The following is a 57,196-nucleotide window of genomic DNA, read 5'->3' on the forward strand; positions in this document are numbered from 1 at the left end:
GGTCGGCGAAGCTCGTCGGGCAGGTCTTGATCTTCTTGGCGTCGCAGCCGATGGAGACGTAGCCGCCGTAGTCGTTGACCCACAGCCCCGTCGGCTCCTTCTGGCCCTCGGGGATCTTGTCGAACGCCTGCACCTTGTACGGCGCGAACAATCCCTCCTTGGCCCCGCTGATCGCGAACGACTGGCCGAGGTCGAGCACGTCGGGGGCGCGGTCCTGGCCCTTGCGCGTCTTGACGGCGTTGATCTCGTCGGCGCTGGCCGCGTCGGGGGTCTCGCTCTCGATCTTGATGCCGTACTTGGCCTGGAACTTCTCGATGATCTCGCCGTAGTTGGCCCAGTCGGGCGGCAGGGCGATGACGTGCAGCGTGCCCTCCTTCTTGGCCGCCTCGACCAGCTTGTCCAGCCCGCCGAAGTCGGCGGCGGACGTGGCGGTGGCGGCGTTCACCCCGCCTTGTGAGGCCTGGGTGGTCTGCTGGGTGCCGGGAGCGGCGCCGCACGCCGCGGTGACTAGGGTCAGGGTCGCGGCGGCTGCGGCCGCACGGGCGCGAGGTGTGAACACGACGCCTCCACTTTCCAGGGGGTGTGGCAAGAACGTAGGGGAACTTGTACAAACAAGCGAGCACCAGTTAGTCGCATCAATGTTGCTCTTTCGTGAATGGGAAGGATCGGGGATGGTTGCGCGCTATGAACGGATCGCCGATGAGCTGCGGGACGAGATCCTGTCCGGCGCTCATCCGATCGGTTCCCAGCTCCCCAGCGAGGCGGAGCTGGCGGAGCGCCACGGCGCGGCGCGCGGCACCGTACGCCAGGCGATCGCCGTGCTGGCCGCCGAGGGGCTGGTCGGCTCCCGGCAGGGCGCCAGGCGGATCGTGCTCGGCAGGACGCGCAGCCAGAGCTTCGCCGAGTTGCACAGCTTCGCCCAGTGGGCACGCGCGAACGGTTACCGCTACGGTGGCCAGGTGATCGCCCAGCGCCGCAGGGCCGCACGGGGCCCCGAGTCCGCCAGGCTGGGTTCCTCGGAGGTGCTGGAGGTGCTGCGTGTGCGCACGCTGGAGAGCGAACCCGTGCTGCTGGAGCGGACGGTGTACGCGGAGTGGGTGGCGGGCGCGGTCGAGAAGCTGCCCGCCGACTGCGAGTCGGTTACCGAGGCGCTGTACGACTCCATCGGCCTCGTGTTCGCTTACGGCGAGCACCTCATCGACGCGGTCCCGGCGGGGGCGCAGGACGCCCGCCTGCTGGGAGTGCGCCGCGGCAGCCCGCTGCTGCGCCAGCGCAGGACCACGACCACCCACGAGGGCCGTCCCGTGGAGTCCTCCGACGACCGTTACCGCGCAGGCAGCGTGGCCTTCAGCATCCGCAACTCGATCGGCGCCAACCCGCTCGTACGGCAGGCCGGCGACTTGCGTTTCGGCGCCGGAGAACATATGTTCGAGTCATAGCACCCGCCTTCCCCCGGGTGGCTCAACATACGGACCAGAGCCGCGGGGAGAAGCGATCTTGAGCAGACTCTATGGCGATCCGATAGAGGTGTGGACCCGAGACGGGGAGCCGACCCAGTTCGTCTGGCGCGACCGGCTCTACCTCGTCCGCCGCGTCCTCGATCAGTGGGTGGTCGCGCGCGAATGGTGGAAGACCGGCGAGGGCGACCCCGGCGAGCGCCAGTTCTGGCGGGTGGAGGCCAGCCCCGGCCGCGAGGTCGGCTCCTACGAGCTGCGTTACGACACCGCAGGCAACGGCTGGCTGCTGATGAGGGCGTGGGACTGATGGCGCCCCCGTTCCCGCACCTCCACGTGAGCTCCGCCTACTCCATGCGCTACGGCACCGCCTTCCCGCGGGCACTGGTGAACCGCGCGGCGGAGCACGGGATGGACATCCTCGCCCTGACCGACCGCGACGGCCTCTACGGCGCGGTCAAGCACGTCCAGGCGTGCGCGGACGCCGGCATCGCGCCGGTCGTCGGCGTGGACCTGGCGCTCGACGCCCCCGCCCCGGCCTTCAACCCGGTGCCGGGAGGCCGCAGGCCGCGCCCGCGAACCGGCGCCGACGCGGAGGACCGCGTCACCGTGCTGGCCCGCGGCAAGGGCTGGTCCCGCCTGTGCCGCCTGGTCACGGCCGCGCACCACGCGGGGGAGCGCGGCGCGCCCAAGGTGACCCGCGAGCTGGTCGGCGAGTGGGCCGGCGGCCCCGGCGAGCACGGGTTCGGCGCGGAGGACGGGCTCGTGGTGCTGCTCGGCCCCAGGTCCGACGTGGGCCGCGCGGTGGCCGACCGGCGCGACGAGCACGCCATGGCGCTGCTCGGCAGGTGGCGCGCCGCCGTGCCCGGTGTGGTGATCGAGCTGGTCGACCAGTACGGCTTCCGCGACGCCACCACCGCCGTGCGCATGCTCGGCCTGGCCGAGACCATGGGCGTGCCCGCCGTCCTGACCAACGCCGTCCGCTACCTCGACCCCGCCGACCACCAGGTCGGCGACGTGCTCGACGCGGCCCGCCAGCTCGTCCCGCTGCACCCGCGCCACCTGGAGCGCACCACCTCCCACGCCTACCTCAAGAGCACCAAGGAGATGTGGCAGGTGGCGGCCAAGGTGTGCGGCGCCGACCAGGAGCGGGTGGGCAGGCTGCTGTTCACCACCAGGCGGCTGGCCGAGGCGTGCGCGATGGAGCCGCTCGACCTGCTCGCGCTGCGCAACGACCCGCCGGGCCTGCACCTGCCGGAGATCGGCCGCGACCCCGTGCCGCTGCTGCGCCACCGGGTCGAGGACGGCCTGTTCAGACGCGGCCTCGACCGCTCGGGCGACGCCAGGCGGCGCCTGGACGACGAGATGGCCATCATCGAACGCAAGCGCCTGTCCGGCTACTTCATCGCCGTGGCCGGCATCACGGACATGATCCGCGACAGGGGCATCCGCTGCGCCATCCGCGGCTCAGGCGCCGGCAGCCTGGTCAACTACCTCATCGGCATCGGCGAGGTGAACCCGCTCGAACACGGCCTGCTCATGGAGCGCTTCCTGTCGGAGGGCCGCGTCGGGCTGCCCGACATCGACGTGGACGTCGAGTCGGCCCGCCGCCTCGACTGCTACCAGGCCATCTTCGACCGCTACGGCGAGTCCAGGGTGGCGTGCGTGTCCATGATGGAGACCTACCGGGCCCGCAGCGCCATCCGCGACGTCGCCGGGGCGATGGGCCTGCCGCCGCACGAGATCGACGCCATCGCCAAGGCGTTCCCGCACATCAGGGCCAAGCAGATCACCGCGTCCCTGGAAGACCTGCCCGAGCTGCGCGAGAGCAGGCTCGGCGAGGCCGGGCTCGACCGCGTGTTCCGGCTGGCCGAGAAGCTCGACGGGCTGCCCAGGCACATCGCGCTGCACCCGTGCGGCGTGCTGATCGGCAACGCCGGGCTGCGCGACCGCACGCCGGTGGAACGCAGCCTGCTGGAGTTCCCGATGTCGCAGTTCGACAAGGACGACGTCGAGGAGGCCGGGCTGCTCAAGCTCGACGTGCTGGGCGTGCGGATGCAGTCGGCCCTGGCGTACGCGCTGAGCGAGGTCAAGCGCGTGGACGACGTCGTGATCGAGCTGGACACCCAGCAGGGCGACGACCCCGAGGTCCAGTACGTGCCGCACGACGACCAGGACACCTACGACATGATCTGCGCCGCCCGCACCCTCGGCTGCTTCCAGATCGAGTCGCCGGGCCAGCGCGAGCTGGTCGCCAAGCTGGAGCCGCGCAAGATGCACGACCTGATCGTGGACATCTCGCTGTTCCGCCCTGGGCCGGTCAACTCCGACATGGTCACCCCCTACCTGGAGGCCAGGGGCGGGTGGCGGCAGCCGTACTACCCGCACGAGCGGCTGCGGGAGGCGCTGAGCGAGACGCACGGCGTCGTGGTCTTCCACGAGCAGGTGCTGAAGATCATCTCGGTGATGACCGGGCGCGACCTGTCCTACGCCGAGAAGCTGCGGCGCACGCTCGACACGCCGGAGGGCCGGGCCAGGGTGCGCCGGGCGTTCGTCCCCCTGGCCCAGGCCAACGGGTTCGACGCCGCGGCCGTGGAGCGGGCCTGGCAGGTGCTGGACGCGTTCGGCTCGTTCGGGTTCTGCAAGGCGCACGCGGCGGCGTTCGCGCTGCCCACGTACCAGTCGGCCTGGCTCAAGCGGCACCACGCGGCGGCGTTCTTCGCCGGGGTGCTCACGCACGAGCCCGGCATGTACCCGCCGCGCGTCATCATCGACGAGGCCAGGCAGTGCGGGGTGCAGATCCTGCCGCTCGACATCAACAACTCGGGCAAGGACTGGCAGGTGGAGCGGCTCGGGCCGCGCGTCGAGGTTCGCGTGCGGCCCGCCGACCTGCCCGCCGACCCGGGCGACGCCCGGCAGCGGGTCAGAAACTTCAAGATCTCGGAGATCGGCAAGGGGTACGCGCTGCGGGTGCCGTTCTCGGCGATCAAGGGCGTGAGCGAGGCCGAGGTCGAACGCATGGTGGCGGGGCAGCCGTACACGTCGCTGGCCGACTTCTGGGACCGGGCCAGGCCCTCACGGCCCACGATCGAACGGATCGTCCAGGTCGGCGGCCTCGACGCGCTGCACGACCTGCACCCGGGCGACGGGCGCCGCTGGCGTCCCGGCGAGCTGACCAGACGCGACCTGATCGCCCACGTCGGCGCGCTCGACCGCGCGTCGGCGATCGGCGTGCAGGCGGGCCCGCGCAGGTCCAAACGCTACAACTCGCACATGGACCTCTCCAGGAACGCGGCTCCCCCGGCGGTGCAACTCCCGCTCGGGTTCGGCGAGAGGATGTCGCCGGGGGAGCTGCCCGAGATGACGGAGACGGAGATGGTCGAGGCCGAGCTGGAGATTCTCGGCATCGACGTCAGCAAACACGTCATCAGCTTCCACGACGAGCTCCTCGACGCGCTGGGCGTGGTGCGTTCCAGAGACCTGCTCACCCGGCGCAACGGGACGGAGATCCTCGTCGCCGGGGTCAAGGTGGCCACCCAGACGCCGGCCATCCGCTCGGGCCAGCGCGTCATCTTCACCACCCTCGACGACTCGACGGGGCCGATCGACCTGACCTTCTTCGAATCGGTGCAGGGGCGGTGCGCGTCCATCGTCTTCGGGTCGTGGCTCATGCTGGCCATGGGGGTGGTGCGGCGCACGGGGGCGCGGGCGGTGTCGCTGCGGGCGGTCGACTGCTGGAACCTGGCCGACCTCGACGCGCTGTGGCGGTCCCGGGGGATCGAGGCGGTGCGGGCCGCCGTCGAGCGCGCGCCGGAGGAGCTGGCGGGGGTCGGCGGGCGCAAGATCGAGTACGCCAACGGGTACCGCCTGTCGCCCTACTCCGACCTCGCCCCAGCCGTCACCAACGCGCCCCGGCAGCTCTGGCACTCCAGCCCGGGCAGCTCCGGCCCCACGGCGGCCTGACGGGCGCTCAGCTCGTGCGCCCCACCGCCGTGGAGCCCGGCGCGGGCTGCGGCGCCTGCGGCGAGAACGTGTGCACCGTGCCGGCCTCGACCGGACGGGCCGAGCGGGCGGCCCGCTGCAGCCGCGTCAGCTCCCGCACCGTGCACCCGCACAGCAGCGCCGCCACCGAGGCGCAGGCCAGCTCCGGCACCCCCACCCCGGTGAGGTCACCGGCGGAGGCGTCGAGCGGCAGCCGGATGGTGAACAGCGCGATCGTGCCCAGCCACGCCGCCCACCAGCCCGCCAGCAACGCCAGCCACCGCCCGCGCCGCCCGGCCGGCGGGCGGGTGCCGCGCCAGACCTCGTCGACCAGCACCGCGGGCGCGATCAGGTTGACGCCGGGAAGCAGCCAGGCCGCGGCGACGGGAGCGGTCGCGGCGGAGCGGTCGTTGGCCTGCCTGGCGCGCACGAGCCAGGTCACGTAGGCGGCGGCGGCGGCGATCGTGGTGCCCGCCACCAGCATCATCAGCACCGCGAACAGGGTCACCGCCCCCACCACGGCCTCGGCGTCAGCCCCCTGGGGGCGTCCGCCGAAGGCGGCCAGCTCGGCGGCGAGCCGGCGCCCGCGGGACAGCTCGAAGCTCACGAGAGCGCCGAGGGAGAGGATCTGGGCGGTGAGCGTCAGGTGGACGGCGGAGGCGGCTCTGGTGGGCGATGCCTGGGTGTAGCGCACGTTGATCTCCCCCCGGGCCATGCGCTGAGGTTCTGATTCACTTGTATCCCGGCAGCCCCGCTGTTAATCAGCTCACCACGCCGGATTCCCACGCCCAAGCTGCGATTTCAACTCGATTGCGGACACCGAGCTTGGCCTGGATGCTGCCCAGATGCGTCTTGACGGTCGACAGCGACACGAACAGCTCGCCGGCCACCTCCTGGTTGGTCCGCCCCCTGGCCACCAGGCGCACGACGTCCAGCTCGCGCTCGGTGAGCGGGTCGTTCGCGGGCAGCGCGGCGGGCCTGCGGGGCTGCGCCAGGTGCTGCAGCAGCCGCACGGTGATCGACGGTGACACCAGCGCGTCGCCCGCCGCCGCGGCTCTGACCGCCTCGATCAGCAGCGTGGGGCCGCTGTCCTTGAGCAGGAAGCCGGTGGCGCCGGAGCGCAGCGCCCCGTACACGTACTCGTCCAGGTCGAACGTGGTGACGATGACGACCCGCAGCGGGTTCTCCACGCCGGGGCCGGCCAGCACGCGGGTCACCTCCAGCCCGTCGAGCTTGGGCATCCTGATGTCGAGCAGGCACACGTCAGGACGCAGCCGCCTGGCCTCCGACACGGCCTCGGCCCCGTCGGCGACCGCGGCCACGACCTCCATGTCCGGTTGGGCGTCCAGGATCATCTGAAATCCGGTGCGCACCAGTTGCTGGTCGTCTGCGATGAGAACCCGAATAGTCACGGCCCCAACTCTAAGGATCAGCCGTTCGGCCGAGGCGGTTATGGTCGCACGGCCGATCCGCCGTCCCCTGCTCCGGCGGGAGCCTGGACGGCATGAACGACGTGCTTGTTGGACGAGCCCTGGCCAAGAGGTTCGGGCAGACGGTCGCCCTGGGCGGCGTGGACATCGCGGTACGGGCGGGCGAAGCCGTGGCGATCATGGGGCCGAGCGGTTCCGGCAAGTCGACCCTGCTGCACTGCCTGGCCGGCATCATGAAGCCGGACGCGGGCGAGGTACACCTGCTCGGGCAGCGCATCGACGCGCTGGGGGAGCGCAAGCGCAGCGCGCTGCGGCGCACCCGCTTCGGCTTCGTCTTCCAGTTCGGCCAGCTCCTGCCGGAGCTGCCCGCCGAGGAGAACGTGGCGCTCCCGCTCATGCTGGGCGGCGTACCCAGGGTCCAGGCCGTGCGGCAGGCCCGCGACTGGTTCGGCCCGCTCGGCCTGGGCTCCATGGAGTCGAGGCGGCCCGGCGAGCTGTCCGGCGGTCAGGCGCAGCGGGTGGCCATCGCCAGGGCGCTGGTCACCAGGCCGGCCGTGGTCTTCGCCGACGAGCCCACGGGGGCGCTCGATCAGCAGACCGGGCAGGAGACGATGCGGCTGCTGGTGGAGGCGACCAAGCACAACGACGCGAGCCTGATCGTCGTCACCCACGACCCGAACGTGGCCGCCTGGTGCGACCGCACGGTCGAGGTCCGCGACGGCCGCCTCCTGACCAGCACGAGCGGAGCCTTCGCGTGAACCTGGAACTGACTTGGCGGCTGCTCAGGGGCGGCGGGCGCAAGGGCATGCTCGGCACCTGGCTCACGCTGGCCGCCGTCGCGGTGGCCACGGCGCTGCTGCTGTTCGCCGTGGCCGCGAACTCCGCCTTCCAGGCAAGGGCCGAACGCGGCGCCTGGCGCAACCCCGTCCCGGCCGCGGCGGGAGCCGCGGTGGCCGTCGAGGCGTCGCGCTTCGACTTCGTCCGCGACCGGACCATCACCGTCGTCGACCTGGCCGCCCTCGCGGGCAGGAACCCGGCGCCGCCGCCCGGCATGCCGCGCTTCCCCGCGCCCGGCGAGGTGTGGTTGTCGCCGGCCCTGGCTGAGCTGGCCGAGGAGCTGCCCGCCGAGGAGCTGTCCGGCCGCTATCCGAACCTGAAGGGCGTGCTCGGGGACGAGGCGCTCGTCCACCCGGACGAGCTTGTCGCGGTCGTCGGCCAGCGACCGGACGCCCCGGCCATGACCGCCGAGCGATCCGACGACTGGATCATCGCCAAGCCGCCCGTCAAGGTCGCGGACCTGGCCGGCCTGCCGAGCGAGGACGCCGAGGCCTACCAGGCGCTCTCACTGGTGGCCAGCGTGCTGATGGTCGTGCCGCTGCTGGTGTTCGGGGGCGCGGCGGCCCGGCTCACGGTGGCCAGGCGCGACCAGCGGCTGGCGGCGTTGCGCCTGATCGGGGCGACGCCCGGGCAGGTGGTCGCGATGACCGTGGCGGAGGCGGTGATCGTCGCGCTGGCCGGCGCGCTGGCGGGGGCCGTCGTCTTCGCCCTGGCCGTGCCCCTGCTGGCCATGATCGAGATGCAGGGCGGGCCGTGGTACGCCGCCGACCTGTTCCCCGGCCCGCTCGTGCTCGCCGGGGTGCTGGTCGCGGTGCCGCTGCTGGTGGGGCTGTCGGCGGTGGCGGGCCTGCGGCGGGTGGTGGTGAGCCCGCTCGGCGTGGCCAAGCGGGAGACGCCGCCCGCCATGCGCTTCGTACGGGTGCTCGCCCTGCTGGCGGTGCTGATCGCGTTCCCGGTCCTGACCAGGGGCACCAGCGTGGCGATCGTGGCGGTGGCGCTGACCCTGGCGTTCCTGTGCGTCAACCTGGTGGGGCCGTGGGTGGTCGGCCTGATCGGCCGGATCACGGCGGCGACCGCGCGGGGCCCGGCCCGGCTGCTCGCCGGGCGGCGGCTGGTGGACGATCCGCGCTCCGCCTGGCGCACGGTGAGCGGGGTGGCGCTGACCGGCTTCGTGGCGGGCTTCCTCGGGCTGCTCAGCCCGTCCGGCTTCGCCACCGAGGTGACGGGGCCGCCGCAGCTCCGCGTCACCGCCCCGGCGGGGCAAGCCGCGGAGGTGGCCACGCAGGCCCGCGAACGGCTGCGCGCGGCCGGGGTGACGGCCACGGTGCGGCCCGTCAAGAACGTCGTGGTCGCGGCCCTGGGCAGCTCCGCCGACGCGGTCACCCTGGACCGGGCCCGTACGGCGCTGGCCGGGCTGGTGCCGGGCCGCACGCCCACCACCGAGCGTGACGACCGGCGTTTCGGCAGCGAGATCCTGACCGACGTCCGGGTGGGCACGATCGTGGTGCTGTCGGTGTCGTTCCTGGTGGCCATCGCCAGCTCGGGGATCACGGCCACGTCGTCGATCCTGGACCGGCGGCAGACGTACGGGCTGCTGCGGCTGGCGGGCACGCCGCTGGAGGTGCTCGACCGGGCACGGCGGACCGAGACGCTCGTCCCGCTGACGGTGATGGGCGGCGGCGCGATCCTGGTGGGAGCGTTCTGCGCGGCGCCGTTCATGATCGGCGGCATGAACGTGGCCGGCACGCTCACGCTGGCGGGCTGCGTCGTGGCGGGCTTCGCGGGGGTGATCGCGGCGGGCGCCCTGAGCCGCCCGCTGCTCCGCTCGATCACCGAGGACCCGGCACCCCGCCCCGACTGACCTTCCTCCGCTAACCGAGTACGAGGTCGCGGACGAGCTTCAGGGAGGGCTCGTCCCGCACCCCCATCACCAGCAGGCTCGTGACCGGGCTGCGGTGCCACAGCTCAAGCCGCTCCTTGATCCGGCCGGGCGGGCCGACGAGCGAGATGCCGTCGGCCAGCTCGTCCGGGATCGCCCGGAACGCCTCGTCCTTGCGCCCCGCCAGGTACAGCGCCTGGATGTGCTCGGCCGCCTCGGCGTAGCCCATCCGGCCGATGATGTCGGCGTGGAAGTTGCGCTGCCTGGCGCCCATGCCGCCGATGTAGAGCGTCAGCATCGTCTTCACCACGTCGAGCGCGGCCCGCAGGTCGTCGGAGATGAGCACCATCACCATGGCGGCCACGTCGAAGCCGGGCTCGGCGCCGGAAAGCGCCTCGCCGTACATCTCCTCGATCTTCTCGGGGAAGGCGAACAGCGGCAGCCAGCCCTGCGCCACCTCGGCGGCCAGCGCCACGTTCTTGGGCCCTTCCGCCCCGAGATAGAGGGGGATGTCGGCGCGGAGCGGATGCGTGATGGACTTGAGCGGTTTGCCCAGCCCGCCGGGCAGCGGCAGCGGGTAGTGGCCGCCGTCGCTGGTGACCGGCTCCTCGCGGGCCCACACCTTGCGCATGATCTCGACGTACTCGCGGGTCCTGGCCAGCGGCCTGGCGAACGGCTGGCCGTACCAGCCCTCCACCACCTGCGGCCCAGAGGCGCCCACGCCGAGCAGCAGCCGGCCGCCGGTGAGGTGGTCGAGGGTCATGGCGGTCATGGCCGTCGTGACGGGGGGTCTGGCGGAGATCTGGGCGATCGAGGTGCCCAGTTTGATGCGGGACGTGCGTGCGCCGTACCAGGCGAGCGGGGTGAAGACGTCGCTGCCGTACGCCTCCGCCGTCCACACCGAGTCGTAGCCGAGCCGCTCGGCCGCCAGGACCGATTCGGTTGCGTCGTCGGCGTTGCGCTGCCAGTAGCCGAGGTTCAGGCCGAGCTTCATGGGACACCTCCGGAATTAAGTTCTATTACGGCCGGGGATGTCCCAAGTGTCAATGGAGGATCTTCCGGGGAAGTCACACTCTGTGCTCAAGGTCCTCTGCCGACTCGCCTGCCTGCTGCTTCTCCTGCCGGCGGCCGAACCCACGGTCGCGCAGGGCGACTCCCGGCCCAACATCGTCGTCGTGCTGGCCGACGACCTGGAGACCGGCACCCTGCCCCTCTTCCCGAACATCTCGCAGCACCTGGTGGATCAGGGCGCCTCGTTCGACCGCTTCTTCGTGACGAACTCCTGGTGCTGTCCCTCCAGGGCGTCGATCCTGCGCTCCCAGCACGTCCACAGCCACGGCGTGCTGACCAACACCGCCCCCGAGGGCGGTTTCGACCGCTTCCACGCGCTCAATCTGGAACGTTCCACGATCGGCACCTGGATGCAGCAGGCCGGCTACCGCACGGGCTTGATGGGCAAGTTCCTCAACCACTATCCGGGCGAGGCGGCCGGCGAGGCGTACGTGCCGCCAGGCTGGGACGAATGGGACGTGCCGGTACGCAAGCTCTACGAGGAGTACGGCTACCGCCTCAACGAGAACGGCGTGCCCCGCGACTACGGCTGGGAGGAGCAGGACTACCTGTCCGACGTGCTGGCCCGCAAGGCCCACGACTTCATCACCGGCTCGCGGCAGCCGTTCTTCCTCTACCTGGCCCCGATCGGCCCGCACAACCCCGCCAACCCCGCCCATCGGCACGCGCACGCCTTCCCGCTGGCCATGGCGCCGCGCACGCCGTCGTTCAACCAGACGGACGTGAGCAGCGAGCCGTACTGGCTGCGCAACAGGCCCGCCCTCGCGCTCGACACGCAGGCCGACGTGGACGAGCACTACCGCAGGCGGCTGCGCGCCATGCTCGGCGTGGACGACCTCGTCGGCTCGGTGATCAGCGCCCTGCGTGAGACGGGGGAGCTGGACGACACCTACATCTTCTTCACCTCGGACAACGGCTTCCATCTCGGCACGCACCGCCTCAAGCAGGGCAAGACCACCCCGTTCGAGGAGGCGATCAGGGTCCCCCTCGTCGTACGCGGCCCCGCCGTCGCGGCCGGCTCGACGATCACGCACCTGGGCGCCACGATCGACCTCGCCCCGACCGTCGCCGAGCTGGGCGGGGCCACGGTCCCGGCGTTCGCGGAGGGCCGCTCGCTGGTGCCGCTGCTGCGGGCCAGGCCGCCCTCGGAGTGGCGCGAGCACGTGCTGGTGGAGTTCACCCGGCCGGCGAACCGGTCGTCGGCGGCCCAGACGCCCGTGCCCGCCTACCAGGCGTTGCGCACCGGGCAGTACACCTATGTCAGGTACGAGACGGGGGAGCGGCAGCTCTACGACCTGAACGCCGACCCCTACCAGCTCAGCAACCTGGCGGCGACCGCCGATCCGGCGCTGGTCGCGCGCCTGGACCAGCGGCTGTCGGCGATGGTCGCCTGCTCGGGCGCGAACTGCCGCCAGGCCGACAGGCTCCGTTAGCGGAACAGTGACGGGTAGGCGTGCGCCAGGTGCTCCGACACGGCTTCGGTCGCCTCGCCCGCCTCGCCCCGCTCGATGGCCTCCAGGATGCGTACGTGGTCGGCGCGCAGGACCGAGGTGTCCCCGAGCCGTTGCACCGCCTCGACCGAGTACCTGCGCATCGAGTCGCGCAGCGAGCGCATGATGGCGGCGATGAGCCGGTTGCCCGAGGCGTCCGCGATCGCGCAGTGAAAGGCCGTGTCGTACTCGACGAACTCCTCGGCCGTGCGCGCCCCGTCCATCCCGGCCAGCGCGGCGGCCAGGGCGGAGGTGTCGGCGCCCGCCGTGGCGGCCTGCGCGGCGGCCCACTGCTCGATCATGTGCCGGGTGTCGATGACCTCGCGCATCTCCAGGCTGGCCAGGCCGAGGTGGAGGCGGAGCAGGTCGGTCAGCGCCGAGTCGGGGCGCGAGGTGAGCACGGCGCCCGCGTCGGGGCCCCGGCCGACCTGGGAGGAGACCACGCCGAGGGTCTCCAGTACGCGCATCGCCTCGCGTACCGAGGAGCGGCTGACACCGAGCTGCTCGGCGAGCTGGCGCTCGGCGGGCAGGCGGTCGCCCACGGTGAGCCCGTCCTCGGCGATGCGCCGCTCGATCTGAGCGAGTACGTCCTCGAACGTCCGCGTCCGCTTGACGGGACGCCAGCCGGTGTCCTCCACCCCGGAGCCTCCTCATGCTGGCCGGAAACGTTGTGGTTCGATATGGTCTGACCATACTGTGGTCGGACCATACTTCGGAAGGAGAGCCGTGCGAGTCGCCCTGTTCATCACGTGCGTGAACGACACGCTCTTCCCGGGCACCGGCAAGGCCGTGGTGTCGCTCCTGCGCAGGCTCGGCTGCGACGTGGACTTCCCCGCCGCCCAGACGTGCTGCGGGCAGATGCACGTCAACACCGGCTACCGGGAGGAGGGCGTGCGGCTGGCGAGGCACTTCACGGAGGTGTTCGCCGGGTACGACGCGGTCGTCGCGCCGTCGGGGTCGTGCGCGGCCATGGTGCGCGAGCAGTACCCGAAGCTGGCCAAGCCGGGCAGCAGGGGAGCGGCGGCGATCGCGGAGGTCACGCCGAAGGTGTACGAGCTGTCGGAGTTCCTGATCGACGTGCTCAAGGTCGAGGACGTCGGCGCGTACTTCCCGCACCGGGTGACCTACCACCCGACGTGCCACTCGCTGCGCGGCCTGCACCTGGGCGACCGGCCCACCCGGCTGTTGCGGCACGTCAGGGGCCTGGAGCTGGTGCCGCTGCCGGGCGCGGAGGAGTGCTGCGGCTTCGGCGGCACGTTCGCGGTGAAGAACCCGGCGGTCTCCGCCGCGATGGGCGCCGACAAGAGCCGCAACATCATGGACACGGGCGCCGAGGTGCTCTGCGCGGCCGACAACTCCTGCCTCATGCACATCGGCGGCACCCTGAGCCGCCAGCAGACCGGCGTCAGGACCATGCACCTGGCCGAAATCCTCGCCTCGACGGAGGAGGCCCAATGAGCGCGACATTCCTCGGCATGCCCGGAAATTTCCCGCAGAACTCCCGGAAGGCCGTCCAGGACTCGCAGCTCCGCTTCAACCTCCGCAAGGCCACCCACACCATCCGCGGCAAGCGGGCGAGCGTCGTCGGCGAGCTGCCCGACTGGCAGGAGCTGCGCGCGGCCGGCAAGGCCATCAAGGACCACACGCTGCACAACCTCGACCGCTACCTTCTCCAGCTGGAGGAGGCGGTCACGCGGGCGGGCGGCACCGTGCACTGGGCCAGGGACGCCGCCGAGGCCAACCGCATCGTGGCCGGCCTGGTCAAGGCGACCGGCGAGACCGAGGTGGTCAAGGTCAAGTCGATGGCCACCCAGGAGATCGAGCTCAACGACGCGCTGGCCGCGCAGGGCATCACCGCGTACGAGACGGACCTGGCGGAGCTGATCGTCCAGCTCGGCGACGACTTCCCGAGCCACATCCTGGTCCCCGCGATCCACCGCAACCGGTCGGAGATCCGCGAGATCTTCCTCGACAAGATGCCGCACGTCACCCCCGACCTGACCGACGACCCGCCCGCCCTCGCCGAGGCGGCCCGGCTTCACCTGCGCGAACGCTTCCTCAGAAGCAAGGTGGCGATCTCCGGCGCCAACTTCATGGTGGCCGAGACCGGCACGCTGGTCGTGCTGGAGTCCGAGGGCAACGGCCGCATGTGCCTGACCCTGCCCGAGACCCTCATCAGCGTCGTCGGGATCGAGAAGCTGCTGCCCTCCTGGCGGGATCTGGAGGTGTTCCTCCAGCTCCTGCCGAGAAGCTCCACGGGTGAGCGGATGAACCCCTACACGAGCATGTGGACCGGCGCCGTCGAGGGCCAGGACTTCCACCTGGTGCTGCTCGACAACGGCCGCACCGACGTGCTCGCCGACGAGGTGGGCCGCCAGGCGCTGCGCTGCATCCGCTGCTCGGCCTGCCTGAACGTGTGCCCGGTGTACGAGCGGGCGGGCGGCCACGCCTACGGCTCGGTCTATCCGGGCCCCATCGGCGCGATCCTCACCCCGCAGCTCAGAGGCATGTCCTCGGAGCTGGACGCCTCGCTGCCGTTCGCCTCCAGCCTCTGCGGAGCCTGCTACGAGGCCTGCCCGGTGGCCATCGACATCCCCGAGGTCCTGGTCGATCTGCGCGCCAAGGCGCCGCACGCGGCGGCGGAGAAGGCCGGCATGAAGGTGGCCGGCTGGATACTCAACGACCACGAGCGGCTGGCCAAGGCGCAGCGCGCGGCCGGCAAGGTGCGCAAGCTGGTGCCGAAGCGGCTGCCAGGCCCGCTGATCTCTGCGTGGACCGACACCAGAGACCTGCCGGACATTCCCGAAGAATCCTTCAGAGACTGGTGGGAGCGCAATGAGCGCGCGTGAGGAGATCCTCGCCAAGGTCCGCAAGGCCGTCGCCGGGGCGGCGGACGCCGAGATCCCCCGGCACTACCGGGCGCAGCGGCAGCCCGAGGGCCTCGTCGAGCTGTTCGCGGAGCGGGTGGACGACTACCGGGCGATCGTGCACGTGGTCGCCTCCGCCGACCTCCCCGCCAAGATCGACGAGTGCGTGGGCGGGCGGCGCATGATCGTCCCCGACGGCTTCGGCCGCGAGGGCGGCTGGGACGACCTGAACACCGCCGACGGCGTGATCACGAACTGCGCCGTCGGCATCGCCGAGACCGGCACCATCGTCCTCGACCACGGCCCCGGCCAGGGCACCAGGGCCCAGACGCTGGTCCCCGACTACCACCTGTGCGTGGTGCGGGCCGGTCAGATCGTGGCGGGCGTGCCGGAGGCCGTGGCCCGGCTCGACCCGTCCCGCCCTCTGACCTGGATCAGCGGCCCCTCGGCCACCAGCGACATCGAGCTGAACCGGGTCGAGGGCGTCCACGGCCCCCGCACCCTGGAAGTGATCATCAGTACCTGAGCACCGCCGCCACGTCCTCGACCGAGCCGGTGAACCACAGCTCGGCGTCCGTCATCGCGGCCGCCCTGGCCAGCGCGGAGTCCGAGCGCTCCTGCACGGGCTCGCTCACGCCCCAGCGCTGCAGCTCGCCCCGGTCGGTGGCGAGCTGCGTGCCGCCCTCGCCGATCCACACGGAGCCGGGCAGCTCGCCGGGCAGCAGCACCGCCTGCACCCGTCCCTCGCGCAACGCCTGCGAGACCCGGGCCATGCCGGTCGGGCCGGCGGACTCCTGATGACGTTCGAGCAGCTCAGCCCGCCTGCGGTCGAGCCACTCGTCCAGCGCGCGCTCCACGTCCCGCTCGAACTGGCCGTGGTCGTCGCGGCTGCCGTGCTCGACCATCATCACCCGGTCGGCCGCCTTGGTGCCGAGGTGGCGCAGCAGGTACGAGCGCGACTTCGGCTCACCCGCGACCAGGATCAGCTCGGCGCCGATCCTGCGCACCTGCTCGTCGATCTCGTGGGCCACGGCCGCCGCGTTCTTCTCCCACGCCTCGTCCACGGCCCGCTCGTACCGCTTCTGCGACCATCCGCCCTGGGCGGTCTTCTGCAGCGGCCACTTGGCGGCCTCCACCGTGGTCTTGCGCGGCGACCCGCCGCCGAACACGGTCACCTCCGCCCCCGCGTGGTCCACGATGACGCGGATGTGCGGCACGTTCTCGCCGCGCCGCATGAGCAGCGGCGTGATGTGCGGCAGCGGCGTCCAGGTCGCCATCTCCGACGGCGCCTCGCGCAGCGACTCGGCCAGCACCACGTCACCGTGCGTGGCGAACAGCGCCCGCCCGGCGGCGGCGCTCAGCGCCTCGCCCTCCAGGGCGTCCAGGGTCGCCTTGTCGCCCCGGCCGTCGTGCCCGTCGAGCCGGTCGCGCATGCCGCGCCAGTGGCTCTCTCGCTCAGGGCCGGTGAGCGCGCCCAGGTACACCGAGGCGTACGGGCCGCGCCGCTCGTACAGCGGCCGGATGAAGTCGAGCCGCACCGGTCACCACCTCCGCTTCTCCACGCCGAGACCGAGCGCCTTGGCGACGTCGGCCATGTTCGTGTAGCTCCGCTCGGGCAGCGACTCCACCATGTCGATCACCGGATCGGGCGCGCCCTCGCGGTGGGCGCGCGCCAGCAGGTCCCGCTTGGACGAGGGCCAATGGGTGTCGCTCAACCACTTGGCGAGATCACTGCGGACGTCCACGTCCCGCTGCGTCATGCCCTCGGGGACGCCAGGCCCGTGGCCCGGCGCGTACGAGTGAGGCGACTCCTCGCCGGCTGCCGGCATGGCCTCGGGCTGCTTCCACTCCTCGGCATGCGTCGAGCCGCCACCGCGAACCAGACCCTCGGTCTCGTGCTTCTGCTCGTCGTCGAGCCGGGGGCCGTGCTTGTCGCTCCCACGTTCCATCATTGACCTCACTCCTCTCAATCCGCCCCTACCCCCGCTTTCGTGGGCAAACATCGCCACTGTGTACCCTCCACAGCGTGTTCGATCCCGACGTGAGCATCGCCACGGAACGGCTTGCACTCCGGCCGTTCAGCCCCAAGGACACCCTGCGCATCCGCTCCATCGTGCAGTCCGGCGCCCAGTTCCTCCCGCCGGGCGCCCCCGCCAAGGTCTCGCAGATCGCCGCCTGGCTCATGCACGGCGTGCACGAGCTGCGCCGCTCGGGGCAGGGCGTCCACCTCGCCATGACCGACGCCGAAGGGCTCATCGTGGGCGCCATCAGCCTGTTCAAGACCTCGTGGAGCGCGGGCACGACCGAGGTCGGGTACGGCGTGCACCCGCTCTACCGGGGCCGCGGCTTCGCCACCGAGGCGGTGCGCGGCCTGACGGCCTGGGCGTTCGACACCCTGGGGCTGCGCAGGGTCGACCTGACCGCCAGGCTCGACAACCTCGCCTCGCTCCGCGTCGCCTGCAAAGCGGGCTTCACCTGGGAAGGCGTGCTCCGCGACGCGGTGCTGGACGAGGACGGCGCGCACGACCTGGTCATCCTCGGCCTGCTGCGCCAGGACAGGCGCAGGCCCGTCCCCGCCCTGCCGAAGACCGAGTTGCGCACCCAGCGGCTGCTCCTGCGCCCGCAGACGCCCGCCGACGTCCCCGACCTGGCCGTCACCGGGGCGGACCCGATGACCCAGGCGTACACCGGGGTGCCGCGCGGCTACGACGAGGAGCACGCCCGCGGCTACCTCGCCCACGCCGAGCGCCTGCAGATGAGGGGCGCGGGCGCCGCCTGGACGGCCGAGGAGCTGGACACCGGCCGCTTCGCGCTCAACGTGGACCTGCGGGACGTCAACTGGAACAGCAGGAGCGCCGAGGTCGGCTACATGACCGCGCCCTGGGCCAGGGGCAACGGCTACGCGGGCGAGGCCGTGCGGGAGATCGCCCGCTGGCTGTTCGAGCAGCACGGCTTCGCCCGGCTCCAGCTCCGCGCCGCCCCCGCCAACACCGCCTCCCAGCGGGTCGCGGAGAAGGCCGGGTTCGTCCGCGAGGGCGTCGCCCGCGCCTCGCTCGGCGGCGAGGACCTGGTCGTCTACAGCCTCATCCCCTCGGACCTGGCCTAGGCGACACCGGACTGTCCCCCTTGGTGAAACCACTCCGCACCCTTGGTGAAACCACCCCGCAGCCGTCACCCTTGAGGTGAGGACGGTGAGGCGCATGATCACGGTTGTCGGCTGGGACGGATCCGAGCTCTCGGCCAGGGCGGTCGGCAAACTGCGGGAGGCCAGGCTCGTCGTGGGCCCCGACGCCGTTCTCGGGCAGCTCCAGCTCACCGCGGCCACCGCGGCCGACGGAGCGCTGCTGGAAGCCCTGGACGACCACCTGGAGCACGGCGAAGGCCCCGCGGTCGTGCTCACGCACGGCGACCCCGGCTTCTTCGGCGTCGTCCGCAGACTCAGGGCGCACGGCCTCAAACCGGACGTGGTGCCCGCCACCTCGCTCGTCACCCGCGCCTTCGCCTGCGCCGGGCTCAACTGGGAGGACGCGCTGGTCGTCGCCCCGTCAGGCCCGCGCCAGCTCAACAAGGCCGTCAACGCCTGCCGCGCCCACCCCAAGGTCGCGCTGCTGGTCGCGCCCGGCGTCGGCCCCGGCGAGATCGCCAGGGAGCTGGCGCCCACCACGCCCCGCGCCCTCATCGTGTGCGAGGACCTCGGCGGGCCCGACGAGCGCGTCACGCACAGCCGCATGGGCGAGGCCACCACCCGGCCGTGGAAGGACCCCGACGTGGTCCTCGTCATCGACCCGCTGCACCAGCCCAAGGAGCCGGGCTGGGTGGCGGGCGCGCAGCCGGGGCCGTCGGAGTGGGCGCTGCCGTTCGAGGGCGGGATGCCGCCCGAGGCGCGGGCGTACGTGCTGGCCAAGCTCGGCCCCCGGCTCGGCGACCTGGTGTGGGACGTCGGCGCCGGCGCCGGCCAGATCGCCGTCGAGTGCGCCCGGCTGGGCGCCGCCGTGATGGCCGTCGAACGCGACGAGGAACGCTGCGCCGCGCTGCGCGCCAACGTGCTCGAACACGGCGTGAAAGTGGCGCTGACCAGGGGGCAGGCGCCGCCCGCGCTGGAGCCGCTGCCCGACCCCGACGCCGTCTTCGTGGGCGGCGGCGGCCTCGACGTGATCGTGGCCTGCGCCGCCAGGGGCCCGCGCGTCCTCGTGTGCGCGCTGCGCAAGGTCGAGCAGGTCGCCGGCGTGCTCGGACGGCTGCGCGAGCAGGGCTACCACGGCGAGGGCACTCAGATCCTGGCCTCCAAGCTGGTGCTCGACCCCGACGGCTCCCACAGCCTGGCCGCCGCCGACCCGGTCTTCGTGGTGCACGCGACACCTGCGCACACAGCGTGACCACCCCTGCCTTCGTGGCGGGCGCGCGATGCCTGCGCACACAGCGTGACCTGTTCCGCACACCGGCGCATCGGTTATCCTCGCGTGTCTTTGTCCACCGCACCGGAGAACCCTCACGATGAAGCCGCCGCTCCTGCTGATCGGGCAGGGCTCCCAGGATGACGCCTACGCCGCCGAGTTCGGCAGGTTCGTACACCGCCTGCGCTGCCGTCTCGACCAGTCGGGCGCCGACGTGTCGGGGGGTTACCTGGAGCGGGCCACGCCGCGGCTGAGCGACTCCGTCGCCTCCCTCGTCGCGCGGGGACACCACCGGCTCGTGGCGCTGCCGCTCAGCCTCAGCAGGGTGGGCGAGGAGTTCCCCGCCGCGATGGCGCTGGAGCAGCAGCGCCACCCCACGCTGATGTACGACTACGGCCGCCCGCTCGGCCCCGACCCGCGCGTGCTCGCGCTGCTGGCCGAGCGGCTCAACGAGGCCGCCGCCGAGCTGTCCAAGCCGCGCGCCCTGGAGCTGGCCGGAGCCAGGCCCCGGCTGCGCGCCGTCGACTCCCCGCCCGCCGAGGACCTCTACCAGCACATCGAGCCGGGGGAGACCGCCGTCGTGCTGGTCGGCGAGGGCTCCACCGACGCCACGGCCAACGCCGAGATCCACCGCGTCTCCCGGCTGTTCTGGGAGACGCACGCCTACGACTTCATGACCGTCGAGACGGCCTTCGTCTCCGTCACCCCTCCCGGGGTGCCCGGCGGGCTGGAGCGCTGCCGCCGGCTCGGGGCCAAGCGGGTCATCGTGGTGCCGTACCTGCTGTTCGCGGGCGGGCTGCTGGAGCGGGTCTGGGCGCAGGCGCTGGCGTACGGCGCCGGGCACCCCGACCTCGACATCCGCTGCGCCGAGGTGATCGGCGACTGCGAGATCCTTGCGGACGTCGTGATCGACCGCTACGAGGAAGCGCTCCAACTCGTTCCGTAATGTGGAGGTTCCGTGTTCGCTGAGACGCTGGCGGCGATCCGTCCCGCCGACCCGCGGGTGCTCGCCGAGGCCCGCGCCCACCAGGACCGCCTCACCAAGCCGCGCGGCTCGCTCGGCGTGCTGGAGGACGTCGCCGTACGCCTGGCGGGCGCGGCCGGCGCCTGCCCGCCGCCCATGCCGGAGCCCGCGGCCCTGGCCATCTTCGCCGCCGACCACGGCGTGCACGCGCGCGGCGTCAGCCCGTGGCCGCAGGAGGTCACGGTGCAGATGGTGAGCAACTTCCTGGCCGGCGGCGCCGTCGCCAACGCCTTCGCCGCCCAGGCCGGGGCGTCGGTGACCGTCGTGGACGTGGGCGTCGCCGCCGACCTGCCCGACGCGCCCGACCTGGTCAACCACAAGATCGCGTACGGCACCGCCGACCTGTCGCAGGGCCCCGCCATGACCGTCGACCAGGCCGTCCAGGCGCTGGAGGCGGGCATTCTGGTGGCCAGGGACCTGGTCGCCAAGGGCGCGCGCTGCCTGATCACCGGCGACATGGGCATCGCCAACACCACCGCCTCGGCCGCGCTCGTCTCGGCCTTCACCGGCAAGGACCCGGCCGAGGTGACAGGGCGGGGCACGGGCATCGACGACGAGACGTACCAGCTCAAGGTCGGCATCGTCCGTGCGGCCCTGCGCGTGAACGCGGTGACCGAGCCCGCCTCCTCGCCCAGCGAGACGCTGCGGGCGCTGGCGGCGGTCGGCGGGTTCGAGCACGCGGCCATCGCGGGCTTCATCCTGGGCGGCGCGGCCCTGCGCGTGCCGGTGATTCTCGACGGCGTGATCGCCGGAGCCGCCGCCCTGGTGGCCGCCGCGATGGACCCGGCCGCCGCGGACCACTGCGTGGCCGGCCACCGCTCGGCCGAGCCCGGCCACACCGCCGCGCTGGCCCACCTTGGCCTGCGCCCGCTGGTGGATCTGGAGCTCCGGCTCGGCGAGGGCACGGGCGGGCTGCTGGCGCACCCGATGGTGTGCGCGGCGGTGCGCGTGATGCACGACGTGGCGACGTTCGACTCGGCGGGAGTGACCGAAAAGCCCGTGTGATGATGGGGAAGTGTCTCGTTACGGATCCATGTTCGGCCCCGACATCACGTTCCTCGGGGTGGACCGCTGCGACGTGAACGACCCCGGAAGCTACGCGGACGCCGACGTGGTGATCATCGGCGCCCCGTTCGACGGCGGCACGTCGAACCGGCCGGGCGCCAGGTTCGGCCCCATGGCGCTGCGCCAGGCCTGTTACCTGCCGCACGACGGCTCCAGGCCCAGCCTCGCGCTGCGCGTGGACGCGCTGCGCGACCTGCGCGTGCTCGACGCCGGTGACGTGGAGTGCTACTCGGGTGACGTCGAGGGCTCGCTGGCGGCCATCGAGGAGGCCGTGCACAGGATCGCGTCCTCGGGGGCGATCCCGCTGGTGCTCGGCGGCGACCACACGGTGGCGCTGCCGGACGCGCGGGGGACCGCCAGGGCGCACGCGGCTGGGCGCACCTCGATGATCCACTTCGACGCGCACGCCGACACGGGCGACATCGCCTTCGGCCATCTCTACGGGCACGGCCAGCCGATGCGGCGGCTCATCGAGTCGGGGGCCATCAGGGGCGACAGGTTCCTGCAGATCGGCCTGCGCGGATACTGGCCGGAGCCGGAGACGCTCGGCTGGATGGCTCGGCAAAATATGCGTTCCTATGAAATGACCGAAATTGTGGCTCGCGGCCTTGACGAATGCCTGACCGAGTCCTTCGGCATCGCGCTCGACGAGTGCGACCAGATCTTCCTGTCCGTGGACATCGACGTCTGCGACCCCGGCCACGCCCCCGGCACAGGAACCCCCGAGCCGGGCGGCCTGACGGCCCGGCAGCTGCTCGACGCCGTGCGCCGGATCTGCTACGAGCTGCCGGTGGCAGGCATGGAGGTGGTCGAGGTGGCGCCGCCCTACGACCACGCCGACATCACGGCCTTCCTCGGCAACAGGGTTATCCTGGAGGCCCTGTCAGCGATGGCCAGACGCCGCAAGGACGACGAAGGCGGGCCTCGCTGGGATCCCCGGCAGCCTCTTCTTGACGGTCGTTAACCCGTGCGCAGCAAATGACGCATGCGGAGCCGGTAGGTTTACCTCCTAACACAACCTTCGCGAACGGGAGATTCCCCCCATGGGTCCCTACCTCCTCGGCCTGCGGCTTTCCGGCCGCCGGGTCCTCGTCGTGGGCGGCGGCCGCGTCGCGCAGCGACGGGTGCCCGCGCTGCTAGAGGCCGGTGCGGAGGTCACCGTCGTGTCACCCGGCGTCACCCCGGCCCTCGACGACCTGATCGCGGCAGGCCGGGTCACCTGGCACGACCGGCCCTACGAGGTCGGCGACTGCGACGGGGCCTGGCTCGTACAGGCCTGTACCGATGACAGGTCCGTCAACACCGCGGTCGCCGCCGAGGCGGAGGCCAAGCGCGTGTGGTGCGTGCGCGCCGACGACAAGGACGCCTCCGCCGCCTGGACGCCCGCCACCGGGCGGGTCGACGAGATCGGCGTCGCCGTCACCGCGGGCGGCGACCCGCGCCGCGCCGCCGGCATCAGGGACGCCGTCGTCGAGGCGCTGCGCGACGGCACCGTCGACGCCCGGCGCAACCGCACCAAACCGGTCGGCGTCGCCCTCGTCGGCGGCGGCCCCGGCGACCCCGGCCTCATCACCGTCCGCGGGCGCCAGCTCCTCGCCCAGGCCGACGTGGTGGTCGCCGACCGGCTCGCACCCCGCGCCCTGCTCGACGAGCTCGCCCCCGACGTCGAGCTCATCGACGCCGCCAAGGTGCCCTACGGCCGCTCGCTGTCCCAGGAGACGATCAACGAGCTGCTCGTCGACCGCGCCAGGCAGGGCAAGTTCGTCGTCCGGCTCAAGGGCGGAGACTCCTTCGTGTTCGGCCGCGGCGGCGAGGAGATGATCGCCTGCGCGGAGGCCGGCATCCCCGTCCTGGTCGTCCCCGGCCTCACCAGCGCCGTCGCCGTCCCCGCCGCCGCCGGCGTGCCCGTCACCCACCGCGGCGTCAGCCAGGAGTTCCACGTCATCTCCGTGCACGTCGCGCCCGACGACCCCAAGTCCACCGTCGACTGGCCCGGCCTGGCCCGTTCCCAGGGCACGCTGGTGCTCCTCATGGCCGTCGAACGCCTCGCGAAGGTCGCCGAAGCCCTCGTCCGCGACGGACGTTCGCCGGAGACTCCCGTAATGGTGGTACAGGACGGTACCCTTCCGACCCAGCGGGCGGTCACCGCTTCGCTTTCCACCGTGGCCGACCGCGTGTCCGCGGCTGGGATACGGCCGCCGGCGATCGTCATCGTCGGCGACGTCGTGCGGGTCGGCCAGGAGGTCGAGATGGTACGAGCGGAGCGCTTGCCGTGAACACGGCCATGGATGACGGGCGGCACGAGTCACCCGGTGAGCAGACGTTGAGCTTCCCGCCGGTGACGGACGAGGATCTCGACGCCGAGGTCCGGGGCGACCGCGCTCCCTCGCGGGGCGCCCGCGACGAGCGGCCCTCCGGCGGTGAGGCGCCTGCGGACACGCCGGGTGAGCAGGACGTGGGCGAGGAGCCGCCTGCGCGGCGGCCCTCCCTCTTCGAGAAGCCGGCCATTCTGCGGCAGCCGCGGGCGGGCGACGAGCCGCCTGCGGCCTGGGGAGGGGAGGGGGCCTCCGGGCGGCCGTCCCTGTTCGTGAGACCGGCGGCCCATACGGAGCCCGATGCCGATGCCGGGGCTGATGCCGATGCCGCCTCCGACGCCTCCGACACCGATGCCACCTCCGGCCCATCCGACGCCGCCGACGACGCTGCCTCCGATGCCGAAGCTCCGTCCGAGGCCGCCTCTGACGCTGCCTCCGATGCCGAAGCTCCGTCCGAGGCCGCCTCTGACGCTGCCTCCGATGCCGAAGCTCCGTCCGAGGCCGCCTCTGACGCCGCCTCTGACGCCGCCTCTGACGCCGAAGCTCCGTCCGAGGCCGAGGCCGAGGCCGAGGCCGCGTCCGAAGACGAGCCCGACACGACCCCCGAGGCGAGCACCGAGACCGACGGCGCTCCAGAGCCCGACCCGGACCCCACCCCCGAGCCCGAGGACTCAACCGCACCCCAGCCAGGTGAAACCCTGGAGGAGCTCCCGGCAGAGGCCGCCGAAGCCCTCATGACCGCCCTGGCCACCCTCCGCGAGAGCGTCTGCGACCTCCGCTTCGGCCTCGACCTCCCCGGCTCGGAGGAGGCGAAGCAGGCCAGGTCCGACCTCCTGGCCCAGCTCGAGAACTACGTCCTGCCCCGGGTCAGAACCCGCACCGCCCCCGCCCTCATCGTGATCGCCGGCTCCACGGGCGCAGGCAAGAGCACCCTGGTCAACAGCCTCGCCGAGAAGAACGTCTCACGCACCGGCGTACGCCGCCCGACCACCGGCACCCCGGTCCTGGTCTGCCACCCGGAGGACCACGAGTGGTTCGCCCAGGGCGAGCTGCTCGGCGGCCTCGAACGTCTCGACAAGCCGTCCCCGGAGGCGGGCCTGGGCAGCCTGGTCATCGTCGCGACCGAGAAGCTCCCGCAGGGCGTCGCGCTGCTCGACACGCCGGACATCGACTCGGTGGTCGAGGAGCACCACGAGATCGCGCACCGCATGCTCGACGCCGCCGACCTGTGGATCTTCGTCACCACGGCCGCCCGCTACGCCGACGCCCCCGCCTGGAACCTGCTGCGCCTGGCCAAGGAGCGCGGCGCCCGCCTGGCGATCGTCCTGTCGCGGGTGCAGGAGCGTTCCGCCGACGTGGTGCTGAAGCACTTCGTCCGCATGCTCACCGAGTACGGTCTGGGCGACATCGACCGGTTCGTCATCCAGGAGGCGAAGGTGACCGACGGCCGGCTGCCCGACGCCGAGATGACCGACCTGCGGCTCTGGCTGGCCGAGCTGTCGGTGGACGAGGAGCGGCGGGCGCAGGCCGTCCGCGAGACGCTCAACGGCGTGCTCAACAGCTTCCGCACCCGCGTGCCCGCGCTGGCCAAGCACCTGGAGGCGCAGGTCGCGTTCAGGGCCGAGCTGCGCAGCGACGTGGAGGCGGCGTTCCTGCGCGCGCTCAGCGAGATCGACAAGGCCTCCAGGAACGGCTCCCTGCTGCACGGCGAGGTGCTCGCCCGCTGGCAGGACTTCGCGGGGTCCGGCGACCTCGTACGGTCGCTGCAGCTGCGCAAGCGCGGACGGGCGGCCAAGCAGGCGCCTGAGCGGGTGCTGGCGTTCAAGGCGGCGATTCGCACCGGGCTGGAGTCCGTCATCGTCGCCGCCGCCACCCGCGCGTGCGAGGAGGTGGTGGCGCGCTGGCGGCACCGCGCCGAGCTGGGGGCCAAGCTGGGGGAGGACCTCGACCGGCCGTCCGACGATCTCGTCCGGCACACGGGGCGGGCGATCGCGTCCTGGCAGGAGCACCTGGGCGAGCTGGTACGCACGGAAGGCGTCGCCAAGCGGTCGGTGTCGAAGCTGGTGTCGTTCGATCCCGAGTCGCTCGCCCTGATCTTCATGGTCGCCATGTTCAGCGGCGGCAACGGTGAAGGGGTGCCGCACCGGCTGGTCAACGCCCTGCTCGGCGCCGAGTCGCTGCGCGGCATCGGGGCCAAGGCGCTCAGCGACCTGCGGGCCAGGATCGGCATGCTGTTCGACGAGGAGGCCATGCGTTACGTGCAGGCGCTCGACTCCGCGGGCGTTCCAGACGAGTCCGTCGCGACCCGCCTCTACCAGGCAACGTACAACCTTGAGGTCGCTCGATGACCACCACGACCACCAGACCGGGGCTTGCTCCGCGGCTGACCGCGCTCACCAGGGTGGTGGAGCTGGGCCCGGGGCGGCTGGACAAGCCGCTGCTCGCCGAGGCCGGCACGCTGCTGCAGCGGGCGGGCAACCGGCTCAAGCTGTCCTCCGAGCACACCGTCGTCGCCCTCGCGGGCGGCACGGGCAGCGGCAAGTCGTCGCTGTTCAACGCGCTGTCGGGGCTGGAGCTGTCGCCGACCGGCGTACGCAGGCCGACCACCGCCCGTACGCACGCCTGCGTGTGGGGGCTGGAGGGCGCGGGGCCGCTGCTCGACTGGCTGCAGATCCAGTGGCGGCACCGCTTCTCGCGGGCCAGCGCGCTCGACAAGGCCGACAGCCAGCTCAACGGGCTGATCCTGCTCGACCTGCCCGACCACGACTCGATCAGGGCACTCACCGACACCGAGGCCGACCGGCTCATCGGCCTGGCCGACCTGGTGGTGTGGGTGCTGGACCCGCAGAAGTACGCCGACGCCTCCACGCACCGCCGCTACGTGACGGAGCTGGCGGGGCACGAGGCCGTCACCGTGTTCGCGCTCAACCAGGCCGACCGGCTGACCGCCGAGGAGCTGGCCGAGCTGGTCATCGACCTCAACGACCTGCTGCGCAGGGAAGGCGTCGAGCACCCGAGCGTCGTACCGACCTCCGCCGTCACAGGCCGCGGCATCGAGAGCCTCAAGAGCGTCATCGCCACCGCGGTCGCCCGGCGGCGGGCCGCCATCCAGAAGCTCGAAGCCGACCTGCAGCGGCTGGAGCAGAAGCTCGGCAAGGCCATGCCGCTGGGGGAGGCGCTGTCCGCGCCGTCGTCGGTCGACGAGGCCCGAAGGATGGGCCTGACCGACGCGCTGTGCGACGCGGTCGGCGTGCCGGCGGTGGGCGAGGCCATGGAGAACGTGTACGCGGAACGGTCGAGCCGCTGGGTGGGCTGGCCGTACTCGCGCTGGATCGGCAAGCTGCGCGGCGACCCGCTGAAGAGCCTGCGGCTGGACGACGTGAGCGACGAGATTCGCGGCATCTCCACCTCCTCGGTCAGCGCCCAGTCGGCCGAGGTATCCAACGCGGTCCAGGCGCTGGCCGACGGGCTGTCCATGGGCATGCACCCGGTGTGGCGCACGGCCGTCCACCAGGCGGCCAGGTCCCGCTCCACCCAGCTCCCGCAGGCCCTCACGGAGGACCTCGCCGAGGTGGCGCCGCAGCTCGACCGCGTGCCGGGCTGGTGGCGGGCGCTCAAGGTGTGGCAGTACTTCCTGGTGGTGGCGTTCGTCGCCGGCCTGGCCTGGCTCGCGGTCGGCCTCCTCATGCCCGGCCAGCTCCCGCCGTCCCTGGAACTCCTGGGTGACACGGCGACGCTGCCGTGGGTGGGGCTGATGATGGCCTCCGTACTCGGCCTAGGTGCCCTGTCGGGCATCGCGTCCCGCAACTTCGTGGAGCTGGGGGCCTCGCGGGAGCGGGAGCGCCTCGAACGCGAGATGCGCCGCAGGGTCGCGGCCGTGGCGACCACGATGGTGGTGGAGCCGGTGGAGCGGGAGCTGGGGCGGCACCATGCCTTCTACACGGCTTTGAGGGATCTGTCGGTGTGAGACGTCGGCGCCGGCACCCCTGACCTCGTCCGGCGCCGTCCTCCACCCTCCCCCTCACCCGCCGGGCACCTTCCACCCCCCCCCTCACCCGCCGAGCGTCCTCCACCCTCCCCCTCCCCCGCCGAGCGTCTTCCACCCTCCCCCTCACCCGCCGAGCGTCTTCCACCTCCCTCCACACCCGCCGCCCACCCCAAGCACTTTCATCCACAGTCACCGCCACCCCAGCCCCCTTCCCACACCGCGATCGCCACGCTTCCTCCACAGCCGTCGCGACCCCAGCAGCCCTTCCCCCACAGCCCTCCCGGCCCCAAGCACCCTCCCTCCACAGAACCCCGCTCGGCCCCCTCCACCCCCCTCCCTCCACGGCACCGTGTTCCTCAGACCGCGGGCAGCCGGCCCGCCACATGGGAGGCACGGGACAAATGAACGACATCTACATCACACTCACCGGCAACGTCGCAGCAGAGCCCAGGCAGTACAGCTTCGACGAAGGCATCAAGGTCACCTCACTGCGGGTGCTCACCACGCACCGCTACTTCGACAAGCGAACAGGCCAGTGGCTGGACGGCGAGAAGGTCTGCTTCACGGTCCGCTGCTGGCGCGCACTGGGCGAGAACGTCGCAGCCTCCATCCGCGCGGGCCACCCCGTGGTGGTGTCAGGCAAACTCCGCATCAGGGAGTTCGGCGCAGACGGCGACCGCCGCTTCATGCCGGAGATCGAAGCAAGCGCGGTAGGCCACGACCTGCGCTGGGGCACCGGCGCCTTCACCAAGCCGGAACGCGGCGGCTCCGGCGCGGTGAGCAAGGAGATGCGCGAACGCCTGGACGAGGAAACCCGCGACTGGGCCATGGGCCCCCGCCCCCAACGCTCCCTGACCCGCTCCGGCGCCCGCGAAGAACCCAACCCCTTCCACACAGCAGACGCCGACCACGGCCAGCCCCTGCCCACCGAAGACGGCCCCCTCCACCCGTCCGTCTCCGAAGCCGCACCATCCACCGAACCGCCGAACACCCTCACCCCGGCAGCCCTGAACACTCCGACCTCGAACGACGACACCGCCCACCCCTTGCAGCCGATGCGAACCACCGCGCGACCGCTGGCCCTGGACGGCGACGTTCCGCCCACGTCCGACGGCAGCCCGGCACGAAAGCGAGGACCGAAGTCCGGCACCATCCGCACACTCAGCGCAGAAGGCAGCACCATCCGAGCCTTGGACCGCGAAGCCGACGACAGCACAGGCCGCGACGCCCAAGGCAGGGCCGGCGACGCCCAAGGCAGCGCTGGCAACGCCCAAGGCCGGCCCGGCAACGCGCAAACCAAGGCCCGCGACGCGGACCTCAACGCCCATGCCACGGATGCGAATGCCCGCGACGTGGCAGGCACAGAACGCGACGCGGACGGCAAGACAGCCGGCGAGGACGACAAGCGCCTGACGATGGCGGGGAAGGCCGCAGCCTAACCACCGCACGACGAAGTGCAGGGGCGCCGACCACGCTACGGCGCCCCAGCCCTTACTACGGTTCCTCCCCTTGGCGGCGAAGGCGCGCGCGGCTCGATGAGCGCCGCAGTGAAGGCAGGCAGCCTGAGGGCAAAAGGGACGGAAGACGCCCAAACCCACGGAGAAAGCCGCAGTAAACAGCCGGAATGTCCAGCACGAAGGAGACGCAGGGAAAACAGCCGGATTGGAGGGGGGAGGGGGCACCGGCCGGGTCCCGTTAACACCCCGAGGGGCGGCCGATGGTGTGTTGTCCGCGTCAGATGGCTAGAGCATCTGTCAGGTCCAGGTCACGCCCCGCACCATGGCTGCTCCTTTCCAGCACGACTCCTTTTTCACGGCCCGCCCACAAAAGTGAGCAGGTGTGGTCACTGCCAACGTATCGGTTCCCATCGCACAACGCACACTCCGCAATTATTGTGTTACACATCGTTAGTCAGAGAGGAGACGAGATGGCGGTGACCAGTCACGTATCGATCAAGTCTCGCGACAGTGTGTTAACGCTGGCCGACCGCTGGCCGTTGCTAGGGCAACGTCGGCCGCTTGTGGTCTATTTGTGCGCGATCGTAGCTCTTGACCTTGCTGCGATCGCGGCGCTCTCGGCGTCCACCGTCTTCACGTGGCGGGACGCGCTCACCTTCGCCGCCCTCATGGGCTGCGGTGCGGTGTGCATCGAGGCGAGCCGCCGGCTGGGGATGCCCGCCGGTGTGTCGCGTGACCTCTTGTCGGCTTGGTGGTTGCCGGTGGCGCTGCTCCTGCCCCCGGTCTATGCCCTTTTCGCGCCTATCGTTCTGCAAGTACTGCTCCAGGTGCGCGTGCGGGCCACGGTGGTCTATCGGCGGGTGTTCAGCTCCGCGGCCATCGGCTTGGCCGGGTGTACGGCGTCCATCGTGTTCCACGCTCTCGTGGCCGATCCATGGGTGCTGTCGCAGGGCGGCAGCCCGCCGATCCTCTGCGCGGTGGCGGCCGCCGTGCTCTTCTCCCTGCTCAACATCGCCCTCATCGCCATCGCCGCCCACACTGCCAACCCCGACAGCGCCTGGCGCGAGGTGCTGTGGGACAGGGAAAGCGTGATGCTCGACGTCGTCGAGCTCTGCCTGGGCGTCATCGTCTCCATCGGCTGCAGCCTCAACCTGGGCCTGCTGATCCTCGCGCTCCCGCCCGTGGTCCTCCTGCAACGCAGCCTCCTGCACGCCCAGCTTCAGGCCGCGGCCCGCACCGACGCCAAGACGGGGCTGCTCAACGCGGCGGCCTGGCAGCGCGAGGCCGACACCGAGATCGTCCGGGCCCGCCGCACCGGCGAGACCTTGGCGCTCCTGATCATCGACATCGACCACTTCAAACGCGTCAACGACGCCCACGGCCACCTCGTCGGCGACCAGGTTCTGGTCGGGGTGGCCTCCATGCTGCGCAGCCAGCTTCGCGACTATGACGTGGTGGGGCGGTTCGGTGGTGAGGAGTTCGTGGTTCTGCTGCCGGGGGCCGACATCGACGAGGCCCGCCGTGTGGCTGAACGGCTGCGCGTCCGCATCGGGCACATGGCCATTCCCGTGGACGACACGCTTGTCCGGGTGACGATCTCGGCTGGGGTGGCGTTGATGAGCGTGCACGGTGATGACCTGATCGATTTGCTGACGGCGGCTGATCTGGCTCTTTATCGCGCCAAGGAGCTTGGTCGAGATCGCGTCTGTATCCCCGCTGTCCAGCCTCCGCCCCCGTCCCTGCCCAACGACCCCTCGACCTCATAGCAGGCTTCTCGCTGTGGAAGGCGTCCCTGCACGTCGTCCGCCCTCGCACGTCGTCCGCCCTCGCATGTCGTCTGCCCTCGCATGTCGTCTGCCCTCGCATGTCGTCTGCCCTCGCATGTCGTCTGCCCTCGCATGTCGTCTGCCCTCGCATGTCGTCCGCCCTCGCATGTCGTCCGCCCTCGCACGTCGTCCACCTCCGCACGTCGTCCACCTCCGCTCATGTCCTCGTGCCCTTCGCACGTCCTGGTGCCCCTCGCGCGTCTTCGGGCTTTGCGCGCACCGAGCCCCCGCGCAGGCCCCGCATCTTCGTCTCTGTGCGCCTACGAGTCTGTGCGCGTCCTTGGGCTTCTCCAGGTTGCGTGCGTACGGGCCCCGCGCGTCCGAGGCAGGCAGACCGTACGAACGGGATGGGGTCGCCCGCGCGCATGAGGCCCAGGCGCGCGTGAGACGACCGAGATGCCGCCTACGCGCCGCACCCACGCACCCCCGGAGCCCCCCGCAACCAGAGGCTCCATCACGGGGGAAAGGCGGCGACGAGGGAGGAGCGGCGGAAGCCTGGGTTGGGAGCCCCTAAGCTAGAGGGCATGCCGGAGTACATCTACACGCTGCAGCGCGTGCGCAAGGCGCACGGCGACAAGGTTGTGCTTGACGACGTCACGCTGTCGTTCCTGCCCGGAGCCAAGATCGGTGTTCTGGGGCCGAACGGCACAGGGAAGTCGACGCTGCTCCGGATGATGGCCGGCCTGGAGCAGCCGTCCAACGGTGATGCCAAGCTGATGCCGGGCTTCACGGTGGGCATGCTTCAGCAGGAGCCGCCGCTCAACGAGGAGAAGACCGTCCTCGGCAACGTGCAGGAGGGTGTCGCCGAGACGATGGCGATGCTCCAGCGCTACAACGACATCGCCGAGCAGATGGCCACCGACTACAGCGACGAGTTGCTGGACGAGATGGGCAAGCTGCAGGAGCAGCTTGAGCACCGCAACGCATGGGATCTCGACAGTCAGCTTGAGCAGGCCATGGACGCGCTGCGCTGCCCGCCGCCCGAGGCCGAGGTGTCGAAGCTGTCCGGTGGTGAGCGGCGCCGGGTCGCGCTGTGCAAGCTGCTGCTGGAGGCGCCCGACCTGCTGCTGCTCGACGAGCCCACCAACCACCTCGACGCCGAGAGCGTGCAGTGGCTGGAGTCGCACCTGGAGAAGTACGCGGGCACCGTGCTGGCCGTCACCCACGACCGGTACTTCCTCGACAACGTCGCCACCTGGATCCTCGAGCTCGACCGGGGCCGGTGCTACCCGTACGAGGGCAACTACTCGACGTACCTCGACATGAAGGCGCAGCGGCTCAAGGTCGAGGGCCAGAAGGACGCCAAGCGCAAGAAGCGCCTGGAAGATGAGCTGGAGTGGGTTCGGTCGAACCCCAAGGCCCGCCAGACCAAGAGCAAGGCTCGACTCCAGCGGTACGAGGAGATGGCCGCCGAGGCCGACAAGTACCGCAAGCTGGACTTCGAGGAGATCCAGATCCCGCCGGGCCCGCGCCTGGGCACCACGGTGATCAGGTCCGACCAGCTCACCAAGGGCTTCGGCGAGCGGCTGCTGATGGAGAACCTGACGTTCGACCTGCCGCGTAACGGCATCGTCGGCATCATCGGCCCCAACGGCGTCGGCAAGACCACGCTGTTCCGCATGATCACCGGCGGTGAGACCCCTGACACGGGATCGATCATCATCGGCGACACCGTGAAGATCTCCTACGCCGACCAGAGCCGGGGCGGCATCGACCCGGGTAAGAACGTCTGGGAGGTCGTCTCCGACGGGCTCGACCACATCAAGGTCGGCAACGTCGAGATGCCGTCGCGCGCGTACATCGCGGCGTTCGGGTTCAAGGGCCCCGACCAGCAGAAGAAGGCTGGGGTGCTGTCGGGCGGCGAGCGCAACCGGCTCAACCTGGCGCTGACGCTCAAGCAGGGCGGCAACGTGCTGCTGCTGGACGAGCCCACCAACGACCTCGACACCGAGACGCTGTCGTCGCTGGAGAACGCGCTGCTCGACTTCCCGGGCTGCGCCGTGATCACCTCGCACGACCGGTGGTTCCTCGACCGCATCGCGACCCACATCCTGGCTTGGGAGGAAGGGTCCAACTGGTTCTGGTTCGAGGGGAACTATGCGGACTATGAGAAGAACAAGATCGAGCGGCTGGGTGCTGATGCTGCGCGGCCGCATCGGGTGACTTATCGGAAGTTGCACCGCGACTGAGGTCGGCTTCTTGGCTTGGGTGACGGCCCATGGACCATGCCACTGGCGGCATGGTTCATGGGCCGTTCGCGTGTGGGGCGGGATGGTGGGGAGCGGGAGGGTGGAGCTTCAGCCGGGCCAGCGGACGAAGGTCACCGCGATCGCGGACTCCCCGCACCAGACAGGCGCCGAGGAAGGCGAGCCTGCCGAGGACGGGCAACTGAAGCGGTTCCCACCACCCAGGCCGAGCAGCCTGCACTTACGCCTGAAACCGGCCGGCGCTGCGGGGCTCGCCCGGGCAGTTCCGCAGATCCCGCCTGGGCAGTTCCGCGGGTCCCGCCTGGACGGCGCTGTGAGTCCCGCCCAGGCAGTTCTGTGAGTCCGCCCGGACGGTGCCGCGAATCCCGCCCGGACGGCGCTGCGGGTCCCGCCCGGGCAGTTTCGCGAGTCCCGCCTGGACGGCGCTGCGGGTCCCGCCCGGGCAGTTTCGCGAGTCCCGCCTGGACGGTGCCGCGGGTCCCGCCCACACAGTCCCCGGAAGCCCACCCGGACAGTCCCCGGAAGCCCACCCGGACAGCACCGTGAACGGCACCAGGGGAGATGTTGGGGGAGCAACAATGACCGGCCTGTTGACCGATCAGCCCTCGACGCCGACGGCCGCGGGAGCCGGGGTGGGGCGTCGACGCCACGGCCCGTGGAACATCACGATCGCCGGGATGAACAGGACGAGGCACCCGAGCGCCACGAACAGCCACGTCTGCCAGTTCGTGGCCGCCACCACGTGCGGGATGACCAGCAGCCCGACCACGGCGATGCCCTTACTGAGGAACCCGAACAGCCCCCACGCGGTGCCCTGCAGCCGGGGATCGGCGTCCTCGGCGTCCTCGGAGTAGTTGGCCATCCAGGGCGCGTAGGCGACGCCGAGCGAGCCGCCGAGCAGCGCGCCCACCACCATGAGCGTGCCGGTGGAGACGCCTTCCTGGCCGAGGGAGACGGCGAGGTAGGCGGTGACGAGCACGGCGGAGACGGTGCCGCCGAGGCAGAACGGCTTGCGGAGCTGGGTGCGGTCGGACAGGCGGCCGGTGACGATGAGGGTGATCAGGTTGAGGCTCCAGAAGGCCGCCATGATGGTGGACGCTTCTGCGCTGCTGATGCCGAGCGCGCCGACCAGCATCGTCTGTCCGAACAGCGACAGCGTGATGTAGAGGACGAGCCACATCGAGATCCCGACGACGTGCGCCCAGATGTTGCGCCGTACGAACAGGGAGCGCACGCGCGGCGGCTGGGTGAGGTCCACGACGTCGGTGGCGGCCCGTTCGGTGTGCTGGATCCTGGCGCGCAGTTCGGGCGACAGGTCCGCGATGTTGAGCGCGATGACCACCGAGATGACCAGTGAGAAGCAGCCCATGATGACGAACTGGGAGCGCCACGAGTCGTTGAGGAGCGGCAGGGTCAGGCCGGCGATGGCCGCGGCGAGGAAGTTCGCGCCGACGGGGCCCCAGGTCCAGAAGCCGAACGCCTGGGCGCGTCCGAGACGGGGGGAGAAGTCGCGGACCAGTGGCGCGGTGCTGGCCATGGCGACGCCGTCCACGAAGGCCAGCACGATCCTGGCGATGAGCAGGTCGCGCGGGCTGTGCACGAGCGTCATGGCGAAGCAGCACACGGCTGTCAACGCCATGAGGGGAATCAGCAGGCGGACCCGGCCGAGCCGGTCGGTGAGCCGTCCGCCCAGGATGGAGGCGATCGCCCCGGCCACCGCCGCCGCGCCTGACACGGCGCCGTACGTGGTCAGCGTCATGTCGAGGTCTTCGAGCAGCAGGGGGACGACGGGCGCGATCTGCCCTTCGTAGGAGCCGATGAGGATGGCCAGCACGGCCATCGTGAGGATCTTCATGCGCCGGGCGCCGGTTGGGTACTCGTCGAGCTCACGGACGTAGGACAGCCTCATGCTGGCTAGCCTTTCTGATCGGGCTGGAACCCCCCGCACGTTCTAGAAGCTAGCTCTAGAATTCCTTTCTGTGATGCTGCTCCCCACATCGAGTGCCCGTCAAGGGTGAGCGGCTAGAATGAAATTCTAGGATTCCCAATGTGGAAGGAGCCCCCCGCGTGGACCTGGAACTGGACGGGCTGGAAGTGCACTTCGACCACACGGCGGTGGCCGCGCCCCGGATCAGGGATCTGCTTCCGATCTACCGTGACCTGCTCGGCGGCCGGCATCTGGGCGGCGGCGGCGACAACCGGGTCGCCGGCTACCGCACCCTGCAGCTCACCTACGGCAACGGCAACAAGGTCGAGCTCATGGAGCCGCTGGCCGGGTCCACGTTCTTCGACAGCTTCTTCGAGCTGACCAGGGGGCGGGGTGGGGTGCACCACCTGAACTTCCACGTCAACGACCTCGGTGCGGCGGTGGAGCGGCTGACCGGGCGCGGTTATCGGCTGCACGGGCTCAACCGGGCCGATGCGCGCTGGCAGGAGGTGTTTCTGCACCCCAAGGAGGCGCACGGGGTGCTGATCCAGCTCGCCCAGCCGGGTTGGCGTGATCCCGCCGACGTGCGTCCCACGCTGGAGGAGGTGCTGGACGGGCGCGGCAGGAACGGCAACGGCATCCCCAGCCCCTGAGGTCGCGGCGCCCCAGCCCCTGAGGTCGCGGCGCTGCAGGTGCTGAGGTCGCGGGTTAAGGCCCTGAGGTCGCGGTCTTGAGCTCTGGCAGAACCTAGATCTAGAGTGTAATTCTAGAACTAGGATTGGGGAGGCCGATGAAGCCGGCACCTAAGCCCACACCCGAGACCCAGCCGTTCTGGGACGGCACGGCCGCGGGCGAGCTCAGGATCCAGCGCTGCGAACCCTGCGCGCGGCACTACTTCTACCCGCGGCCGAGCTGCCCCCGCTGCGGCGGCGACCAGGTCGAATGGGTCCGCGCCAGCGGTCGCGCGACCCTGTACTCCTACGTGATCAACCACCGCCCGGCGCCCGGCTTCGAGGACGAGGCCCCGTACGCCATCGCCGTCGTCGAGCTGGAGGAGGGCGTGCGCATGATGACCAACATCGTCGGCGTGCCGAACACCCCCGAGCACCTGGAGCTGGACATGGAGCTGCAAGTGGTCTTCGAACGCCGCGGCGACGTCAGCGTGCCGCTCTTCGAGCCGGCCGGAGGCGCCGCATGACCATCGTGATCGCGGGCGCCGCCGAGACGGACGAGGTGGGCCGCCTGCCCGGCCACTCCACCGTGCAACTGCACCTGGAGGCCGCCAGGAACGCCCTCGCCGACGCGGACATGACCATCCACGACATCGACGGCATCGCCACGGTCGGCACCCCCGGCCCGATCCAGATCGCCCACGCGCTCGGCATCACGCCCGCCTGGCTGGACGGCACGGGGGTGGGCGGCTCGTCGTTCCTGTTCCACGTCCGCCACGCGGCCGCCGCCATCCAGGCGGGGCTGTGCCGTACCGTGCTGATCACGCACGGCGAGTCGGGGCGCTCGCGGGTGGGGGCCGGGCGGTTCGGGCTGGGCGCCGACTCGCTGCTCGGGCAGTTCGAGCTGCCGTACGGGGTGGTCGGGCCGCCCACGTCGTTCACGATCACGGCGTTGCGCTACATGAAGGAGACCGGGCTCACGCACGAGCAGCTCGCCGAGGTCGCGGTCGCGCAGCGGCGGTGGGCGCACCTCAACCCGCGTGCCATGTACCGCGACCTCATCACGGTCGAGGACGTGCTCGCGTCGAAGCTGGTCGCCTACCCGTTCCACCTGCTGGAGTGCTGCCTGGTGACCGACGGCGGCGGCGCGCTGATCGTCACCTCGGCGGAGCGGGCCCGCCGCTCCCCGGTCTACCTGCTGGGCTCCGGCGAGGCGGCCGAGTCGCCGATCATCTCGCAGATGGAGGACTTCACCACGTCCAAGGGCTTCCGCCTGTCGGGCGAGGCGGCCTTCCGCGAAGCCAAGATCACGCACGCGGACGTGGACCACCTCATGGTGTACGACGCCTTCGCCCACGTGCCCATCTACGGCCTGGAGGACCTCGGCTTCGTCGGCAGGGGAGAGGCGGGCGCGTTCATCGCCGATGGGCACACCTCGCCCGGCGGCCGCCTGCCGCTGAACACCAACGGCGGCGGCCTGTCGTACACGCACACCGGCATGTACGGCATGTTCGCCATCCAGGAGTCGGTGCGCCAGCTCCGCGGCGAGGCGGCGGCGCAGGTGCCCGGCGTGGAGGTGAGCGTGGTGCTGGGCAACGGCGGCATGTTCGCCTCGGCCGCCACGCTGGTGCTGGCCAACCGCCGGCCCTGATGGCACGGGATGGAACGCCTCCCAGGAAAGAGGGACACTCTGAGCCACGAGGAGGGATGCGCCATGCCGAAGTTCATGGACGTGCACAGTGGATTCGTCGGCGCGACCGAGGAGCAGCTCCGCGCCGCCCACGAGCGTGACCTCGCGATCGAGGAGGCGGAGGGGGTGCACTTCGAGCGGGCCTGGCTGGACCCGGACTCGGGGAAGGTGTTCTGCCTGTCGTCGGGGCCGTCGAAGGAGGCGGTGCTGCGGGTGCATGAGAAGGCCGGGCACCCGACGTCGGAGATCTACGAGCTTCCGATCGAGGTGGAGTAGCCACGCAACGGAACGGGCGGCACCTGAAGGGGCCGCCCGTTCCACAGGCATCGCCGGGCGAAGCGCGTCAGGAGCCTGGTCCCGCTCAGCGCCAGGTGATCAGCGCGTCGAGCGCCTCCACCCGGGAGCCGCTGACGAGCAACGGGTTGATCTCCAGGGACTCCAGCCCATCCCCCAGCGACTCCGCGAACGCCGCGACCCGCGCCACCACGTCCGCCACCGCGTCCAGATCGGCGGGCTCACTCCCCCTGAGCCCGTTCAGCAGCGCGGCGCCGCGCAGCTCCGCGAGCGCCGTACGCACCTCGGCCGCGTCCACCGGCAACACCCGCAGCGCGGTGTCCCGCAGCACCTCCACCCAGACCCCGCCCAGCCCCACGGCCAGCGTGAGCCCCCAGGCGGGATCCCGCACGACGCCGACCAGCAGCTCGATGCCGCCGCCACGCTGCGGCTGCACGAGGACGCCGTCCAGCGACGGCACCGCGGCGACCACCTCGCGGTAGGCCTGCCGCACCTGCTCCGCCCCGCCGAGCCCGAGCCGGACGCCGCCGACGTCGCTCTTGTGCCCGAGCCCCTCGGCCGCAGCCTTGAGCACCACCGGATAGCCGAACCGCTCGGCCGCCGCGACAGCCGCCGACGAGTCGGCGGCCAGCTCGGACGGCACCACCGGCAGCCCGGCGGAGGCCAGCAGCGCGGCGGCCCGGTGCTCGGCCCACACCCCGCTCGCACCTTCGGGCGCCGCGACGGCGCGGGGGAGCGGCACCGACCTGGACAGCATCCGCTCGCGCTGCTCCGACCAGCGCACGGCCGCACCGATGGCGTGCAGCCCGTGCTCGATCCCGCCGGCGACGTACGGGAAGCCGGTCTCGGCCTGCACCCGCCGCCCGAACTCGGTCACGTCGGTCAGCACGTTGCTCACCACCACGACCGGCACCGGCGAGGAGGTGATCCGTCCCGCGCTGGCCGCGTAGGTGGCCAGCACGGGCGCCGGGTCGGGCGGCGCCACCTTGGGCGGCTCCGACAGCAGCATGATCAGGTCGATCCCCGGGTCCGCGGTCACGGCCTCCAGCGCCCGGCCCAGCAGGGTGCGGTCGATGAGCACGTACCCGGTGACGTCGAGCGGGTTCTGCACGGTGCCGAAGGACGGGACGATCTCCGCCAGCTTCGCCACCGTCTCCGGCGCGAACGGCGGCAGCTCCAGCCCCTCGTCCTCGGCCCGGTCGGCGATGATCTCCGAGGCGCCGCCCGAGGGCGTCACGACCCCGACCCGCCGTCCGGGCAGCGGGCCCGAGGACGCCAGCAGCCCGGCCGTGATGATGAGGTCCTCCAGCGAGCGCACCCTGATCACGCCGAGCTGCCGCAGCGCCGCGTCGATGACGTCGTCGTCGCCCACCAGCGCGCCCGTGTGCGCCTGCGCGGTGTGCGAGGCCAGCTTGCTGCGGCCGATCTTGAGCGCCACGATCGGCTTGCCCGCCTCCAGCGCCCGCCGGGCCACGCGGGAGAACTCGGCCGGGTTCCTGATCGTCTCCAGGAACAAGGCGATGACCTTGGTGGCCGGATCGTCCACCAGGTAGTCGATCACGTCGGTCACGGTGACGACCGTCTCGTTGCCCATGGACGTCAGCAGGCTGACGCCCACGTTGCGGGCCTGCGCGAACCCCAGCACCGAGCTGGCCAGCGCCCCGCTCTGCAGCACCACGCCGACCGCGCCGCGCAGCAGCGGCGCGGGGATGGGCAGCCCGTACGGGGTCACGCCGGCGGCCGCGTTGATGAACCCGTTGCCGTTCGGCCCCAGGATCGTCAGCCCGTTCTCCGCGGCGAAGGCGGCGATCTCCGCCTCCAGCCGCGCCCCCTCCTCCCCGGACTCGCCGAACCCGGCCGTGAGGATCACGTAGCACCGGATCCCCAGCTTGGCACCCTCGCGCAGCACGCCCAGCACGGCCGCGGTCGGCACCATCACGTACGCCAGGTCCACCCGCTCGGGGATCTCCGTCAGGCTCCGGTGGGCAGGCAGGCCGTGCACCACGCCGCCGCGCGGGTTGACCAGGTGAACGGGGCCGGGGAACCCGTGGGCGCGCAGGTTCGCCAGTGTGCTGATCGACCACCCCGACTTGTCCGTGGCTCCGACCAGCGCGATCGAGCCCGGGTTGAACAGTTCCCCTACCGACATGTGCGTCATTCCCCGATGAGGCCGAGCCGGGCGTGGCCCTTGATGAGGTTGCGGGCGATCGTCCGGCGCTGGATCTCGTCGGTGCCCTCGAAGATGCGCAGCAGGCGCAGTTCGCGGTACCACCGCTCGATCGGCAGCTCCTTGGTGTACCCCATACCCCCGTGGATCTGCAGCACCCGGTCCACGACCTGGTTGGCCATGACGGCGCCGTTCAGTTTGGCGATGGAGGAGGCGTGCCGGGCGTCCAAACCCTGGCCGACGCGCCAGGCGGCGTAGAGGGTGAGCCACTTGGCCGCCTCGATCTCCACCTGGGAGTCGGCGATCATCCACTGGATGGCCTGGTAGTTGGAGATCGTCTGGCCCATGGACTTGCGGATCTTGGCGTAGTCGACGGCCATCTGCAGCATGCGTTCCGCGGAGCCGATGGCGCGCGCCGGGATCATGTAGCGGCCCTGGCCGATCCACTGCATGGCCAGCTCGAAGCCCTTGCCGAGCTCGCCGAGGATGTTCTCCTCCGGCACCCGGACGTCCTCGAAGACCAGCGACGCGGGGCCCCACTGGCCCATGGTGGGGATGGGCTCGGACTTCCAGCCCATGTCGCGGTCCACCAGGAAGCAGGTGACGCCGTGCTCCTGCGCCACGGCGAACACCATGACGAAGTCGGCCTCGTTGCCGCCCGTGATGAACGTCTTCTCGCCGCTGATCACCCATTCGGAGCCGTCGCGCACGGCCTTGGCGCGGATGTTGCGGGCGTCGGAGCCGGCGCCCGGCTCGGTGATGGCGAAGCAGGAGCGGCGCTCGCCCTCGATGGTGGGCAGCAGGTAGCGCTGCTTCTGCTCCTCGGTGCCGGCGTAGAGGATGTTGTCGGCGCTGCCGCCGAACGAGAACGGCACGAACGTGCGGCCGATCTCCATGGCGATGATGGCCGACATGATGGGGCCCAGAGCCGCTCCGCCGTACTCCTCGGGGGTGTTGATCCCCCAGAAGCCGGACTTCCTGGCCTTGGCCCGCAGGTCGCGCAGGACCTCGGGGTCCAGGCCAGGGCGGCCCTCGCGCTCGTTGCGCAGGACCTCGGGCTCCAGCGGCATGACCTCCTTCTCGATGAAGGCGCGGACGGTGTCGCGGATCTGGCGTTCCTCCGGGGTGAGCGAGAAGTCCACAGCCGCCTCCCTGGTGCAATTTCTAGAATCTCTCTCTAGGAAGACACTCTATGCGTTACGGCTCTGTGTCAAGAATCAGATTCTAGAATTCGAGCGGCTAGGATGGCGGGCATGGCACGCAAGTCCTCGTGGGAGTGGAGCCGTACGGCACAGACCCGCAAAAGCATGCTCCAGGCGGCGCGCGAGGTCTTCAGCGAGCACGGCTTCGCCGAGGCCAGCGTCTCCGAGGTCGTCGCGCGCGCCGGCTCCAGCGTCGGCAGCCTCTACCACCACTTCGGCGGCAAGACCGAGCTCTTCCTCGCCCTGTACGAGGACCACCAGGCCGCCCACGAGCAGGCGTCCGCCTCCAGCGTGGCCAAGGCCAGGAAGGAAGGCGTCTCGGACCCGGTGGAGCTGCTGATCGCGGGCGCGCGGGCCTACCTCGCGGGCGCCTGGGACCGGCGCGACCTGGTCCGCCTGTTCATCGACGGCGACGGGCCGCCCGGCTTCGAGCTCATCCGCCGCACCCGCGGGCGGGAGTGGGTGCGCCAGAACGCGGTGCTGCTCGGGGCCGGGGGAGACCCGCTCGACCGGTTCACCGTCGCCGTGCTGACCAGCGTCATCGGAGAGGCCGCCCGGGAGGTCGCGACGTCGGACACGGAGGAGGAGGCGCGCGAGGTCATCGAGGCCGCCGTGACTCTGATCCACCGGCTCGACCCCCTCAAGTCACTCGACGGGACCTGATCCGACCCCGGGCGCCTCCGCCCGGCATGACCTCAGGCGATGGTCGCGCGGCCCCGATCGATGACCACGGTCCCGTCGTCCTTGGCCGTCCTGAACGCCACGTCGGTCCCGTCCACCCAGATCGACACGGTCAGCGACTCGCCGGGGAACACCGGGCTGGAGAACCGCCCCGACATCCCCTTGAACCGTCCGGGATCACCCGCGGCCACCGTGTGCAGCAGCGCCCGGCCCGTGACCCCGTACGTGCACAGCCCGTGCAGGATGGGCCGGTCGAACCCGGCCCTGGCGGCGAACGCCGGATCGCTGTGCAGCGGGTTGTAGTCGCCCGACAGCCGGTAGATCAGCGCCTGCTCCGGCAGCGTCGAGTAGGTCACCTTGTGATCGGGAGCGCGGTCCGGCAGCGCCCATTCGTCGCGCGGCCCGCGCTCGCCGCCGAACCCGCCCTCGCCCCGGATGAACACCGAGCTGCGCGAGGAGATGACCAGCTCGCCGCTCGCCAGGTCCACGGCCCGCGCCTCGGACGTCACCAGGGCTCCCGAGCCCTTGTCGTAGATCCCGGTCACCCTTGACGTGGTCCGCACCCCGCCGGAGGCGGGCAGCTCGCGGTGCAGCTCGAAGCCCTGCTCCGCGTGGACGAGCAGGGCCGGGTCGAAGTCGCCCAGCCGCCGTCCCGGCGCCTGCGCGGCCAGGACGGCGAAGGTGGGCAGCACGCGCTGCTCCTTCTCGGTGGTGAACTCCAGCTCGGCGGTGCCTGCTCCGACGCCGAGCGCGTACAGCATGGTGTCCTTGGCGGTCCACGTACGCTCGTACGCGGCCCCTTCGACGCCGATCAGCGAGTGGTCCAGTGCCATGGCGGTCAGTCCTCCCGTCCGGGGATGCGGCCGTTGGTCAGGGCGTTGGGCGCGGCCTTCTCGACGAGGGCGGGGATGACGGCGCCCAGCTCGGCCGGGTCCCACCGGCTGCCCTTGTCGGCCTCGGGCCCGGCGTGCCAGCCCTCCGCCACGCTGATCTTGCCGGCCCGCACGTTGAAGACGCGCCCGGTGATCCCGCGCGCCTCGGCGCTGGAGAGCCAGACGACCAGAGGAGCGATGTCGTCAGGGTCGGCGCCGGTGGCGCCGGCGGGCATCAGGCTCTCGGTCATGCGGGTGAGCGCGGCGGGGGCGATGGCGTTCACGGTGACGCCGTACCGCTCCAGCTCGCGCGCGGCGATGATCGTCAGGCCGGCGATGCCCGCCTTGGCGGCGCCGTAGTTGCCCTGCCCGGGGTTACCGTAGATGCCGGAGGACGAGGTGGTGTTGATGATCCGGGCGTCCACCCGCTCGCCCGCCTTGGCCTTGTTCCGCCAGTAGGCCGCGGCGTGGCGAAGCGGGGCGAAGGTGCCGCGCAGGTGCACCTTGATGACGGCGTCCCACTCCTCGGCTGTCATGTTGACGAGCATCCGGTCGCGCAGGATGCCGGCGTTGTTGACCAGCACGTCGAGGCCGCCGAAGTGGTCGACGGCGGCGCGGACGAGCCGCTCGGCGCCGTCGAAGTCCGAGACGTCCTCGCCGTTGACGACGGCCTGCCCGCCCATGGCCTCGATCTCCGCCACCACCTCCGCGGCGGCTCCGGACGAGCCGGTGCCGTCCACTTCCGCGCCGAGGTCGTTGACCACCACCTTCGCGCCCTGCCTGGCGAACTCCAGCGCGTGTCCCCGTCCGATGCCCCTGGCCGCACCGGTGACGATCACCACGCGGCCTTCGACGATCCCGCTCATCCGACACCTCGATCCTTGACCGGCTGACGATTTGAATTGGATTCTAGTATTAAAATCTAGAAAGGACAGGGCCCTTGCTGGCTACGACCACCCCCATCCGCGATGCCTGGCGAACGCTGTCGGTCGTCAGCATGGCGAGCGTGCTGACCGGCCTCAGTGGCAGTGCCATCAACGTCGCGCTGCCCGAGATCGCCAGGCACACCGGGGCCGGCGCCACGGCCGCGAGCTGGATCCTCCTGGGCTACCAGTTGACCACGACCGTGCTGATGGTGGTATTCGGCAGGTTGGCGGATATGTTCGGCAGGCGCCGAATGTACCTCTTAGGGCTTGCGACGTACACGCTGGCGGCCCTGCTCGCGGGCCTGGCGCCGGACGCCTGGGTGATCGTCGCGATGCGGGTGCTGCAGGCCGTGGGCGGCGCGATGCTGCTCACCAACAGCGCGGCCCTGATCAGCGACGCCTTCCCGCGCGAGCGGCTGGGCGAGGCGATGGGCGTGTACGTGGCCTCGTTCTCGATCGCCGGGCTGATCGGGCCGACGCTGGGCGGGGTGCTGGCCGAGAGCCTGGGCTGGCGGTGGGTGTTCTGGTTCAACGTGCCCGTCGGCCTGCTCTGCCTGCTGTGGGGGGTGCTCGTGCTGCCCAGGCCGCCCAGGGCCGAGCGGGACAGCGGGCTCGACGGCCCGGGGAACGTCCTGGTCCTGGCCACCCTGGGCGGGCTGCTGCTGGCGCTGTCGGAGTTCACCCGGCTCGGCTGGGACCACCCGGTGGTGCTGGGCGGGCTGGCGGCCTTCGCGGCGGGGCTGCCGCTGTTCCTGCTCAGGGAGTCGCGGGCGGCCCATCCCGTGGTGGACCTCAGCCTGTTCAGGGAACGGGCCTTCGCGTTCGGCACGCTGGCCTCCTTCCTCAACGCCGTCGCCCGCATGGGCATGGTGTTCCTGGTCGCCCTCTACTTCCAGGCCGTGCGCGGCGACGACCCCGTGCAGGCGGGGCTGAAGGTGCTGCCGCTGGCCGTCGCCGCCATGATCGGCTCCGTCAGCTCCGGCTTCCTGCAACGCCTGGCCAGCGCCCGCACGCTCGCCGTCGCCGGCGCCGCCACGACCACGTGCGGGCTGGTCGTCATGCTCTGCGTGATGTCGGCGGACATGCCCTACCCGGCCGTGGCGGCCGGCCTGGTGCTCATCGGGCTCGGCTCGGGCGCGTTCCTGCCCTCCAACACCACCGCCATCCTGGACGGCCTGCCCTCCCACCGGCTCGGCATCGTCAACGCCATGCGCCTGATGCTGCAGAACACCGGCAACGTCGTCGGCACCGGCCTGGTCCTGTCGATCCTCACCGCGCCGCTCCCCGCCGAGCTGCACCAGAGCGTGTTCGCCGGCACGCTCGCCCAGCTCTCCGGCGGCGCGGTCGAGCAACTGGTCACCGGCTACCGCTGGGCGCTGGGCTCGATGGCCGCCATCTCGGTGCTGACCGTGCTCTCCTGCCTGGCCCGGCGCAGGGCCACCTGACCCGGGCGGGTACGGTGGCTGACGTGGCAGAAAGCACCCAGGCCGAACGGCACATCTACCCCCGTACGGTGAGATTCGGCGACATCGACTCCCAGGGGCACGTGAACAACGTGCGCTTTCTCGACTACCTGGAGGACGCCCGCTTCGGCATGCTGAGCATCGATCCGTACGTCGCGGGCGACGAGCCGTTCAAGGGCCTGGTCGTGACCCGGCACGAGATCGACTACCGCCGCCCGCTGGGCTTTCGCGCGCAGCCCGTGCGGGTCGAGACCTGGGTGACGGAGATCAGGGCGGTGCGGTTCACCCTGCGGTACGAGATCCGCGACGACGAAGGGCTGTACGTCACCGCCATGTCCGTCATGGCGGCCTACGACGTCGAGCGGGCCGCTCCACGCAGGCTCACCGAGAACGAGCTGACCTACCTGAAGCGCTACGCCACGGAATGAGGCGCTGGTGGATGCTGGCGCTGGGCGTCAACGCGCACGCCGGCGTCACCCTGGGGCTGTTCGGGCTGCCCCTGGTCATGCCCGAAATTTTGCGACATTTCAAGGTATCGCTGCCGGTGGGCGGGCTCATCGCCAACGCCCCGGCCATCGGGGTCATGTTCGCCCTCGTCGCCTGGGGAGCCCTGGCCGACCGGTACGGCGAACGCGTGGTCCTGGGCACCGGCGTGGGGCTGGCCGGCGTGTCGCTGGCCGCCACGGCCTTCGCGGGCAGCGCCTGGGCGGTGATCACGCTGCTGGCGCTGGCGGGCGCGGCCGGCTCGGCGGCGATGGTGGGCGGCGGGCGCATCGTGCTGCGCTGGTTCGAACCGGCCGAGCGCGGCGTCGCCATGGGGGTGCGGCAGGTCTCCTTCACCCTCGGCATGGCCGTGGCCGCCTTCGCGCTGCCGCCCATGGCGCGGGCGCACGGGTTACCCGGCGTGCTGCTGCTCTGCTCCGGCGTCAGCCTGCTGGCCGCCGTGCTGGCCGCGCTGTTCATGGCCGAGCCACCGCGGACGATCTCCGGGGCAGGCGCTGAGCGGGCGGGCTCGCCGTACCGGCAGCCCGCCCTGTGGCGGGTGCACGCCACCAGCGCGCTGCACGTGGTGCCGCAGGTCGTGGTCAGCACGTACGGCGTGGACTGCCTGGTCACCACCTACGGCTGGGACGACGTCGCGGCCGGCCGGCTCTTCGGCGTGGCCGCGATCGGCGGGGCCGCGATCCGCGTCGCGGCCGGGCGCTGGTCCGACCGCACCGGCCTGCGCATGCGGCCCCTGCTGATCCTCACCCTCGGCAACCTCACGGTGCTGGCGCTGCTGGTCGCCGGCACGCTCACCGCCACCCGGCTCGGAGTGGCGGCGCTCGTGCTGGCCTCGGTGATGACGGTGTCCGGCAACGGGCTGGCCTACCTCGCGGCGGGCGAGCTGGCCGGGCCCGGCTGGGCGGGCAAGGTGCTCGGCACCCACAACACGATCCAGAACACCGTCTCCCTGGCCGTCACCCCGCTGGCCGGAGCCCTGATCGTCGGCGCGGGCTACTGGGTGGGCTTCGCCGCGGGGCTGGCCTGCGCCGCGGCCTCACTGCCCGTCATCCCCCTGCGCCGGGAGCGGCCAAGCCGCTCCTGAGCGGGGCAGGGCCGTCCGTCATTGCGCTGCGGCCGAGTCGCTCCTGAGCCACACCGCCGTGTCGGGCGGCAGGAGCCCGCGCCTCAGCGGCCCGCTCGCCAGCAGCACCTCCTCGTGCCTCGGCAGGCGCACCGGCCGGGTGCCGCAGTTGATGGCGCAGATCAGCGGACCCCGGGTGAAGAAAAGCGCCCCCTCGGGGGACTTCAGCCACTCCAGGGTGTAAGGAATGCTCCGCACCAGCTCCCGCCGGCAGGCCAGGGCCCGCCGGTAGAACTCCAGCGTGGAGTCCGCGTCCCCCTCCTGCTTCTCGACGCTCAGCCCGGCGAACGACTCCGGCTGCGGCAGCCACGGCTCCACCCCGCCGGGGGAGAAGCCGTGGGAGGGCGGGTCCACCGTCCACGGGATCGGCACCCGGCAGCCGTCGCGCCCCGGCAGCTTGCCCTTCGACTGGAAGAACACCGGGTCCTGCCTGGCCTCGTCCGGCAGGTCGGTCACCTCGGGCAGCCCCAGTTCCTCGCCCTGGTAGAGGTAGGCGGAGCCGGGCAGCGCCAGCATCGCCAGCAACGCGGCCCTGGCCCGCGCCACGCCCGTGCCGGGGTCGGCCGTGTCGTAGCGGGTGAGATGGCGTACGACGTCGTGGTTGGACAGCACCCAGGTCGCGAACGGCACCGTGCCCAGCGTGTCGTCGATCACCTTCTTGAACGCCGTCGGCGACCACGGCGCCTGCAGCCAGGCGAAGTTGAAGCTCTGGTGCAGCTCGTCGGGCCGCACGTAGAGGGCCAGGTCCTCGGGGCTGTCGGTCCACACCTCGCCCACGGCCATCCGCTGCCCGGGATAGCCGTCGAGCACCCGCCGCCAGTCGCGGTAGACGTTGTGCACCTCCGGCTGCCCCCACACCGGCGAGACCGACTTGAACGACTGGTCGCCCACGTCGGGCAGCCCCTCCGCCTTGTACAGGCCCATGGCCACGTCGATGCGGAAGCCGTCGACACCCCGGTCCAGCCAGAACCGCAGCACGTCGAGGAACTCGGCGTGCACCTCGGGGTTGCGCCAGTTGAAGTCGGGCTGCCCGGGCGCGAACAGGTGCAGGTAGTACTGCCCGTCGTCCACCTGGGTCCAGGCCGTGCCGCCGAACGTGGACTGCCAGTTGTTGGTGGTGTCGCGGAAGATGTACCGGTCGCGCCCCTCGCCGCGCAGCGCCGCCTGGAACCAGGGGTGCTCGGACGAGCTGTGGTTGGGCACGATGTCCACGATCACCCGAAGGTCGTGCTCGTGCGCGTCGGCGACCAGCGCCTCGAAGTCGCCGAGCGAGCCGAACAGCGGGTCCACGTCACGGTAGTCGGCCACGTCGTAGCCGCCGTCGGCCATGGGGGAGCGGTAGAAGGGCGTCAGCCAGATCGCGTCGACACCCAGCCCGCGCAGGTACGGCAGGCGCTCACGCACCCCCGCCAGATCGCCGACGCCGTCTCCCGAGGCGTCGGCGAAGCTGCGAACGTAGATCTCATAGACGACTGCGTCACGCCACCAGGGGATATCCATGTGGCGTGTCATGCCCCGTTATGTGGGCGAGTTCACCAGGCTGTGGGCAGCGTAGACCAGATAGTCCCAAAGCCTGGTCTCCAGCTCGTCGGGCAGGTCGAGCGAATCGACCGCGTCGCGCATGTGCCGCAGCCAGGCCTCCCGCTCGGGCTCGCCGATCACGAAGGGCATGTGCCGCATGCGCAGCCGGGGATGGCCGCGCTGTTTGCTGTAGTCGTTGGGCCCGCCCCAGTACTGGATCAGGAAGCCCCGCAGCCGCTCCTCGGCGCCCGTCAGATCGGACTCCGGATAGAGCGGCCGCAGGATCGGGTCTTCCGCGACCCCCTCGTAGAAGCGGTGCACGAGGCGCCGGAAGGTCTCCTCGCCTCCGGCGGCGTCGTAGAAGGAGGTCTCTGTCACGTTTCCTAGCTTAGGCGGTGGCGACCATCGGGATGCCAGCGGTGTCGAGTGCCTGCTTGACCCGGAGCCGGAGCTCACGCGACACCTCCGCCTGCGCGGCGGGCAGCGTCTTGGCCGAGATGCGGAACACCAGCGAGCTGTCGGAGAGCTGTTCGACCCCGTACACCTGCGGCGGCTCCACGATCTTGGATTCGCGCAGCTCGGGGTCGGCCCAGACCTCCTCCGCGACGTGCTCAAGCAGCACCCGCACGCCGACCACGTCGGCGTCGTAGGCCACCGGCACGTCCATGTACGCGCGCGACCAGCCCTGCGACTCGTTGCCGACCCGGGTGATCGTGCCGTTGCGCACGTACCAGACGCGGCCGTCCACGTCGCGCAGCCTGGTGACGCGCAGGGTGACCGCCTCGACCGTGCCGACCGCCGGCCCGGCGTCGATGACGTCGCCCACGCCGTACTGGTCCTCCAGCAGCATGAACATGCCCGCGATGAAGTCCTTGACCAGCTCCTGCGCGCCGAAGCCGATCGCCACGCCGAGGATGCCGACGCTGGTCAGCAGTGGCGCGATGGGGATCGTCAGCCTGTCGAGCACGGTCAGCACGGCGGTGCCGAGGATGACGATGGAGGCGATGTGCTTGAGCACCGACCCCATCGTCTCGGCCCGCTGCTTGCGGCGCTCGTGCAGCAACGCGTCGATGCCGTCGGTCGCCGCCGCCTTGCGGAACCGGCTGGTGAGCGATCCTCCCGTGGCCGCCCGGGTGACCACCCTCGTGATCACCCGGTGCGCGACGTTTCTGAGCACGTACGCGAACACGAGGATCAGTAAGACGACGACGAGCATGGCTGCCAGCGGTGCCCAGACCGCGTTGTTGAACAGCCCGGCGATCATCGAGCAGACCGGGTCGTCTGTGCAGGTCGCGGTCACTTGTGAGGTCACCTTGTCAATATCGGGCAGCACCGATGGAGTCGTCGGCGGTGGCGACGGCGTCACCAGCAGTAACACTATGGTGGATCCCCTCCGGAAGCGGTTCGGTCTGCGTTTCTGGACCGTTTCGAACCAAAAATACCGCCGACCGAACCGCCCGCCGTCACATCACGCCGGGGAAGACGGGGTCGCCCGCTCTCTGGGCCGCGGAGGGAGAGAGCGGACGCTCCGATGACGGACGGCTCGGTACGGGACAGGCACCCGGAAGCATGCCCCGTTCCGGTTCCGGGAGGGATCCCCCGAACACCCGCCCGGCTGACCCGGGCGGGCGGCTTGCGGGCGCGGCGCGTGGCGCCGCGCGGGCCAGGCCGGAACCGGCGGAGTGACCAGGGCTCCGTTGCGCGGGAGACCCTCCGCACCGGCCACTCCGCCGGCTCCCAGTAGCCGTCGTGGGATGCGGTGAGCCGTGGTGGCTGCGCTCCACCCGGTTCACCGGGTCGTCACTCCCCCACGACGGCGAGCACGCGGGCGACCTTGGTCGCGGCGCCGGCCGGGTCGTCGGCGGTGTGCATCCGCTCGCCCCAGGACCAGCAGTACCACCAGTCGCGCATGTCGGAGACGGCTGCCGACCGGCAGGTGACGTTCTCGGACAGGCTCGTCGCGCTCGGGTTGATGACCCGTACGAACGTGCGTCCGCTCTGGGTCCGGACCACTCGTGCGAGCAACCCTCGCGCGTCCAGTTCCGCCACGAGACGCTCCAGGTGCTCGTAGTTGTCGTCCCCCACCGTTCGTTCCTCCCTCAGGAATCGTTGCTGGTGGGCCAAAGATGGCCCATGTCAAGGGATCGCGCAACGAGGGGATCCGCTCACGGGGAGTGGCTTCTCACTCGTGGGATGTAAGAAACAGTCCCGGGGAGGATGTTCCTTAACCGTAGGGTGGTTGAGGGCGTTCCCATCAACTCGGCATTGCTTCATAGTCATGGGTAGGCGCAGGGCAACTTGAGGGCTACGCTGAGTCACCAGTTGCGGACCGGTCGAGACATGCGTGAGAGGGGCCGGGATGTCCGGCAGACAGCACAGGGAGACGGAGATCGCCCGGCGGATCAGGGCCAAGGGCCTTGCCGCGGGGCGCACGTCGGCTCAGGTAGCTGATGAGATCCACGAGGCGTGCGCGGCCCACTTCAGCACGAGCCGCATAAAGGCGCATCGGCTGGCCTACGGCATCGCGCTGGCTGACGTCATCGAACAGGTCAGAGCCCTGTTCGAGCGCGACGGCAAGGCGATGCCCGGGATCGGCGAGACGCTCCTGTCCGCGTACGAGAGCGGGCTCAAACGCCCCGGGCCCGAGTACCTGCACTACCTGTGCACGGTCTACCGGGTCGAGCCGGTGGCGCTCGGCTACGACTCGCCCTGCATCTGTGGCCACGGCCACCGGATGCCGGGCGTGCTGAGCGGCACGGTGGAGCCGAAGGAGCGCCCGCAGCTCGCACAGGAGCGCGATCTGGTGATCCAGCCGATGGAGACGGAGCCGGAGGACGAGGAGAACGAGAACATCCTCCGCCGGACGCTATTAAATTCACTGCAGGCCGACGCCAACCTCACCGACCTGGAGGGCCCCGTGCTAGGGGCCTGCGAGGGCATCAGACGCAGGATGGACGAGACGCTGGTCATGGCCACCGTCTCCGCCGCGATGCTCGACCAGTGGGAGGAGGCGACGATCAGCTTCGGCCGTCAGTACACCACGACGGCCCCGCTGCGGCTGCTGTGCGACGTGCTGCTGGAGCTGAGCGCCGTGCGGACGGCGATGTCCCGGCGGCAGCCGATCGACTTGCAGGAGCGCCTGTGCAGGATGGCGGCCCAGCTCGCGGGGCTGGCCGGCATGATCATGATCAACCTGGGTGATCACCGGCTGGCGCGCTCGTTCTTCCGCACCGGCCGCACGGCCGCCGACGAGACCGGCGACCGGGCGCTGCGGGCGTGGATCGCGGTCCGCGAGTCGCTCGTGCCCCTCTACTTCGGCGACGCCCGCGAGGCGCTCACCCTGGCCAAGAAGAGCCGCGACATGGCGGGCTCCACGCCGTGCGCGGCCCAGGCCATGGCGCCGGTCGTCGAGGCCAGGGCGCTGGCCATGATGTCCAACGGCGAGACCAAGAAGGAGATCGTCGACCAGGCCAAGCGGGCCCTGGCGCGGGCCAGGAACGCCTTCGCCCACATGCGTCCTGAGGATCAGACGGACGTGGCATTCGGGTACACCGAGAAGCAGCTCTACTTCTACCAGGGCGACGTGCTCACCAAGCTCGGTCAGACGATCGAGGCGGAGGTCGTGCTCGACCAGGCGCTGGAGAAGTACGAGGACCACATTCTCGACCAGACGTTGATCAGGCTCGACCAGGCCCAGTGCCGGCTGATCGACGGCGATGTGAGGGAGGCGGTGTCGATCGCCACGAAGGCGCTCAACCTGGTCGGCGACGAGTACCTCACCGACCTCATCGTGCGGCCCGCGCTGCAGCTCGAAAAGGCGATCCTGGCGCGGGACGCCACAGTCCCAGGTCTGGAGGGCTTGTCGGCCGCCCTGAGGCGGCCCCGGCAGCCCGAGATGAAAGGGGGCGATGGATGAAGCTGAAGATCAGACGCTATCGGTGGTCGGATCTCGACACCATCCTCGCACTCCACCGGATCTGCCTCGCCGAGGTGGGGCTGATGCCCGGTGACGGCGTCTACTACGACGACGACTTCCCGCGCATCCAGGAGATCTATCTCGCGTGTGGCGGCGACTTCTTCGTCGGCGAGAGCGGCGGGCGGGTCGTGGCCATGGGCGGGCTGAAACCCGTCGACACCGGCACGGCGGAGATCTGCCGGTTAAGGGTCCACCCCGAGTTCCAGCGGCGCGGCTTCGGCGCGGTCATGCTCGTCGCGCTCGAACGGCGCGCGGTGGAGCTCGGCTTCCACAGCGTCAGAGGTGACACCACGCTCAACCAGGAGGCCGCACTGGCGCTGTACGAGCGCCTGGGCTGGCGTGAGCTGTCCAGGGAGCAGGTCGGCGGCCTGACCGTCGTCTACGGTGAGAAACGCCTGGTCCCGCCCGCAGTTCTGGAGTTCTAGACCGTCCCGACCGCACGGCCCCAACCCCTCCCCCTCCTGGGGCCGCTACCTTCGTCTTCCCCGGTGACCTGTCCCGGGGGGCCCGCTCGGCGTGAAGTCTCCGCCGTCACAGCGGGTGACGCTTCCCCCGCCGCTGAACCCGACATCTTTCGCCTAATTCTCATGAGCGATATGTCGGAGACACCGTAAAGCGGCGTCCACGGATAAGGATGCACGAACCAGCGGGTGAGGGTCTTACCACCCAGGTGTAAGCAAGCATCACCGGCTGCGCCCTGTACATCTTAGACTGCGAATAGTAGTGCCATGCTTTTCCTATGGCAGACGTGCCCGCTCCCCGCCCCCTTCTGGGAGCCGTGCTTCTGTTGTTCGTCAGCGCCGCTTGGGGGTCGGCCTTCCCGCTGATGAAGGATCTCATCCATCGGTTACCAGTGGAGGACCTGCTCGCCGAGCGCTATCTGCTCGCCGCGCTGACGCTGTTCCTCATCAGGCCCCGCTGCCTGCGGGGGTTGTCGCGTGAGACGTGGATCAACGGGGCCGTGCTCGGCTTGATGTTCGGAGTCGGGCAGGTGGGCCAGGCCATGGCGCTGGGCAGCCTGCCGTCGGCGGTGTCGGGGTTCGCCGTCGGGTGCAGCGTGATGATCACGCCGATCCTGTCACTGGTGATCTTCAGGGAGCCGGTGCGGCGGCGCGTCTGGGGCGGGGTCGCGCTCGCGCTGGCGGGCATGGCCGTCTTCACGCTGGTGCGCGGGGTGGAGGAGCACCGCATCTCGCTGCTCGCGCTCGGGGTCACGCTCACCGCCGCCGCGCTCTACTCCGGTCACACCCTGCTGCTCGGGCGCCTGTCCGAGCGTCCCGCCGGTTTCTCCCCGTACGCGCTGACCGTCATCCAGCTCTTCACCATCGGCGTGCTCACCGGTGGCTTCGCCGTGCGCGACGGGATCTCCGTGCCGGTCGCGCTGCCCGACTGGATGATCCTGCTGCACCTGTCCGTGATCTCCTGCGCGCTCGGCTTCCTGGCGCGCTCGCACGCCCAGGCGCACCTGCCGGCGGTGCCCAGCCAGATCCTCATGTCGTCCCAGCCGCTCTGGGTGGCCGCGATCGCGGTGATCTGGTTCGAGGAGCGGATCGGCTGGGGCATGGTCGCGGGCGGGGTGCTCATGGCCGGGGCGATGATGCTCGCGCTGCCCGCCAGGGGCGAGGCGCGGGGAAAAGAACGCCGCCGTCTGCTGTTCGTCGCCCGCCGGGCCACCAAGGTGCTCGCCGGCCACCGGATCAAACGTGAGGACCCGTTGCACCTGCACAGGGGTGCGACGCCGTACCTCGCCAAGAGCGCCTGCGCGGACGTGTCCTCGTGCCCGTGGCAGACACGCTCGCTCAAGGGAGGCTCCGAGCCCAGTCTGGAACGGTTGATCGAGCGGGCCACCCGCATCGTGCGGGCCAGGAATCTGCCGGGGCCCGGTTGCTGCCAGTCGGTCACGCTGCTCGGCAGGTGCCTGTGCGACTTGATGGAGGAATCCGAGCGGGCGCATACCACAGGATTGCAGCGTTGGTTTCGGTCCTCATAGGTTAGAGATACCCCACAAAAGGCAACTGCTTTTTATCCATTAGCCTCCCACTTATTCGCGATAAACCTTGATATTCGGTGAGGTGACCCAATAATGGGTGTTCAACCCCAAGTGGAGAGGTATGTCATGAAGCGCATCGTCGTCCGCAAGCCTGGAACCGCGAGGCTGGCTGGGACCTCCAGCGTCATTCACAAGGGGTGACTGAGGAGAGGTCCCACCTCAGGGTCCAGGGCGAACCACCCGCCCGATGGGGGGCCGTGCGGCTGCTGACGCCGTTGATCGACGCACATCGTCGGCCGCACGGCCCCTATACCGTCGCCGGCGAGCTGCTGCGCCGGCTGGTGCCGCCAGTGCTGCGGCGTTCCCCTGAGCTGGTGGCCGCGCACGACCTGGAGATCCTGGCGGTCGCCCCCGACCTGGCCGGGACCGTACCAGCCAGAAGAGCCACCATCGACGCGGAGCTGCCCGACGAGGAGCGCATCCTCGTGCCCGCGCCCCGCCGCACGCTGCGGCTGGCCAACGGGATCGCGGAGTTCGTCCGTGACGCCGTGCGCCCCGGGCGAGCGATCGCCGTCTGCAACGCCGACGCCGCCGACCCCACCGACACCGAGCTGCTGGACGTCATGACCCGGCGGATCCCGCCCGCCACCCTCACGATCATGGTGTACTCCGGCGGCCCCGAACCGCCGCCCGACACCCGCGACGCCGCCGAGCTGTGGGCCCTCGTGGACCGTTGCACCCGCGAGGGCTTCCTGCACGCCGTGGCCGAGCTGGGGGAGCGCGGCATGGCCGGCACGCCGCCCGGCGAACAGAGCTGGTGGCGCTTCGCCCAGCGCACCGCGACCGCGCTCGGCGGACTCGGCCGCACCGACGAGGCCCGCGCCGTCTGGGACCGGGTGCGCCTGGTCAGCCAGGACCCCGCGATGCACGCCGCCGCCGCGTACGGCACAGCCATGCTCGACGCCCGCCACCCCGACCCCGCCCGCCGCGATCTGACCAGGGCCAGAGGCTGGATCAACGAGGCCATCGCGATCTCCACCATCCTGCCCGACCCCGCCGAGCGGGCCTTCAAGCTCGGCTTCGACCGCAACGGCCTGGCCCTGATCGAGCTGCGGCAGGGCCGCCTCGACGCCGCGCTGGCGCTGGTGGAGTCGGCCATCGAGCTGGCCCGCGAGCTGGGGGAGCGCCACCGGCCGCACCGGATGGTGCTGCTGGCCAACCGGGCGCAGCTCCTGGCCGCGATGGGCAGGACCAAGGAGGCGCTGGAGGACTACGGGGCGGCCATCGCGATCGACCCCGGCTTTCCCGACCACTACGTGGAGCGGGGCAACCTGCTGTTCAAGCTGGGCCGCCACGACGAGGCGCTGACCGACTTCGAGCAGGCCATGCGGGCCGGGCCGCCGCTGCCCGAGGCGTACTACAACCGGGCCGAGCTGTGCGCCGTGCGCGGCGAGATCGAGGCGGCGCTGGCGGACCTGGGCCGGGTGATCGAGCTCGACCCCGCCTACCTGGACGCCTACATCAACCGGGCCGGGCTGCTGGCCGGCTGCGAGCAGGACCAGGAGGCCAGGGCCGACGTCGGGACCGGGCTGCGGCTCGCGCCGGGTAACCCGTACCTGCTGACGGTGCTGGGCCAGCTCGAGACGGCGGCGGGCCGCCACGCCGAGGCGGAGGCGGCGCTGGAACAGGCCCTGGAGCGCGCTCCAGGGCTGGTGGCGGCCTGGGCGAGCAGGGGAGTGCTCCGATACGCCACCGGCGATCTGGAGGGCGCGGTGGACGACCTGACGCACGCCATCGAGCTGCGACCCCAGCCCGACCTGTACGCCAACCGCGCGGTCGCCCTGCGCGCCCTGGGCCGTCACGCGGAGGCGGAGGCGGACGACCATCGAGCGGCGGGAGCGGCTGATGGGAACATTGGCGTATGAGGGGGCGAATAGGACGAGCGGCGGCGGTGTGCGCCGCGTTCGGCGTGTTGTGGTGGGCCACGGTCCGGCTGGCCTGGGCAGGGGTCGGCTGCGAGGACTGGGGCTGCCTGGCGCCGGCCGTCGGCGTCGTCGTGGTCATCAGCCTGGCCCTGCTCGCCGGATCCGTGCTCGCGCTGGAGCGGGTGGCGGTCCGGCCGGGACGCCGGGTGGCGCTGACGGCCGCCGGGGTGCTGGTCGTGTTCCGGCTGGTCGGGGAGTCGCTGCCGTCGTGGACGTCGTCGCTCGCCGACGCGGCCGTGGCCGGGGTGGCGTTCGCGGGGGCGGGGGCGGTGGCGGCGTTCGTGACGGAGAGCGGGGTGTCGCGGCGCAGCCGGGCTTGGACGGCGCTGGCCGTGGTGGCGCTGCTGCCGGTCGCACTGGCGGCGGCCCTCACCAGACACGGCTTCTGATCGCTTGGCGGCGGCTCGCTGTGGACGCCGAGGCCATGGGGCGCCGCGATCCTGCTCGCGAAGGGGCGCGAACGGCGCTGAGCGCGTCCCCGGTGGGTCTACGGTGGGAGGCGTGGGCTTCAACGAGCTGCTAGCGGACCTTGACCACAGTGCCAGCGCCCAGGCGGCGGGCATCAGACGCGGCTACGGCGGGCCGCCCGCCCGCGCGGTGAGCGTCAGCGCGGGCATGACCCGGCTGCGCTGCGCCTCGCTGCTCAAGCCCCTGTACGCGTGGGTGAGCGCGGCCCGCGTCCCCGACGCCGAGCGGTGGCGCCGCCACGCCGAGCCCGCCGTCGTCGTCTCCTCCAACGCCGACACGCTCAACCTGTGGCTCGCCGTCGGCCCTCGCGTCATCCTCGAAGACCTGCGCGAGCGCACCGGCGTGGCCTGGGATCTGCCCAACGGCGACCCGTCCAGGTTCGGCTCCGTCGAGGTCACGGCCGGCGAGGTGGCCGCCGCCTACGCGGTGCTCGCCCAGGCCGCCGCCGCGG

General features: G+C 71.3%; 50 protein-coding genes (2 of these 50 running past the window's edge). 34 read left to right on the forward strand and 16 right to left on the reverse strand.

What is annotated here, in order from left to right; translation table 11 throughout:
- Positions 1 to 559, reverse strand: the start of a protein-coding gene (locus FXF51_RS38905) for an ABC transporter substrate-binding protein (protein WP_148439764.1). 596 nt of this gene lie to the left of the window's left edge; the window shows 559 of its 1,155 coding nt (coding positions 1-559); the start codon lies at positions 557 to 559; its stop codon lies off the left edge, out of view.
- 112 nt (positions 560 to 671) lie between these two features.
- Between FXF51_RS38905 and FXF51_RS38910 the strand changes: the two genes are divergently transcribed.
- From FXF51_RS38910 to FXF51_RS38920, 3 genes are read left to right on the forward strand one after another with little or no spacing between them, the layout of a single operon-like run.
- Positions 672 to 1,439 carry a GntR family transcriptional regulator gene (locus FXF51_RS38910; protein ID WP_148439765.1) on the forward strand — a complete coding sequence of 256 codons (768 nt, stop codon included), beginning with the start codon at positions 672 to 674 and terminating at the stop codon, positions 1,437 to 1,439.
- A gap of 58 nt (positions 1,440 to 1,497) precedes the next feature.
- Positions 1,498 to 1,764: a DUF6504 family protein gene (locus FXF51_RS38915; protein ID WP_187414801.1), complete on the forward strand. Its 267-nt coding sequence runs from the start codon at positions 1,498 to 1,500 to the stop codon at positions 1,762 to 1,764.
- Positions 1,764 to 5,417: a DNA polymerase III subunit alpha gene (locus FXF51_RS38920; RefSeq protein ID WP_187414802.1), complete on the forward strand. Its 3,654-nt coding sequence runs from the start codon at positions 1,764 to 1,766 to the stop codon at positions 5,415 to 5,417. Before FXF51_RS38915 ends, FXF51_RS38920 begins: the two co-directional genes overlap by 1 nt.
- A gap of 7 nt (positions 5,418 to 5,424) precedes the next feature.
- Here the strand turns inward: FXF51_RS38920 and FXF51_RS38925 are convergent, their stop codons facing one another.
- Complete coding sequence (locus FXF51_RS38925; RefSeq protein WP_148439766.1) at positions 5,425 to 6,150, reverse strand: DUF4328 domain-containing protein; 726 nt, start codon at positions 6,148 to 6,150, stop codon at positions 5,425 to 5,427.
- A 46-nt stretch (positions 6,151 to 6,196) separates the two neighbouring features.
- Complete coding sequence (locus FXF51_RS38930) at positions 6,197 to 6,847, reverse strand: response regulator (protein WP_148439767.1); 651 nt, start codon at positions 6,845 to 6,847, stop codon at positions 6,197 to 6,199.
- Between the two features lie 92 nt (positions 6,848 to 6,939).
- On the opposite strand from FXF51_RS38930, the gene FXF51_RS38935 reads away from it, so the two are divergent.
- Together FXF51_RS38935 and FXF51_RS38940 are read left to right on the forward strand one after the other, a co-directional pair.
- Complete coding sequence (locus tag FXF51_RS38935; protein WP_148439768.1) at positions 6,940 to 7,623, forward strand: ABC transporter ATP-binding protein; 684 nt, start codon at positions 6,940 to 6,942, stop codon at positions 7,621 to 7,623.
- Positions 7,620 to 9,563 (forward strand): FtsX-like permease family protein, encoded by a 1,944-nt coding sequence (locus FXF51_RS38940; protein ID WP_148439769.1) that lies wholly within the window; start codon positions 7,620 to 7,622, stop codon positions 9,561 to 9,563. Before FXF51_RS38935 ends, FXF51_RS38940 begins: the two co-directional genes overlap by 4 nt.
- A gap of 10 nt (positions 9,564 to 9,573) precedes the next feature.
- Here the strand turns inward: FXF51_RS38940 and FXF51_RS38945 are convergent, their stop codons facing one another.
- On the reverse strand, positions 9,574 to 10,575 hold the full coding sequence (locus FXF51_RS38945) for an LLM class F420-dependent oxidoreductase (RefSeq protein WP_148439770.1): 1,002 nt from the start codon (positions 10,573 to 10,575) through the stop codon (positions 9,574 to 9,576).
- An 82-nt stretch (positions 10,576 to 10,657) separates the two neighbouring features.
- Between FXF51_RS38945 and FXF51_RS38950 the strand changes: the two genes are divergently transcribed.
- Complete coding sequence (locus FXF51_RS38950; protein WP_262380110.1) at positions 10,658 to 12,085, forward strand: sulfatase; 1,428 nt, start codon at positions 10,658 to 10,660, stop codon at positions 12,083 to 12,085.
- Here the strand turns inward: FXF51_RS38950 and FXF51_RS38955 are convergent.
- Positions 12,082 to 12,780, reverse strand: coding sequence for a FadR/GntR family transcriptional regulator (locus FXF51_RS38955; protein WP_148439772.1), 699 nt, complete (start codon positions 12,778 to 12,780; stop codon positions 12,082 to 12,084). The genes FXF51_RS38950 and FXF51_RS38955 overlap by 4 nt on opposite strands.
- Positions 12,781 to 12,868: 88 nt before the next feature.
- Here FXF51_RS38955 and FXF51_RS38960 point away from each other — a divergent pair, with 88 nt between their 5' ends.
- From FXF51_RS38960 to FXF51_RS38970, 3 genes are read left to right on the forward strand one after another with little or no spacing between them, the layout of a single operon-like run.
- Positions 12,869 to 13,600 carry a (Fe-S)-binding protein gene (locus tag FXF51_RS38960; protein WP_148439773.1) on the forward strand — a complete coding sequence of 244 codons (732 nt, stop codon included), beginning with the start codon at positions 12,869 to 12,871 and terminating at the stop codon, positions 13,598 to 13,600.
- Positions 13,597 to 14,991, forward strand: coding sequence for a lactate utilization protein B (locus FXF51_RS38965; protein ID WP_148439774.1), 1,395 nt, complete (start codon positions 13,597 to 13,599; stop codon positions 14,989 to 14,991). The genes FXF51_RS38960 and FXF51_RS38965 overlap by 4 nt, the downstream gene beginning before the upstream one ends.
- Positions 14,978 to 15,535 (forward strand): lactate utilization protein C, encoded by a 558-nt coding sequence (locus FXF51_RS38970; RefSeq protein ID WP_148439775.1) that lies wholly within the window; start codon positions 14,978 to 14,980, stop codon positions 15,533 to 15,535. The genes FXF51_RS38965 and FXF51_RS38970 overlap by 14 nt, the downstream gene beginning before the upstream one ends.
- Here the strand turns inward: FXF51_RS38970 and FXF51_RS38975 are convergent.
- Both FXF51_RS38975 and FXF51_RS38980 read right to left on the reverse strand, forming a co-directional pair.
- Complete coding sequence (locus FXF51_RS38975) at positions 15,525 to 16,547, reverse strand: Vms1/Ankzf1 family peptidyl-tRNA hydrolase (protein ID WP_148439776.1); 1,023 nt, start codon at positions 16,545 to 16,547, stop codon at positions 15,525 to 15,527. The two genes, FXF51_RS38970 and FXF51_RS38975, sit on opposite strands and share 11 nt — an antisense overlap.
- Positions 16,548 to 16,550: 3 nt before the next feature.
- On the reverse strand, positions 16,551 to 16,961 hold the full coding sequence (locus FXF51_RS38980; RefSeq protein WP_262380111.1) for a DUF2795 domain-containing protein: 411 nt from the start codon (positions 16,959 to 16,961) through the stop codon (positions 16,551 to 16,553).
- A 74-nt stretch (positions 16,962 to 17,035) separates the two neighbouring features.
- Here FXF51_RS38980 and FXF51_RS38985 point away from each other — a divergent pair, with 74 nt between their 5' ends.
- The 11 genes from FXF51_RS38985 to ettA all read left to right on the forward strand — a co-directional run bounded on the left by FXF51_RS38985 (position 17,036) and on the right by ettA (position 33,267).
- Positions 17,036 to 18,115, forward strand: a complete 1,080-nt coding sequence (locus FXF51_RS38985) for a GNAT family N-acetyltransferase (RefSeq protein ID WP_187414803.1) — start codon at positions 17,036 to 17,038, stop codon at positions 18,113 to 18,115.
- Positions 18,116 to 18,209: 94 nt separating this feature from the next.
- On the forward strand, positions 18,210 to 19,385 hold the full coding sequence (locus tag FXF51_RS38990; protein WP_148439778.1) for a precorrin-6Y C5,15-methyltransferase (decarboxylating) subunit CbiT: 1,176 nt from the start codon (positions 18,210 to 18,212) through the stop codon (positions 19,383 to 19,385).
- Between the two features lie 118 nt (positions 19,386 to 19,503).
- Positions 19,504 to 20,349, forward strand: coding sequence for a sirohydrochlorin chelatase (locus tag FXF51_RS38995; RefSeq protein ID WP_148439779.1), 846 nt, complete (start codon positions 19,504 to 19,506; stop codon positions 20,347 to 20,349).
- A gap of 12 nt (positions 20,350 to 20,361) precedes the next feature.
- A complete protein-coding gene (gene cobT / locus FXF51_RS39000; protein ID WP_148439780.1) occupies positions 20,362 to 21,432 on the forward strand; it encodes a nicotinate-nucleotide--dimethylbenzimidazole phosphoribosyltransferase in 1,071 nt (356 codons plus the stop codon).
- A gap of 10 nt (positions 21,433 to 21,442) precedes the next feature.
- Entirely contained in the window at positions 21,443 to 22,456 is a 1,014-nt protein-coding gene (gene speB / locus FXF51_RS39005) for an agmatinase (protein ID WP_148439781.1), read from the forward strand.
- Positions 22,457 to 22,535: 79 nt separating this feature from the next.
- Complete coding sequence (gene cobA, locus FXF51_RS39010) at positions 22,536 to 23,768, forward strand: uroporphyrinogen-III C-methyltransferase (protein WP_148439782.1); 1,233 nt, start codon at positions 22,536 to 22,538, stop codon at positions 23,766 to 23,768.
- Positions 23,765 to 26,155, forward strand: coding sequence for a dynamin family protein (locus tag FXF51_RS39015; RefSeq protein WP_262380112.1), 2,391 nt, complete (start codon positions 23,765 to 23,767; stop codon positions 26,153 to 26,155). Before cobA ends, FXF51_RS39015 begins: the two co-directional genes overlap by 4 nt.
- Positions 26,152 to 27,774, forward strand: coding sequence for a GTP-binding protein (locus tag FXF51_RS39020; RefSeq protein WP_148439783.1), 1,623 nt, complete (start codon positions 26,152 to 26,154; stop codon positions 27,772 to 27,774). The genes FXF51_RS39015 and FXF51_RS39020 overlap by 4 nt, the downstream gene beginning before the upstream one ends.
- A 422-nt stretch (positions 27,775 to 28,196) precedes the next feature.
- Entirely contained in the window at positions 28,197 to 29,234 is a 1,038-nt protein-coding gene (locus FXF51_RS39025; RefSeq protein WP_187414804.1) for a single-stranded DNA-binding protein, read from the forward strand.
- 488 nt (positions 29,235 to 29,722) lie between these two features.
- Positions 29,723 to 31,018: a GGDEF domain-containing protein gene (locus FXF51_RS39030; RefSeq protein ID WP_148439785.1), complete on the forward strand. Its 1,296-nt coding sequence runs from the start codon at positions 29,723 to 29,725 to the stop codon at positions 31,016 to 31,018.
- A 584-nt stretch (positions 31,019 to 31,602) separates the two neighbouring features.
- Positions 31,603 to 33,267, forward strand: a complete 1,665-nt coding sequence (ettA, locus tag FXF51_RS39035; RefSeq protein ID WP_148439786.1) for an energy-dependent translational throttle protein EttA — start codon at positions 31,603 to 31,605, stop codon at positions 33,265 to 33,267.
- Between the two features lie 616 nt (positions 33,268 to 33,883).
- On the opposite strand, the gene FXF51_RS39040 is transcribed toward ettA, so the two are convergent.
- Positions 33,884 to 35,194 (reverse strand): MFS transporter, encoded by a 1,311-nt coding sequence (locus FXF51_RS39040; RefSeq protein ID WP_148439787.1) that lies wholly within the window; start codon positions 35,192 to 35,194, stop codon positions 33,884 to 33,886.
- A 158-nt stretch (positions 35,195 to 35,352) separates the two neighbouring features.
- Between FXF51_RS39040 and FXF51_RS39045 the strand changes: the two genes are divergently transcribed.
- The 4 genes from FXF51_RS39045 (at position 35,353) to FXF51_RS39060 (ending at position 37,849) form a co-directional block, all read left to right on the forward strand.
- Positions 35,353 to 35,865: a VOC family protein gene (locus FXF51_RS39045; protein ID WP_187414805.1), complete on the forward strand. Its 513-nt coding sequence runs from the start codon at positions 35,353 to 35,355 to the stop codon at positions 35,863 to 35,865.
- Between the two features lie 137 nt (positions 35,866 to 36,002).
- The gene (locus tag FXF51_RS39050; RefSeq protein ID WP_148439789.1) at positions 36,003 to 36,410 is read left to right on the forward strand and encodes a Zn-ribbon domain-containing OB-fold protein; all 408 of its coding nucleotides are present in this window, start codon (positions 36,003 to 36,005) and stop codon (positions 36,408 to 36,410) included.
- Positions 36,407 to 37,534: a thiolase C-terminal domain-containing protein gene (locus FXF51_RS39055; protein ID WP_148439790.1), complete on the forward strand. Its 1,128-nt coding sequence runs from the start codon at positions 36,407 to 36,409 to the stop codon at positions 37,532 to 37,534. Before FXF51_RS39050 ends, FXF51_RS39055 begins: the two co-directional genes overlap by 4 nt.
- Before the next feature lie 63 nt (positions 37,535 to 37,597).
- Positions 37,598 to 37,849, forward strand: a complete 252-nt coding sequence (locus FXF51_RS39060) for an SCO4226 family nickel-binding protein (RefSeq protein WP_148439791.1) — start codon at positions 37,598 to 37,600, stop codon at positions 37,847 to 37,849.
- Between the two features lie 85 nt (positions 37,850 to 37,934).
- Here the strand turns inward: FXF51_RS39060 and FXF51_RS39065 are convergent, their stop codons facing one another.
- A complete protein-coding gene (locus tag FXF51_RS39065; protein WP_148439792.1) occupies positions 37,935 to 40,016 on the reverse strand; it encodes an acetate--CoA ligase family protein in 2,082 nt (693 codons plus the stop codon).
- Positions 40,017 to 40,021: 5 nt separating this feature from the next.
- Entirely contained in the window at positions 40,022 to 41,176 is a 1,155-nt protein-coding gene (locus FXF51_RS39070; protein WP_148439793.1) for an acyl-CoA dehydrogenase family protein, read from the reverse strand.
- 111 nt (positions 41,177 to 41,287) lie between these two features.
- Here FXF51_RS39070 and FXF51_RS39075 point away from each other — a divergent pair, with 111 nt between their 5' ends.
- Complete coding sequence (locus tag FXF51_RS39075) at positions 41,288 to 41,899, forward strand: TetR/AcrR family transcriptional regulator (protein ID WP_148439794.1); 612 nt, start codon at positions 41,288 to 41,290, stop codon at positions 41,897 to 41,899.
- Between the two features lie 32 nt (positions 41,900 to 41,931).
- Here the strand turns inward: FXF51_RS39075 and FXF51_RS39080 are convergent, their stop codons facing one another.
- Both FXF51_RS39080 and FXF51_RS39085 read right to left on the reverse strand, forming a co-directional pair.
- A complete protein-coding gene (locus tag FXF51_RS39080; RefSeq protein WP_148439795.1) occupies positions 41,932 to 42,750 on the reverse strand; it encodes a MaoC family dehydratase in 819 nt (272 codons plus the stop codon).
- 5 nt (positions 42,751 to 42,755) lie between these two features.
- Positions 42,756 to 43,655 carry an SDR family oxidoreductase gene (locus FXF51_RS39085; RefSeq protein WP_148439796.1) on the reverse strand — a complete coding sequence of 300 codons (900 nt, stop codon included), beginning with the start codon at positions 43,653 to 43,655 and terminating at the stop codon, positions 42,756 to 42,758.
- A 74-nt stretch (positions 43,656 to 43,729) separates the two neighbouring features.
- Between FXF51_RS39085 and FXF51_RS39090 the strand changes: the two genes are divergently transcribed.
- From FXF51_RS39090 to FXF51_RS39100, 3 genes are read left to right on the forward strand one after another with little or no spacing between them, the layout of a single operon-like run.
- Positions 43,730 to 45,160: an MFS transporter gene (locus FXF51_RS39090; RefSeq protein ID WP_262380113.1), complete on the forward strand. Its 1,431-nt coding sequence runs from the start codon at positions 43,730 to 43,732 to the stop codon at positions 45,158 to 45,160.
- 23 nt (positions 45,161 to 45,183) lie between these two features.
- Positions 45,184 to 45,606 (forward strand): acyl-CoA thioesterase, encoded by a 423-nt coding sequence (locus FXF51_RS39095; protein ID WP_411268420.1) that lies wholly within the window; start codon positions 45,184 to 45,186, stop codon positions 45,604 to 45,606.
- An 11-nt stretch (positions 45,607 to 45,617) separates the two neighbouring features.
- Positions 45,618 to 46,766: an MFS transporter gene (locus tag FXF51_RS39100; RefSeq protein WP_187414807.1), complete on the forward strand. Its 1,149-nt coding sequence runs from the start codon at positions 45,618 to 45,620 to the stop codon at positions 46,764 to 46,766.
- Positions 46,767 to 46,784: 18 nt separating this feature from the next.
- Here the strand turns inward: FXF51_RS39100 and FXF51_RS39105 are convergent, their stop codons facing one another.
- The 4 genes from FXF51_RS39105 to FXF51_RS39120 all read right to left on the reverse strand — a co-directional run bounded on the left by FXF51_RS39105 (position 46,785) and on the right by FXF51_RS39120 (position 50,411).
- Positions 46,785 to 48,305, reverse strand: a complete 1,521-nt coding sequence (locus tag FXF51_RS39105) for a glycoside hydrolase family 13 protein (RefSeq protein ID WP_148439798.1) — start codon at positions 48,303 to 48,305, stop codon at positions 46,785 to 46,787.
- An 18-nt stretch (positions 48,306 to 48,323) separates the two neighbouring features.
- Positions 48,324 to 48,704 carry a globin gene (locus FXF51_RS39110; RefSeq protein WP_148439799.1) on the reverse strand — a complete coding sequence of 127 codons (381 nt, stop codon included), beginning with the start codon at positions 48,702 to 48,704 and terminating at the stop codon, positions 48,324 to 48,326.
- A 10-nt stretch (positions 48,705 to 48,714) separates the two neighbouring features.
- Positions 48,715 to 49,626 (reverse strand): mechanosensitive ion channel family protein, encoded by a 912-nt coding sequence (locus FXF51_RS39115; RefSeq protein WP_262380114.1) that lies wholly within the window; start codon positions 49,624 to 49,626, stop codon positions 48,715 to 48,717.
- Between the two features lie 500 nt (positions 49,627 to 50,126).
- Positions 50,127 to 50,411 (reverse strand): hypothetical protein, encoded by a 285-nt coding sequence (locus FXF51_RS39120; RefSeq protein WP_148439801.1) that lies wholly within the window; start codon positions 50,409 to 50,411, stop codon positions 50,127 to 50,129.
- A 274-nt stretch (positions 50,412 to 50,685) separates the two neighbouring features.
- Between FXF51_RS39120 and FXF51_RS39125 the strand changes: the two genes are divergently transcribed.
- The 6 genes from FXF51_RS39125 to FXF51_RS39150 form a co-directional block, all read left to right on the forward strand.
- The gene (locus tag FXF51_RS39125; protein ID WP_148439802.1) at positions 50,686 to 52,242 is read left to right on the forward strand and encodes an XRE family transcriptional regulator; all 1,557 of its coding nucleotides are present in this window, start codon (positions 50,686 to 50,688) and stop codon (positions 52,240 to 52,242) included.
- On the forward strand, positions 52,239 to 52,727 hold the full coding sequence (locus tag FXF51_RS39130; protein ID WP_148439803.1) for a GNAT family N-acetyltransferase: 489 nt from the start codon (positions 52,239 to 52,241) through the stop codon (positions 52,725 to 52,727). Before FXF51_RS39125 ends, FXF51_RS39130 begins: the two co-directional genes overlap by 4 nt.
- A 353-nt stretch (positions 52,728 to 53,080) precedes the next feature.
- Entirely contained in the window at positions 53,081 to 54,292 is a 1,212-nt protein-coding gene (locus FXF51_RS39135) for a DMT family transporter (RefSeq protein ID WP_187414808.1), read from the forward strand.
- Positions 54,293 to 54,489: 197 nt separating this feature from the next.
- A complete protein-coding gene (locus FXF51_RS39140) occupies positions 54,490 to 56,217 on the forward strand; it encodes a tetratricopeptide repeat protein (protein WP_148439805.1) in 1,728 nt (575 codons plus the stop codon).
- Entirely contained in the window at positions 56,214 to 56,666 is a 453-nt protein-coding gene (locus FXF51_RS39145; RefSeq protein ID WP_148439806.1) for a hypothetical protein, read from the forward strand. The genes FXF51_RS39140 and FXF51_RS39145 overlap by 4 nt, the downstream gene beginning before the upstream one ends.
- A 112-nt stretch (positions 56,667 to 56,778) precedes the next feature.
- Positions 56,779 to 57,196, forward strand: the 5' portion of a protein-coding gene (locus tag FXF51_RS39150) for a hypothetical protein (protein ID WP_148439807.1). 353 nt of this gene lie beyond the right edge of the window; only the first 418 of its 771 coding nucleotides appear in the window; the start codon lies at positions 56,779 to 56,781; the stop codon falls past the right edge of the window.

Origin of the sequence: Nonomuraea sp. PA05 (assembly GCF_008086045.1) — a bacterium.
GTDB lineage: Bacteria > Actinomycetota > Actinomycetes > Streptosporangiales > Streptosporangiaceae > Nonomuraea > Nonomuraea monospora.

What these genes read in the sequence shown, in the direction of transcription:
- ettA (WP_148439786.1), top strand. Translation starts at nt 31,603, where the DNA reads ATGCCGGAGTACATCTACACGCTGCAGCGCGTGCGCAAGGCGCACGGC.
- FXF51_RS39125 (WP_148439802.1), top strand. Translation starts at nt 50,686, where the DNA reads ATGTCCGGCAGACAGCACAGGGAGACGGAGATCGCCCGGCGGATCAGG.
- FXF51_RS39030 (WP_148439785.1), top strand. Translation starts at nt 29,723, where the DNA reads ATGGCGGTGACCAGTCACGTATCGATCAAGTCTCGCGACAGTGTGTTA.
- FXF51_RS38920 (WP_187414802.1), top strand. Translation starts at nt 1,764, where the DNA reads ATGGCGCCCCCGTTCCCGCACCTCCACGTGAGCTCCGCCTACTCCATG.
- FXF51_RS39050 (WP_148439789.1), top strand. Translation starts at nt 36,003, where the DNA reads ATGAAGCCGGCACCTAAGCCCACACCCGAGACCCAGCCGTTCTGGGAC.
- FXF51_RS39105 (WP_148439798.1), bottom strand. Translation starts at nt 48,305, where the DNA reads ATGGATATCCCCTGGTGGCGTGACGCAGTCGTCTATGAGATCTACGTT.
- FXF51_RS39065 (WP_148439792.1), bottom strand. Translation starts at nt 40,016, where the DNA reads ATGTCGGTAGGGGAACTGTTCAACCCGGGCTCGATCGCGCTGGTCGGA.
- FXF51_RS39040 (WP_148439787.1), bottom strand. Translation starts at nt 35,194, where the DNA reads ATGAGGCTGTCCTACGTCCGTGAGCTCGACGAGTACCCAACCGGCGCC.
- FXF51_RS38980 (WP_262380111.1), bottom strand. Translation starts at nt 16,961, where the DNA reads ATGATGGAACGTGGGAGCGACAAGCACGGCCCCCGGCTCGACGACGAG.
- FXF51_RS39080 (WP_148439795.1), bottom strand. Translation starts at nt 42,750, where the DNA reads ATGGCACTGGACCACTCGCTGATCGGCGTCGAAGGGGCCGCGTACGAG.
- FXF51_RS38970 (WP_148439775.1), top strand. Translation starts at nt 14,978, where the DNA reads ATGAGCGCGCGTGAGGAGATCCTCGCCAAGGTCCGCAAGGCCGTCGCC.
- FXF51_RS39020 (WP_148439783.1), top strand. Translation starts at nt 26,152, where the DNA reads ATGACCACCACGACCACCAGACCGGGGCTTGCTCCGCGGCTGACCGCG.
- FXF51_RS39025 (WP_187414804.1), top strand. Translation starts at nt 28,197, where the DNA reads ATGAACGACATCTACATCACACTCACCGGCAACGTCGCAGCAGAGCCC.
- FXF51_RS38965 (WP_148439774.1), top strand. Translation starts at nt 13,597, where the DNA reads ATGAGCGCGACATTCCTCGGCATGCCCGGAAATTTCCCGCAGAACTCC.
- FXF51_RS39055 (WP_148439790.1), top strand. Translation starts at nt 36,407, where the DNA reads ATGACCATCGTGATCGCGGGCGCCGCCGAGACGGACGAGGTGGGCCGC.
- FXF51_RS39085 (WP_148439796.1), bottom strand. Translation starts at nt 43,655, where the DNA reads ATGAGCGGGATCGTCGAAGGCCGCGTGGTGATCGTCACCGGTGCGGCC.
- FXF51_RS39145 (WP_148439806.1), top strand. Translation starts at nt 56,214, where the DNA reads ATGAGGGGGCGAATAGGACGAGCGGCGGCGGTGTGCGCCGCGTTCGGC.
- FXF51_RS39060 (WP_148439791.1), top strand. Translation starts at nt 37,598, where the DNA reads ATGCCGAAGTTCATGGACGTGCACAGTGGATTCGTCGGCGCGACCGAG.
- FXF51_RS38935 (WP_148439768.1), top strand. Translation starts at nt 6,940, where the DNA reads ATGAACGACGTGCTTGTTGGACGAGCCCTGGCCAAGAGGTTCGGGCAG.
- FXF51_RS38910 (WP_148439765.1), top strand. Translation starts at nt 672, where the DNA reads ATGGTTGCGCGCTATGAACGGATCGCCGATGAGCTGCGGGACGAGATC.
- FXF51_RS38925 (WP_148439766.1), bottom strand. Translation starts at nt 6,150, where the DNA reads ATGGCCCGGGGGGAGATCAACGTGCGCTACACCCAGGCATCGCCCACC.
- cobA (WP_148439782.1), top strand. Translation starts at nt 22,536, where the DNA reads ATGGGTCCCTACCTCCTCGGCCTGCGGCTTTCCGGCCGCCGGGTCCTC.
- FXF51_RS38995 (WP_148439779.1), top strand. Translation starts at nt 19,504, where the DNA reads ATGAAGCCGCCGCTCCTGCTGATCGGGCAGGGCTCCCAGGATGACGCC.
- FXF51_RS39130 (WP_148439803.1), top strand. Translation starts at nt 52,239, where the DNA reads ATGAAGCTGAAGATCAGACGCTATCGGTGGTCGGATCTCGACACCATC.
- FXF51_RS39100 (WP_187414807.1), top strand. Translation starts at nt 45,618, where the DNA reads ATGCTGGCGCTGGGCGTCAACGCGCACGCCGGCGTCACCCTGGGGCTG.
- FXF51_RS38945 (WP_148439770.1), bottom strand. Translation starts at nt 10,575, where the DNA reads ATGAAGCTCGGCCTGAACCTCGGCTACTGGCAGCGCAACGCCGACGAC.
- FXF51_RS38990 (WP_148439778.1), top strand. Translation starts at nt 18,210, where the DNA reads ATGATCACGGTTGTCGGCTGGGACGGATCCGAGCTCTCGGCCAGGGCG.
- FXF51_RS39075 (WP_148439794.1), top strand. Translation starts at nt 41,288, where the DNA reads ATGGCACGCAAGTCCTCGTGGGAGTGGAGCCGTACGGCACAGACCCGC.